This window comes from Streptococcus infantis (assembly GCF_047465185.1).
Classification (GTDB): Bacteria; Bacillota; Bacilli; order Lactobacillales; family Streptococcaceae; genus Streptococcus; species Streptococcus infantis_O.
The window spans coordinates 1-56,809 of record NZ_JASHAJ010000004.1; the positions used below are offsets into that span (position 1 = coordinate 1).

71 protein-coding genes (1 of these 71 cut by a window edge) are annotated in these 56,809 nt (G+C 39.9%); 12 read left to right on the top strand and 59 right to left on the bottom strand.

The annotated features are described in order from the left end of the window. Together QM382_RS07870 and pbp2a are read right to left on the bottom strand one after the other, a co-directional pair. Positions 1-478 (bottom strand): sigma factor (locus QM382_RS07870; protein ID WP_049494401.1); only part of this gene is annotated, 478 nt, incomplete at its 3' end. Positions 479-660: 182 nt separating this feature from the next. Then, positions 661-2,886, bottom strand: coding sequence for a penicillin-binding protein PBP2A (pbp2a, locus tag QM382_RS07875; protein WP_414272948.1), 2,226 nt, complete (start codon positions 2,884-2,886; stop codon positions 661-663). Positions 2,887-2,974: 88 nt separating this feature from the next. On the opposite strand from pbp2a, the gene QM382_RS07880 reads away from it, so the two are divergent. Then, positions 2,975-3,850, top strand: coding sequence for an RluA family pseudouridine synthase (locus QM382_RS07880; protein WP_414272949.1), 876 nt, complete (start codon positions 2,975-2,977; stop codon positions 3,848-3,850). 66 nt (positions 3,851-3,916) lie between these two features. Here QM382_RS07880 and gap read toward each other — a convergent pair whose 3' ends face one another. The 52 genes from gap to mnmA form a co-directional block, all read right to left on the bottom strand. Further along, complete coding sequence (gene gap, locus QM382_RS07885) at positions 3,917-4,927, bottom strand: type I glyceraldehyde-3-phosphate dehydrogenase (protein WP_006154814.1); 1,011 nt, start codon at positions 4,925-4,927, stop codon at positions 3,917-3,919. Positions 4,928-5,236: 309 nt separating this feature from the next. Next, a complete protein-coding gene (adhE, locus tag QM382_RS07890) occupies positions 5,237-7,888 on the bottom strand; it encodes a bifunctional acetaldehyde-CoA/alcohol dehydrogenase (RefSeq protein ID WP_247922310.1) in 2,652 nt (883 codons plus the stop codon). A 299-nt stretch (positions 7,889-8,187) separates the two neighbouring features. Continuing rightward, positions 8,188-8,601: an MORN repeat-containing protein gene (locus QM382_RS07895; RefSeq protein ID WP_024056349.1), complete on the bottom strand. Its 414-nt coding sequence runs from the start codon at positions 8,599-8,601 to the stop codon at positions 8,188-8,190. Next, positions 8,594-9,031 carry a low molecular weight protein-tyrosine-phosphatase gene (locus QM382_RS07900; protein WP_414257353.1) on the bottom strand — a complete coding sequence of 146 codons (438 nt, stop codon included), beginning with the start codon at positions 9,029-9,031 and terminating at the stop codon, positions 8,594-8,596. Before QM382_RS07900 ends, QM382_RS07895 begins: the two co-directional genes overlap by 8 nt. Before the next feature lie 48 nt (positions 9,032-9,079). Beyond that, entirely contained in the window at positions 9,080-9,400 is a 321-nt protein-coding gene (gene yajC / locus QM382_RS07905) for a preprotein translocase subunit YajC (protein WP_414272950.1), read from the bottom strand. Positions 9,401-9,514: 114 nt separating this feature from the next. Then, a complete protein-coding gene (gene tkt / locus QM382_RS07910; RefSeq protein WP_414272951.1) occupies positions 9,515-11,491 on the bottom strand; it encodes a transketolase in 1,977 nt (658 codons plus the stop codon). Positions 11,492-11,609: 118 nt separating this feature from the next. Beyond that, a complete protein-coding gene (locus QM382_RS07915; protein ID WP_414272952.1) occupies positions 11,610-12,230 on the bottom strand; it encodes a ribonuclease P in 621 nt (206 codons plus the stop codon). Positions 12,231-12,283: 53 nt separating this feature from the next. Next, positions 12,284-13,240, bottom strand: a complete 957-nt coding sequence (jag, locus tag QM382_RS07920) for an RNA-binding cell elongation regulator Jag/EloR (protein ID WP_049494407.1) — start codon at positions 13,238-13,240, stop codon at positions 12,284-12,286. A 14-nt stretch (positions 13,241-13,254) separates the two neighbouring features. Beyond that, positions 13,255-14,070, bottom strand: coding sequence for a YidC/Oxa1 family membrane protein insertase (locus QM382_RS07925; RefSeq protein ID WP_053092418.1), 816 nt, complete (start codon positions 14,068-14,070; stop codon positions 13,255-13,257). Then, the gene (gene rnpA, locus QM382_RS07930) at positions 14,045-14,416 is read right to left on the bottom strand and encodes a ribonuclease P protein component (RefSeq protein ID WP_025169334.1); all 372 of its coding nucleotides are present in this window, start codon (positions 14,414-14,416) and stop codon (positions 14,045-14,047) included. Before rnpA ends, QM382_RS07925 begins: the two co-directional genes overlap by 26 nt. A 310-nt stretch (positions 14,417-14,726) precedes the next feature. Beyond that, the gene (locus QM382_RS07935; RefSeq protein WP_049494408.1) at positions 14,727-16,064 is read right to left on the bottom strand and encodes a PFL family protein; all 1,338 of its coding nucleotides are present in this window, start codon (positions 16,062-16,064) and stop codon (positions 14,727-14,729) included. 9 nt (positions 16,065-16,073) lie between these two features. Then, positions 16,074-16,340 carry an ACT domain-containing protein gene (locus QM382_RS07940; protein WP_006149010.1) on the bottom strand — a complete coding sequence of 89 codons (267 nt, stop codon included), beginning with the start codon at positions 16,338-16,340 and terminating at the stop codon, positions 16,074-16,076. 262 nt (positions 16,341-16,602) lie between these two features. Then, a complete protein-coding gene (gene rplQ / locus QM382_RS07945; protein WP_000331493.1) occupies positions 16,603-16,989 on the bottom strand; it encodes a 50S ribosomal protein L17 in 387 nt (128 codons plus the stop codon). A gap of 11 nt (positions 16,990-17,000) precedes the next feature. After that, a complete protein-coding gene (locus tag QM382_RS07950; RefSeq protein ID WP_004251121.1) occupies positions 17,001-17,936 on the bottom strand; it encodes a DNA-directed RNA polymerase subunit alpha in 936 nt (311 codons plus the stop codon). 43 nt (positions 17,937-17,979) lie between these two features. After that, positions 17,980-18,363, bottom strand: coding sequence for a 30S ribosomal protein S11 (gene rpsK / locus QM382_RS07955; RefSeq protein ID WP_001118385.1), 384 nt, complete (start codon positions 18,361-18,363; stop codon positions 17,980-17,982). A gap of 17 nt (positions 18,364-18,380) precedes the next feature. After that, complete coding sequence (gene rpsM, locus QM382_RS07960) at positions 18,381-18,746, bottom strand: 30S ribosomal protein S13 (protein WP_004251117.1); 366 nt, start codon at positions 18,744-18,746, stop codon at positions 18,381-18,383. A 17-nt stretch (positions 18,747-18,763) separates the two neighbouring features. After that, entirely contained in the window at positions 18,764-18,880 is a 117-nt protein-coding gene (rpmJ, locus tag QM382_RS07965; protein ID WP_001808836.1) for a 50S ribosomal protein L36, read from the bottom strand. A gap of 24 nt (positions 18,881-18,904) precedes the next feature. After that, entirely contained in the window at positions 18,905-19,123 is a 219-nt protein-coding gene (gene infA / locus QM382_RS07970; protein ID WP_001029883.1) for a translation initiation factor IF-1, read from the bottom strand. A 117-nt stretch (positions 19,124-19,240) separates the two neighbouring features. Then, entirely contained in the window at positions 19,241-19,879 is a 639-nt protein-coding gene (locus QM382_RS07975) for an adenylate kinase (protein WP_414272953.1), read from the bottom strand. A 155-nt stretch (positions 19,880-20,034) separates the two neighbouring features. Continuing rightward, entirely contained in the window at positions 20,035-21,345 is a 1,311-nt protein-coding gene (secY, locus tag QM382_RS07980; protein WP_414272954.1) for a preprotein translocase subunit SecY, read from the bottom strand. Between the two features lie 12 nt (positions 21,346-21,357). Continuing rightward, positions 21,358-21,798, bottom strand: a complete 441-nt coding sequence (gene rplO, locus QM382_RS07985; protein WP_250307901.1) for a 50S ribosomal protein L15 — start codon at positions 21,796-21,798, stop codon at positions 21,358-21,360. Positions 21,799-21,943: 145 nt separating this feature from the next. Beyond that, positions 21,944-22,126 carry a 50S ribosomal protein L30 gene (rpmD, locus tag QM382_RS07990; protein WP_000057241.1) on the bottom strand — a complete coding sequence of 61 codons (183 nt, stop codon included), beginning with the start codon at positions 22,124-22,126 and terminating at the stop codon, positions 21,944-21,946. A gap of 13 nt (positions 22,127-22,139) precedes the next feature. Beyond that, positions 22,140-22,634 carry a 30S ribosomal protein S5 gene (gene rpsE / locus QM382_RS07995; protein ID WP_004251100.1) on the bottom strand — a complete coding sequence of 165 codons (495 nt, stop codon included), beginning with the start codon at positions 22,632-22,634 and terminating at the stop codon, positions 22,140-22,142. Between the two features lie 17 nt (positions 22,635-22,651). Next, positions 22,652-23,008 carry a 50S ribosomal protein L18 gene (gene rplR / locus QM382_RS08000; protein ID WP_004251098.1) on the bottom strand — a complete coding sequence of 119 codons (357 nt, stop codon included), beginning with the start codon at positions 23,006-23,008 and terminating at the stop codon, positions 22,652-22,654. A gap of 83 nt (positions 23,009-23,091) precedes the next feature. Then, a complete protein-coding gene (rplF, locus tag QM382_RS08005) occupies positions 23,092-23,628 on the bottom strand; it encodes a 50S ribosomal protein L6 (protein WP_414272955.1) in 537 nt (178 codons plus the stop codon). A gap of 192 nt (positions 23,629-23,820) precedes the next feature. After that, a complete protein-coding gene (gene rpsH, locus QM382_RS08010; RefSeq protein ID WP_004251095.1) occupies positions 23,821-24,219 on the bottom strand; it encodes a 30S ribosomal protein S8 in 399 nt (132 codons plus the stop codon). 213 nt (positions 24,220-24,432) lie between these two features. After that, positions 24,433-24,618: a type Z 30S ribosomal protein S14 gene (locus QM382_RS08015; protein ID WP_001085699.1), complete on the bottom strand. Its 186-nt coding sequence runs from the start codon at positions 24,616-24,618 to the stop codon at positions 24,433-24,435. 17 nt (positions 24,619-24,635) lie between these two features. Beyond that, complete coding sequence (rplE, locus tag QM382_RS08020) at positions 24,636-25,178, bottom strand: 50S ribosomal protein L5 (protein ID WP_000013542.1); 543 nt, start codon at positions 25,176-25,178, stop codon at positions 24,636-24,638. A gap of 23 nt (positions 25,179-25,201) precedes the next feature. Next, positions 25,202-25,507, bottom strand: a complete 306-nt coding sequence (gene rplX, locus QM382_RS08025; protein ID WP_000497691.1) for a 50S ribosomal protein L24 — start codon at positions 25,505-25,507, stop codon at positions 25,202-25,204. A 72-nt stretch (positions 25,508-25,579) separates the two neighbouring features. Continuing rightward, positions 25,580-25,948, bottom strand: coding sequence for a 50S ribosomal protein L14 (rplN, locus tag QM382_RS08030; RefSeq protein WP_000616547.1), 369 nt, complete (start codon positions 25,946-25,948; stop codon positions 25,580-25,582). Positions 25,949-25,973: 25 nt separating this feature from the next. Next, a complete protein-coding gene (gene rpsQ / locus QM382_RS08035) occupies positions 25,974-26,234 on the bottom strand; it encodes a 30S ribosomal protein S17 (protein ID WP_000440801.1) in 261 nt (86 codons plus the stop codon). 24 nt (positions 26,235-26,258) lie between these two features. Then, on the bottom strand, positions 26,259-26,465 hold the full coding sequence (gene rpmC / locus QM382_RS08040; protein ID WP_000772918.1) for a 50S ribosomal protein L29: 207 nt from the start codon (positions 26,463-26,465) through the stop codon (positions 26,259-26,261). A 9-nt stretch (positions 26,466-26,474) separates the two neighbouring features. Further along, positions 26,475-26,888, bottom strand: a complete 414-nt coding sequence (gene rplP / locus QM382_RS08045; protein ID WP_214262803.1) for a 50S ribosomal protein L16 — start codon at positions 26,886-26,888, stop codon at positions 26,475-26,477. Positions 26,889-26,891: 3 nt separating this feature from the next. Continuing rightward, positions 26,892-27,545 (bottom strand): 30S ribosomal protein S3, encoded by a 654-nt coding sequence (gene rpsC, locus QM382_RS08050; protein ID WP_000529936.1) that lies wholly within the window; start codon positions 27,543-27,545, stop codon positions 26,892-26,894. Positions 27,546-27,557: 12 nt separating this feature from the next. Continuing rightward, on the bottom strand, positions 27,558-27,902 hold the full coding sequence (gene rplV, locus QM382_RS08055; protein WP_000818137.1) for a 50S ribosomal protein L22: 345 nt from the start codon (positions 27,900-27,902) through the stop codon (positions 27,558-27,560). Between the two features lie 11 nt (positions 27,903-27,913). Continuing rightward, positions 27,914-28,195, bottom strand: a complete 282-nt coding sequence (gene rpsS, locus QM382_RS08060) for a 30S ribosomal protein S19 (RefSeq protein WP_000533766.1) — start codon at positions 28,193-28,195, stop codon at positions 27,914-27,916. A 102-nt stretch (positions 28,196-28,297) separates the two neighbouring features. Continuing rightward, a complete protein-coding gene (gene rplB / locus QM382_RS08065; RefSeq protein ID WP_000512910.1) occupies positions 28,298-29,131 on the bottom strand; it encodes a 50S ribosomal protein L2 in 834 nt (277 codons plus the stop codon). A gap of 17 nt (positions 29,132-29,148) precedes the next feature. Further along, entirely contained in the window at positions 29,149-29,445 is a 297-nt protein-coding gene (locus QM382_RS08070) for a 50S ribosomal protein L23 (protein WP_001055347.1), read from the bottom strand. Continuing rightward, positions 29,445-30,068 (bottom strand): 50S ribosomal protein L4, encoded by a 624-nt coding sequence (gene rplD, locus QM382_RS08075; RefSeq protein WP_414272956.1) that lies wholly within the window; start codon positions 30,066-30,068, stop codon positions 29,445-29,447. Before rplD ends, QM382_RS08070 begins: the two co-directional genes overlap by 1 nt. A 24-nt stretch (positions 30,069-30,092) precedes the next feature. Continuing rightward, the gene (gene rplC, locus QM382_RS08080) at positions 30,093-30,719 is read right to left on the bottom strand and encodes a 50S ribosomal protein L3 (RefSeq protein ID WP_414272957.1); all 627 of its coding nucleotides are present in this window, start codon (positions 30,717-30,719) and stop codon (positions 30,093-30,095) included. Between the two features lie 82 nt (positions 30,720-30,801). Further along, complete coding sequence (rpsJ, locus tag QM382_RS08085; RefSeq protein WP_003009585.1) at positions 30,802-31,110, bottom strand: 30S ribosomal protein S10; 309 nt, start codon at positions 31,108-31,110, stop codon at positions 30,802-30,804. Positions 31,111-31,359: 249 nt separating this feature from the next. Beyond that, entirely contained in the window at positions 31,360-32,013 is a 654-nt protein-coding gene (locus QM382_RS08090) for a uridine kinase family protein (protein ID WP_414272958.1), read from the bottom strand. Continuing rightward, positions 32,010-32,606 carry an anaerobic ribonucleoside-triphosphate reductase activating protein gene (gene nrdG / locus QM382_RS08095; protein ID WP_414272959.1) on the bottom strand — a complete coding sequence of 199 codons (597 nt, stop codon included), beginning with the start codon at positions 32,604-32,606 and terminating at the stop codon, positions 32,010-32,012. Before nrdG ends, QM382_RS08090 begins: the two co-directional genes overlap by 4 nt. Before the next feature lie 5 nt (positions 32,607-32,611). Beyond that, complete coding sequence (locus QM382_RS08100; protein WP_414272960.1) at positions 32,612-33,112, bottom strand: GNAT family N-acetyltransferase; 501 nt, start codon at positions 33,110-33,112, stop codon at positions 32,612-32,614. Between the two features lie 38 nt (positions 33,113-33,150). Further along, complete coding sequence (locus QM382_RS08105) at positions 33,151-33,291, bottom strand: hypothetical protein (protein ID WP_000521611.1); 141 nt, start codon at positions 33,289-33,291, stop codon at positions 33,151-33,153. Between the two features lie 11 nt (positions 33,292-33,302). Beyond that, on the bottom strand, positions 33,303-35,510 hold the full coding sequence (nrdD, locus tag QM382_RS08110; RefSeq protein WP_414272961.1) for an anaerobic ribonucleoside-triphosphate reductase: 2,208 nt from the start codon (positions 35,508-35,510) through the stop codon (positions 33,303-33,305). A gap of 125 nt (positions 35,511-35,635) precedes the next feature. After that, positions 35,636-37,189 (bottom strand): damage-inducible protein CinA, encoded by a 1,554-nt coding sequence (locus QM382_RS08115; RefSeq protein ID WP_414272962.1) that lies wholly within the window; start codon positions 37,187-37,189, stop codon positions 35,636-35,638. Positions 37,190-37,233: 44 nt separating this feature from the next. Further along, a complete protein-coding gene (locus tag QM382_RS08120) occupies positions 37,234-37,368 on the bottom strand; it encodes a hypothetical protein (protein ID WP_024054483.1) in 135 nt (44 codons plus the stop codon). Between the two features lie 85 nt (positions 37,369-37,453). Further along, entirely contained in the window at positions 37,454-39,370 is a 1,917-nt protein-coding gene (gene mnmG / locus QM382_RS08125) for a tRNA uridine-5-carboxymethylaminomethyl(34) synthesis enzyme MnmG (protein ID WP_414272963.1), read from the bottom strand. A gap of 8 nt (positions 39,371-39,378) precedes the next feature. Next, the gene (locus tag QM382_RS08130) at positions 39,379-39,834 is read right to left on the bottom strand and encodes an NUDIX hydrolase (protein ID WP_254727286.1); all 456 of its coding nucleotides are present in this window, start codon (positions 39,832-39,834) and stop codon (positions 39,379-39,381) included. Positions 39,835-39,978: 144 nt separating this feature from the next. Continuing rightward, positions 39,979-40,593, bottom strand: a complete 615-nt coding sequence (locus tag QM382_RS08135) for a MarC family protein (RefSeq protein WP_002894248.1) — start codon at positions 40,591-40,593, stop codon at positions 39,979-39,981. Positions 40,594-40,612: 19 nt separating this feature from the next. Beyond that, positions 40,613-41,734 (bottom strand): tRNA 2-thiouridine(34) synthase MnmA, encoded by a 1,122-nt coding sequence (mnmA, locus tag QM382_RS08140; RefSeq protein ID WP_414272964.1) that lies wholly within the window; start codon positions 41,732-41,734, stop codon positions 40,613-40,615. A 306-nt stretch (positions 41,735-42,040) separates the two neighbouring features. Here mnmA and QM382_RS08145 point away from each other — a divergent pair, with 306 nt between their 5' ends. Continuing rightward, positions 42,041-42,832: a hypothetical protein gene (locus QM382_RS08145; RefSeq protein WP_414272965.1), complete on the top strand. Its 792-nt coding sequence runs from the start codon at positions 42,041-42,043 to the stop codon at positions 42,830-42,832. A 158-nt stretch (positions 42,833-42,990) separates the two neighbouring features. On the opposite strand, the gene QM382_RS08150 is transcribed toward QM382_RS08145, so the two are convergent. Further along, positions 42,991-43,635 (bottom strand): LysM peptidoglycan-binding domain-containing protein, encoded by a 645-nt coding sequence (locus QM382_RS08150; RefSeq protein WP_414272966.1) that lies wholly within the window; start codon positions 43,633-43,635, stop codon positions 42,991-42,993. Between the two features lie 240 nt (positions 43,636-43,875). On the opposite strand from QM382_RS08150, the gene sdaAB reads away from it, so the two are divergent. The 3 genes from sdaAB to QM382_RS08165 are packed head-to-tail and all read left to right on the top strand — an operon-like array spanning position 43,876 to position 46,081. Next, positions 43,876-44,547, top strand: coding sequence for an L-serine ammonia-lyase, iron-sulfur-dependent subunit beta (gene sdaAB / locus QM382_RS08155; protein ID WP_004251057.1), 672 nt, complete (start codon positions 43,876-43,878; stop codon positions 44,545-44,547). 8 nt (positions 44,548-44,555) lie between these two features. Next, on the top strand, positions 44,556-45,428 hold the full coding sequence (gene sdaAA, locus QM382_RS08160; protein ID WP_414272967.1) for an L-serine ammonia-lyase, iron-sulfur-dependent, subunit alpha: 873 nt from the start codon (positions 44,556-44,558) through the stop codon (positions 45,426-45,428). A 23-nt stretch (positions 45,429-45,451) separates the two neighbouring features. Then, entirely contained in the window at positions 45,452-46,081 is a 630-nt protein-coding gene (locus QM382_RS08165; RefSeq protein ID WP_247922271.1) for an HAD hydrolase-like protein, read from the top strand. A gap of 108 nt (positions 46,082-46,189) precedes the next feature. Here QM382_RS08165 and QM382_RS08170 read toward each other — a convergent pair whose 3' ends face one another. The 4 genes from QM382_RS08170 to QM382_RS08185 form a co-directional block, all read right to left on the bottom strand. Beyond that, complete coding sequence (locus tag QM382_RS08170) at positions 46,190-46,654, bottom strand: DUF805 domain-containing protein (RefSeq protein WP_247922272.1); 465 nt, start codon at positions 46,652-46,654, stop codon at positions 46,190-46,192. A gap of 151 nt (positions 46,655-46,805) precedes the next feature. Beyond that, complete coding sequence (locus QM382_RS08175; RefSeq protein ID WP_049494425.1) at positions 46,806-47,162, bottom strand: DUF805 domain-containing protein; 357 nt, start codon at positions 47,160-47,162, stop codon at positions 46,806-46,808. 159 nt (positions 47,163-47,321) lie between these two features. Continuing rightward, positions 47,322-49,172, bottom strand: coding sequence for a polysaccharide biosynthesis protein (locus QM382_RS08180; RefSeq protein ID WP_414272968.1), 1,851 nt, complete (start codon positions 49,170-49,172; stop codon positions 47,322-47,324). Between the two features lie 78 nt (positions 49,173-49,250). After that, positions 49,251-50,081: a glycosyltransferase gene (locus QM382_RS08185; RefSeq protein ID WP_414272969.1), complete on the bottom strand. Its 831-nt coding sequence runs from the start codon at positions 50,079-50,081 to the stop codon at positions 49,251-49,253. 218 nt (positions 50,082-50,299) lie between these two features. Between QM382_RS08185 and QM382_RS08190 the strand changes: the two genes are divergently transcribed. The 7 genes from QM382_RS08190 to QM382_RS08220 all read left to right on the top strand — a co-directional run. Next, on the top strand, positions 50,300-51,466 hold the full coding sequence (locus QM382_RS08190; RefSeq protein WP_414272970.1) for a CynX/NimT family MFS transporter: 1,167 nt from the start codon (positions 50,300-50,302) through the stop codon (positions 51,464-51,466). Positions 51,467-51,817: 351 nt separating this feature from the next. After that, on the top strand, positions 51,818-53,314 hold the full coding sequence (locus QM382_RS08195; protein ID WP_414272971.1) for a gliding motility protein: 1,497 nt from the start codon (positions 51,818-51,820) through the stop codon (positions 53,312-53,314). Between the two features lie 41 nt (positions 53,315-53,355). Next, positions 53,356-53,781, top strand: coding sequence for a hypothetical protein (locus QM382_RS08200; RefSeq protein ID WP_247922278.1), 426 nt, complete (start codon positions 53,356-53,358; stop codon positions 53,779-53,781). A 172-nt stretch (positions 53,782-53,953) separates the two neighbouring features. After that, positions 53,954-54,280, top strand: coding sequence for a PadR family transcriptional regulator (locus QM382_RS08205; RefSeq protein ID WP_414272972.1), 327 nt, complete (start codon positions 53,954-53,956; stop codon positions 54,278-54,280). After that, a complete protein-coding gene (locus tag QM382_RS08210; RefSeq protein ID WP_414272973.1) occupies positions 54,267-54,860 on the top strand; it encodes a DUF1700 domain-containing protein in 594 nt (197 codons plus the stop codon). The genes QM382_RS08205 and QM382_RS08210 overlap by 14 nt, the downstream gene beginning before the upstream one ends. Continuing rightward, positions 54,853-55,761: a DUF4097 family beta strand repeat-containing protein gene (locus tag QM382_RS08215; protein WP_414272974.1), complete on the top strand. Its 909-nt coding sequence runs from the start codon at positions 54,853-54,855 to the stop codon at positions 55,759-55,761. Before QM382_RS08210 ends, QM382_RS08215 begins: the two co-directional genes overlap by 8 nt. An 87-nt stretch (positions 55,762-55,848) precedes the next feature. Then, positions 55,849-56,809, top strand: partial view of a DUF6574 domain-containing protein gene (locus QM382_RS08220; RefSeq protein ID WP_414272975.1) — the 5' portion only. 44 nt of this gene lie beyond the right edge of the window; 961 of the gene's 1,005 nt are visible here — the first part of the coding sequence; the start codon lies at positions 55,849-55,851; its stop codon lies off the right edge, out of view.

Below are 56,809 nucleotides of genomic sequence, written 5' to 3' on the forward strand. Positions count from 1 at the left end.
ATCTTTTGGGAGAAAAATCTCTTAGTACATGCTTTAGTTCTTTCAACATTGCTTTTCTTCCTTTGAATCGCTCATCAGCTAACAATCGTTCAAATAACTCCAATTTTTCTTTTCCTAATCCTGCTCGATACTCTTTAAGCACTTCTTGTAATGCGTAAGATTCATCTATCAACAACCCTCCTTCGCCTAATCGATGGCTAATCTCGCTCACTTCTTCATAAGCTTGTCGATCCAATCTTCTTTTATAACTTTCTTGTTTTCGAACTGCATCCAAAATTCGATTTCGAAACTTTGTTTTGAAGTAGGTATAAAATTCCTTATCTTTATTTTCCTTAAAATCAGGGTGATTTTCTAATAATTCATGTAGGCAAATCATTCCTTCTTGATCCCAATCTTCTTTTTCCCATAAATGAAGATAGTATTCTTTTCTACACTTATGTACAATAGCTTTTACTTCGTGGTAATTCATTTCTAACATAGTCATTCTCCTTTTCTGCCATTAGTATAGCAGAGGTAGAGACGAATTACGACATTTCTTCTATTTTGTTATTTATCTTGCCTGATTTTATTTTTTTGAATATTTGATATTTCGTTGGGATATCTTTTTAGACTTTTTAGGATATAAAAAGAGACAAGAGTTATGCTCTTGTCTTTTAAAAATTATTGAAATAAATCTACAATTGTATCCCAGACGGTTTTTGCTTTTTCTTTAATTTTTGCATCCGATATAGCTTTTTCTGCCTCATCAATAAGGTTCTGAGCTCGACTTTGAATGTCATTTATAGAGTCATTTGACTGCGCACCACCATTGTCAGTGGCTTGATTTTGAGAATTTCTAGGTGCTATGCCGTTTAGTTCATAAGCATTCTCAACGGTAAAGGTGCTTCCTGGCGTATATGGAAGAATTGTTTCTGCCATGCTTCTAAAAATATAAGCAGCTCCATTTGATGTCGAACCTGCTAGGTAATGATTTTCATCAGTAGTCGGGAAACCAAGCCAGTGACTAATGACTAAATCAGGCGTATAACCAACAACCCATTGATCACTCGTATATTCTGGGTTAAAAGCAGTTTCTGTCGTTCCAGTTTTTCCAGCCATGACATAACCATCAGGCGATGAACTTATTCCTGTACCATTTGTGAAGGTCCCTAGCATCATGCTAGTCATTTTATCGGCTACTGACTTATCGATTACACGTTTTTGAGAATTTTTGTGAGTAGCAATGACTTGTCCACTCGCATTCTCAATTCGTGTAATAAAATGCGCTTCAGGCATCAAACCTTCATTTGCAAATGCTGCATAAGCCTGGGCCATTTGTAGTGGGTTAGTTTCCACGCCACCTCCTAGAGCTACACCTAACACACGATCCACATTCGTTAAATCAAGTCCAAATCTTTCACCTGATTCAAAAGCCTTGTCGATGCCAAGTTGTTTAACTGTTGCTACAGCAGGGAGGTTTAAAGACTCGGCTAAGGCTTGATACATTGGAACTTCTGGTGACGTTTTGATCCCTGCATAGTTATCGACCTTGTAATCACCATACTTCATCGTGTGATTATCCAACTCTTTATTCAGAGCCCAACCGGCTTCAATCGCTGGGGTGTAGACAACTAAGGGCTTAATAGTTGAACCTGGGCTTCTTTTTGATTGAGTTGCATAGTTGAAATTTCGGAAACCAGCTTTATCATCTCCTGCTACACGACCAACAACTCCTCGAACTCCTCCTGTTTTTGGTTCTAGAGCAACACTACCCGATTCAGCATGAGTTCCATCTTCCGCCGACGGAAAAAGAGAAGTGTTTTCATAAATGACCTGCATATTAGCTTGGTAATTCTGATCCAACTCCGTATAAATCCGATAACCATTGTTCACAATTTCTTCTTCAGTTAGATTATACTTTTCAATTGCTTCATTAACAACTGCATCAAAATAGGATGGATAGCGGTAGTCTGAAACTTTCCCTTCGTAAGCATCCTGGAGCTGAGATGCCATATCAACACCTGCAGCTTCCGCTTCTTTATTCTTATCAATATAACCAGCAACTACCATATTTTGCAGAACAGTATCTCTGCGATTAGTTGAAGCTTCAATTGAATTCAAAGGGTTGTATAATTCTGGTCCTTTCAGCATTCCTGCTAAAGTCGCAGCTTCATCAAGTGTCAATTGAGAAGCTGAGACCCCGAAGTATTTTTTACTTGCATCCTCAACACCCCAAACTCCATTACCGAAGTATGCATTGTTCAAGTACATGGTTAGAATTTCCTTCTTGCTATATTTTTTGGTTAATTCTAAAGCTAAGAAGAATTCTTTGGCCTTTCTCTGCACAGTTTGATCTTGTGAAAGATAAGCGTTTTTCGCTAATTGTTGGGTAATTGTAGAACCACCACCCGAACGACCAGCTGTTAGGATAGCCAGGAAAAAGCGTCCATAGTTAATTCCACTATTTTTATAGAAACTTCTATCTTCTGTCGCAATAACAGCATTCTGCAAATCTTCACTAATATCCGAAAGTTCGACATAGGTCCCTTTTTGGCCTGATAGGGCACCCGCTTCTTTTTCTTCTCTGTCAAAAATCAGAGTACGTGTTTTTAAAGCGTTTTGTAAGTCTGTAACATTCGTCGATTTTGCTAACGCAAATAGATAGGCCCCAACAAACAAGCTGGCGCTGAGTCCTAGAATCAGAAAAATTTTTGTCAAGTGATAGCGACGCCAAAATTTTCTAACAGGGCCAACTGCACCGGTCTTCTTTCGTCCCCCTCTTGAACGTCTTAAATTACTTGACTCATTTTCTTCATAGTCAACTTCGTTAATCTCTGTTTCTTCAATTTCAGATTCTTCTTTCTTAAATAAAGAAAGAATTTTTTCAAATAATGTATCTAATTTCATGCGTATATTTTATCATCTTCCCCATAGGAAGACAAGAATTTTGCTAGTTCCCCTGTCCAAATAAATTGATTTTTGTTACAATATCAGTATGAAATTTACCTTTACGATCCCCAACTCTCTACCCGAAACGACTGTCAAACATTTTCTAGAAGAACAGCTGTTAATACCTCGAAAAATAAGGCACTTTTTGAGAACCAAGAAACATATCCTCATTAATCAAGAAGAGGTGCATTGGCATCAAACAGTCAAGGCTGGAGATGAATGTCAATTGATTTTCGACGAGGAAGATTACCCTACAAAAGAAATTCTCTGGGGAAACCCCAAACTTGTCGAAGAAGTCTATCAAGATCAACATTTAATTATCGTCAATAAACCTGAGGGCATGAAGACGCACGGAAATCAGCCAGACGAGATAGCTCTTCTCAATCATGTCAGCGCCTATGTCGGCCAAACCTGCTATGTTGTTCATAGACTAGATATGGAAACAAGTGGTCTCGTACTGTTTGCTAAGAATCCATTTATATTGCCTATCCTTAATCGCTTATTAGAAAAGAAAGAGATTTCTCGAGAATACTGGGCTCTGGTTGATGGAAGATTAGCGGCTAAGGACTTGATCTTCCGAGATAAAATCGGTCGCAATCGCCACGATCGTAGGAAAAGAATTGTGGATCAAAAAAATGGTCAATACGCCGAAACTCATGTAACTCGGTTAAAACAATTTCAAAACAAAACCAGTCTCATTCGGTGTAGATTAAAAACAGGACGTACTCATCAAATCCGAGTCCACCTATCTCACCACGGACATCCAATCCTCGGGGACCCTCTCTACAACCCACACTCAAAAAACAAGAGGCTGATGCTTCACGCATTTAAACTATCCTTTATCCACCCTCTGACTTTAAATAAATTAAGCTTTACCACACTCTCAGATACATTTGAAAGAGAATTAAAACAAAATGGATGATAAAATCATCCATTTTTTTAGATACAAAAAGCAAGACCAATAGGTCTTGCTTTTTTGACTCAGAAATTATTTAGCAATTTTTGCGAAGTATTCAAGAGTACGTACAAGTTGTGCAGTGTAAGACATTTCGTTGTCGTACCATGATACAACTTTAACCAATTGTTTACCGTCAACGTCAAGAACTTTAGTTTGAGTTGCGTCAAACAATGAACCGTATGACATACCTACAACGTCTGAAGAAACGATTGGATCTTCAGTGTAACCGTATGATTCGTTAGCAACAGCTTTCATAGCTGCATTTACTTCATCAACAGTAACGTTCTTTTCAAGAACAACTACCAATTCAGTTACTGATCCAGTTGGAGTAGGAACGCGTTGTGCAGCTCCGTCCAATTTACCGTTCAATTCAGGGATAACCAAACCGATTGCTTTAGCAGCACCAGTTGAGTTAGGAACGATGTTAGCAGCACCAGCGCGTGCACGACGAAGGTCACCTTTACGGTGTGGACCGTCAAGGATCATTTGGTCACCAGTGTAAGCGTGGATAGTAGTCATCAATCCTTCTACAACACCGAAGTTATCTTGAAGAGCTTTAGCCATTGGAGCCAAGCAGTTTGTAGTACATGAAGCACCTGAGATAACTGTTTCAGTACCATCAAGAATATCGTGGTTAGTGTTAAATACGACTGTTTTAACATCTGATCCACCAGGAGCAGTGATAACAACTTTCTTAGCACCACCAGCATGCAAGTGTTTTTCAGCAGCTGCTTTAGTAGCAAAGAAACCAGTTGCTTCAAGAACGATTTCTACACCGTCGTTAGCCCAGTCGATTTGTTCTGGATCACGTTCAGCAGAAACTTTAACGAATTTACCGTTAACTTCGAATCCACCTTCTTTAACTTCCACAGTACCGTCGAAACGACCTTGAGTTGTGTCGTATTTCAACAAGTGTGCAAGCATAACTGGATCTGTAAGGTCGTTGATGCGAGTAACTTCAACACCTTCTACGTTTTGGATACGACGGAAAGCAAGACGACCGATACGACCGAAACCGTTAATACCAACTTTAACTACCATTAGTGATTTCCTCCTTATGAAAATCATGAAAATTTTATTGTGAAAAGAGTAACTTGAATCACTACAAATCACCTTTCAACAAACCTATTATATAACTATTTTAGTTTTATTGCAAGCGCTGACGTTGATTTTCACTTCAGTTTTCTACTTTCTAGATACACAATTTTATATAGATTCCCTTTGTCAAAAGTCTATCAACATACATCTTTATAGTTATTTACAAAACTTTTTTGTTAAACTTTTAAACTCTTCTATTTTGGAAAATCATAAAAAGAGACAGGATTACTCCTGTCTCTGACTGATAATCAATTATTTAAGACGTCCTGGTCTTTCTTTGTAACCATAGTAAGCATCTTCGATGATTTCTTGCATATGATCAACCATTGGAAGACGTGGGTTTGCAGGTGAACATTGATCTTCATAAGCAAGGAAGGCCAATTCGCGTGAATGTTCTTTCCATTCTTTCTCGTCAACACCTTGTGCTTTGAAGTTCATTTCGATACCTACGCGCTCACCGAGTTCGTAAACAGCTTTAGCATAAGATGCAACCCCTTCTTCTGGAGTAGAAGCTGGAAGGCCAAGCATACGAGCGATATCTTGATATTTCTCATCTGCACGGTAGTAGTTGTACTTAGGCCATGTAGCTGTCTTAGCTGGGCGTGTACCATTGTAACGGATAACGTATGGAAGCAAGATTGCATTTGTACGTCCGTGAACTGTGTGGAATTGTGCACCAATCTTGTGAGCCATTGAGTGAGAAATACCTAGGAAGGCATTAGCAAAGGCCATACCAGCAATAGTTGAAGCGTTATGCATTTTCTCACGTGAGTGGAAGTCTGCATTCTTAACTGAGCTTTCAAGGTTTTCAAATACGAGTTTGATCGCTTGAAGAGCAAGACCGTCAGTGTAGTCGCTAGCCATTTGTGATACGTAAGCTTCAGTCGCGTGAGTCAATACGTCCATACCAGTGTCAGCAGCAACAAATCCAGGAACTGTCAATACCAAGGCAGGGTCTACGATTGCCACAGTTGGTGTCAATGAGTAGTCAGCGATTGGGTATTTACGGTTGTTTGCTTTATCAGAGATAACGGCAAATGGAGTTACTTCAGATCCTGTACCTGAAGTTGTTGGGATCGCGATGAATTTAGTCTTCTTACCAAGCAATGGGAATTTGAAGGCACGTTTACGGATATCCATGAATTTTTGTACAAGGTCACGGAAGTCCACTTCTGGTTGCTCGTAGAAGAGCCACATTACTTTAGCAGCGTCCATTGGTGATCCACCACCAAGAGCAATGATTGTATCTGGTTTGAAGGAACGCATAATCTCAGTACCACGTTCAACTGTAGTGATATCTGGATCTGGTTCTACATCTGCAAAGATTTGGTAAACAACCTTATTGCGACGAAGGTCAAGTTGTTCGATGATACGATCAAGGAAGCCAAGCTCTACCATAGCGTGGTCAGTAACGATCATGACACGCTCAACGTCACGACATTTTTGAAGGTATTGAATTGAATCACGTTCAAAGTATGTTTTTGAAGGAAGTTTCATCCATTGCATGTTATTTCTCCGTCTTCCGACTTTTTTGATATTCAAGAGGTTAATGGCGCTAACGTTATCCCCAACTGAGTTACGTCCGTAAGAACCACATCCGAGTGTCAATGATGGCAAGAAGGCATTATAAACATCCCCGATACCACCGAAAGTAGAAGGTGAGTTACAGATAACACGAATAGCTTTAACAGCTTTACCAAATTCTTTAGTCAATTCTTCATCAGCTGTATGGATAGCTGCTGAGTGCCCAAGACCGTTAAATTCAACCATTTGACGAGCTTTTGCAATACCGTCTTCGCGACTTTCAGATTTCAAAACTGCGATAACTGGTGATAATTTTTCACGAGTCAACGGCTCGTTTTCGCCAACTTCTTTACATTCTGCAGCAAGAATGTTTGTTCCTTCTGGAACAGTAAATCCTGCTTGTTCTGCAATCCAAGTTGCTGGTTTACCAACGATGTCAGCGTTCAATTTTGCACCAGCACAGTTTTTGCTATTTGCTTTCACGCCGAAGCAGAACTCTTCAAGAAGAGCTTTTTCTTTTTTGTTTACAAAGTAAGTGTGGTAAGATTTGAACTCTGCTACAAATTCATCATAAATTTCTTTATCAATAATAACCGCTTGTTCAGATGCGCAGACCATACCATTATCAAACGATTTAGACATTACGATATCGTGAGCAGCTTGGCGAATATTAGCTGATTTTTCAACATAAGCTGGAACGTTTCCGGCACCTACCCCAAGAGCTGGTTTCCCACATGAATATGCAGCTTTAACCATGGCATTCCCACCTGTTGCAAGGATTGTTGCAACACCTTCGTGGTTCATCAATGCGCTAGTTGCTTCCATAGATGGTTCAGTAATCCACTGTACACAGTTTTCAGGAGCTCCTGCTTTAATCGCTGCATCACGCACGATTTGAGCAGCGTGAGCTGATGATTCTTGAGCTGATGGGTGGAACGCAAAGACAATAGGATTACGAGTCTTCAATGAAATCAAAGCTTTAAAGATTGCTGTTGAAGTAGGGTTTGTTGTTGGAGTGATACCACAAACAACACCAACCGGTTCAGCGATAAGAGTCAATCCTGTTACATCATCTTCTTCGATAACACCAACTGTTTTAGTGTGGCGCATGTTATTTACCACGTGCTCACAAGCAAATAGGTTTTTAGTCGCTTTATCTTCAAATACTCCACGTCCTGTTTCTTCAAAGGCATGTAAAGCCAATTCTCCGTGGGCATCAAGAGCTGCAACTGAAGCTTTTGCTACAATATAATCGACTTGATCTTGGTCAAGTTTACGCATTTCTTCAAGGGCAACCAAAGCTTTTTGCACCAAACCATCGACATGCTTTTCAGCAGCGAGTTTCTTTTCCTCTGGTGTTACAGTTTTTTTATCAGCCATATTTTCCTCCATAGCTTTCAAGGATTGTAAGTCCTTTGTTAATTTTTTCACAATCTTATTATAACTCTTTTTTCAAGATTTGTAAACAGTTTCATAGAAATTTCACAAACTTTTTTTATTCGCTTGTGAAAATAATTTTGCACATCCCTACCCATACGCTTTTTAGCTTATACTTTGTGAATAATCTCGTAAAACTTTTATTTTTCACAAACTTCATTGTAAAAAGGTATTGAAAGGCGTCTTAATTTCCATGTAAGCGCTTTCTATAGGTGCGGTATATTACCCCCTCTAAGAGGAGGTTATTGTGCTTGTTGGAAGAGCCCTTGTTTAAAGTCACCTTCATAGACAACTTCTTGCTCTGTAGTCAGTTTTCCTTTTCCTTCAGCTTGGCCATTAACAAAGTCACCTTCATAAACCCAGCCCTCTTTAGCTTGGTAGGTCCCTTTACCGTTAAATGCTCCATTTTTAAATTCACCAGTATAAGTGTCGCCATTTGAGAAGGTCATTGTGCCTTTGCCATTCATCTTTCCACGTACAATACTTCCATCATATACAAGTGAATCGCCATCCAATTTTAAAACTCCTTGCTTAGGCATATTCCCCACAAATACAAATATAGCACAAAGAGCTATGACTACTACTGTTGCAATTTCCAAACGAGGACGCGTTATATAGACACTGTACTTATCATAGAATTTCTTTAAATTATCCATTTTTTGCCTCATTTTCTAAACGTGTTAGCCAAGCTTGGCAACCAGTTAAAACTCGATCGTAAGTTTCATCAAAATCACCTGTATACCATGGATCAGGAACACCCTCAGAAGCAAATGCCTCTAGCTTGTGTTGTTGGTCTTGAGGACACATCTGAGTCAAATCTAGAAGATTGGACTCGTCCATTCCAATGACATAATCAAAATATTCAAAATCATCCTTAGAAATTTGCTGTGATGTTTTTGATGAATCGTAAGGAATCTCGTGAGCTTTAAAAATTTTCTGGGTTCCTTTGTGAATTGGGTTGCCATGTTCCCAAGAAGAAGTCGCACGACTTTGAATCTCATATTTATCGGTCAGGGATTTCATTACAAATTCCGCCATAGGACTACGACAAATATTGCCAAGACATACAAAAACAACTTTCTTCATTATTATTCCCCATCTTCATAGAAAAAGGGGTATGAGATCCACCCCGTTTTATTCTTCAATCGCGCTTTCACCATCAACAACTGTACCTTCTGACGTAACAGCCTCTTTAAGTGGCAAGACAGATTTGATAGCTCCAAGTTCAAAAGTCAAGTAAACTCCGTCTACATCAAGTACGATCGTTCTGTTTTCGGTATCAACTTCATCAACTGTACCGTATAAACCACCGATAGTAATGACTTCATAGCCTTTTTGAAGCTTGTTCAAGCTTTCCATACGCTTTTGCGCTTGTTTCTTTTGAGAACGTTGCATAAAGAACATCAATCCAAACATGACTACAAGCATAATCACAAATGTTAAATTTGCATTCATAGTATTTTCTCCTTTGTAATTTAGATAAAACTACTATATCAAATTTAAACTATTTTTACAAGATTACACCTTGGTTTTAGGTTAATAAAAATCAGAGCAAAGCTCTGATTTTTCTTATTTCAAGTTGTTTACAAGTTCTACTAAGTTTTCAACTGTAAATCCATATTCTGCTAAAACTTTTGAAGCTGGTGCAGATGCTCCAAAGGTATCAATCCCGAGAACTGCTCCATCAAGACCAACGTATTTATACCAGTTTTGAGTCGCTCCCATTTCAACAGCCACACGTCGACGAACCGCATTTGGTAGGATTTCTTCTTTGTATGCGGCATCTTGTGCATCAAAGACATCCGTAGATGGCATGCTGACTACGCGAACTTTTCCACCTTGACTTGCCAATTCTTTAGCAGCTGCAACAGCTAGATTAACCTCTGAACCTGTTGCAATCAAAATCGTGTCAAAGTCTGTAGCATTTTCATAGACAACATAAGCACCTTTCGCAACCTTATCAAAGTCTGTTCCTTCCTCAACAGTCAAGTTTTGACGAGTCAAGACAAGGGCAGTTGGTGTTTTTTCACTCTTCACTGCTTGATACCAAGCTGCTTGAGTTTCACGCGCATCTGCTGGACGGAAAACATTAAGGTTTGGAATCGCACGGAGTCCTGCCAAGTGCTCAATTGGTTCATGAGTTGGTCCATCTTCACCAACTGCGATTGAATCGTGAGTAAAGACATAGGTTACAGGAAGACCTTGTAGAGCTGACAAACGAACTGCCGCTTTAAGGTAATCTGAGAATACGAAGAAAGTTCCACCATAAACTCGAAGTCCACCGTGAAGAGTCATTCCGTTCAAGACAGTACCCATTGCAAATTCACGAACACCAAATTGGATGTTACGATTTAAGCGATTTGCATCGTCCTGAAGTCCGTCAGTTTTGATGTAAGTCATATTTGAATGAGCAAGGTCAGCTGATCCGCCAAGGAAGGTTGGCAATTTAGCAGCCACTACATTTAAAGCATCCTGACTTGAGTTACGAGTTGCTTGAGAGAAGCCATTTTCTAAAGCTGGGAAGTCTTCTGGAGTCAATTCAACTGGATCGCGTCCGTCGATGATTGCTTCCACTTCTGCAGCAAGCTCTGGGTAAGCTTCTTTATAATCTGCAACTAGTTTTGTCCATGCTTCATATGCTGATGCACCTCGGTCCGCAACATTTTCTTTGAAATCAGCATAAACTTCTGCTGGGATTTCAAATGGTTCGTAGTCCCAACCAAGGGCTTGACGAGTTGTAGCAGTTTCGTCTGCACCAAGAGGAGCACCGTGTACGGCATTAGTTCCTTGTTTGTTTGGCGAACCATAACCAATAACAGTTTTTACTTCAATCAAAGATGGTTTCCCTGAAACCTTAGCTTCTTCAATAGCTGCTTGAATAGCTTCTAAGTCTGTCCCATCTTCAACCAAGGCTGTATGCCAACCGTAAGCATTGTAACGATCGCGAACACTTTCTGTGAATGAATCTTTTGTCTCACCGTCCAAATTGATATCATTTGAATCATAGAGAACAACCAATTTATCAAGTTTCTGCAAACCTGCATAAGAAGCAGCTTCACTTGATACACCTTCCATCAAGTCACCATCTCCACAGATAACATATGTGTAGTGATCAAAGATGTTATAACCTTCGCGGTTATATTTGGCTGCAAGGAAACGTTCTGCTTGTGCAAAACCTGTCGCAGTCGCAATCCCTTGTCCTAGAGGGCCTGTTGTTGCATCAACCCCTGCTGTATGACCAAATTCTGGGTGACCTGGAGTTTTAGAGCCCCATTGACGGAAGTTCTTCACTTCAACCATGCTCACATCTTCAAATCCAGAAAGGTGAAGAAGGGCATAGAGAAGCATTGATCCGTGACCAGCTGAAAGAATGAAACGGTCGCGGTTGATCCAGTTTGGTTGAGCTGGATTGATACGAAGTTCTTTAGTGAAAAGGCTGTAAGCCATCGGAGCTGCACCCATAACCACTCCTGGGTGACCTGAATTAGCTTTATTAATAGCGTCAATACCTAAGAAACGAATAGCATTAACAGATAGATTTGACATAGAATTTCCTTTCTATTTAAGGTGATAAGTTTATCACATATCCTATTCTACTATTATATGAAAAAACAGATAGAATAGCAATAAAACAATTTACTATAAAATGACTCAGCCGATTATACTAATCTCTAGTCACTTGATAGTAAGGTGATAGTTTTTCAAAACCTCTATCAAGTTTATCTAGAACCTTATCTATAGTATCTTCATCGGCTACTGGAATATCAACTTTTACTAAAACCTTACGAATCTCCTGATTGGATAATTGTTGTCTTAAAAGTTGTCTATTCTCCTCAGTAGCTTGTACTCTATAGCTTTCATCGTTCTTCTGAACCCAATAATAGATTCCATCAACCACTGGGATATCCAATATTTTAGCCTGTTTTGACAAGGTAGTCTCATCTTTCTTTCTCTCTACAAGGCTGACTTCTATAGAGATTCCCCAATTATTCTGATTTCCATACAAACGAAGAGCCATCATGGGCTCTGTTACATGCCCCTCTCTCTGTAAATAAACCCAGAAATGTGGTCGTAATCTCTGCGCTTGATTCATCCATTGACTGGTGGGGTGTAAATTCCAATCGGAATGCCTAGCTTGAAAACATTCTGCTAGGTGAGTAAATGCCTTTCGCGCTTCCTGCCCTTTTTGACGCAGGTCTAGCATTTTATCCTTTTCAGTTCCTGCTTTTTCGGGATTCCGGTACTGTTCTCCTTGATAAGCAAGATAGTCCTTGATTTCTTTCATTTTACTCCTTCTTCAGTTAGAAAAAAATCAGGTTTCCCCTGATTTTTCATTTTTTATTCTGTGTCAACTACAACGTAACGATTTGGTTCGTCACCTTCAGAGTAGCTGGTAACACCTTCCATTCGTGAGATGATACGATGGATAATTTTACGCTCGCTGCTTGACATTGGATCTGTCATCTGACTACGGCCTTCTTCCAAGACACGTGTAGCTAATTTTTGAGCATAACTCTGTAACACTTCTGCACGATGTTCTACATAATCATTCACGTTGATAGTAATATAGAAAGTTTTTGAATAACGATTGTAGAGGTAATTTTGTGCCAAAAGTTGAAGGGATTTCAAAACCTTACCATGGTAACCAATGATACGGCCTGGCTCATTTGTATCAATTTGCATGTTGATAGAGCGACGGTTAGAAGTGCTAGAAATAGTTCCCTCAACATCCATATCATCGATGATTGCTTGAACATAATTGGTTACTTCTTCAACAACCTTTTCGGTGTCGTATGTTGGCTCGACTTTCAAACCAAGACTTTCTAAGTCGCTGCCTTTTTCAGGCTCAACTTCATCTTGAGTTTCTTCAGGTTGCAATTCTTTTAAAACTTCAATATGGCCTGTTTCTTCTAAAATCGTGCTGGCTTCTTTATCATTCTTAAGAATTTCAGCCTTGACTTCTTCAGAAATTTCTTGGCCTTCTTCTTCAATTTTCTTGATAGCAGCAACTACATGTCCCAAATCAACGGTTGCTTCACTGACTGTTTTAACTGGATCATTTTGATCATTAATTTCTTTTGGAACACCTTTGATCGCCTGCTGATTTGCTTTTACAACAGTTGTTTCACTGATTGCTTCGATATCAACTTGAGCTGGTTTTGTACCAAAAAGTCCAAAAAATCCCTTTTTTTCTCTCGAAACAACTTTGATATGAGCTTTCATTCTCGGAATATTTAATTCATTCAATCCCTTTTGGATTGCTTCTTCAACTGTTGAACCTGTAAATAATACCATTATCAGATTTCTCCTTACTTTTTCTTTTTCTGTGCTTTCTTTTGAGCTTTTCTTTTCTTAACTTCTAAATCCTTCTTAGCTTGCACATCTGCTTCACGCTCTGCAATGATTTTGAAGGGGTTGTTCAAAAGGTAAGTTTGCAATACTTGATAAGCATTTGAAACCGCCCAGTAAAGAGCGACACCACTTGGAGCAGATATTGCAAAAAAGAAGATTATAACAGGCATCCCATACATCATACCTGTCATTGCACCATTTTTCTCAGGCAAAGCTTTATTTGAAAGCCAGCTACTGAGGAAGGTGAATAGGGCAGCTAAAATAGGTAGTACGAAAGTGGTATCAGCTCCACCTAGATTGAACCATAAAAAGTGGCCTGTCTTCAAAAAATCTACGTTTGATAAAGCTTGGAAAAGAGCCAATAGAATTGGCATTTGAATCAAAAGTGGCCAGAAGGATGCGGATTGCTTAATGCCTAATTCTTTAAATAATTTACGTGTTTCCTGATCTAGCTTAGTACGACTTTCCATGTCGCGACCTGGATAACGTTCGCGCAATTCTTTGATAAGAGGTTGCGCCTCTTGCATTTTTCTGGAAGCCACCATTTGTGTTTGAAAGACTGGTAACAGTATTGTTCTAATCAAGACTGTGAACAGAATAATCCCTAAACCAATGCTGACATCAAATGACAAAAATCGAATAATTTCAGCAAAAAAATAAACAAGTTTACTCCAAAAGTCTGCAGAATCTGCAGACACTTCACTAGTTGCACAAGCAGTCATTACCAACAAGGACAAACCTAACAAACTAGTCAATTGTAATTTCTTCTTCACTCTTATTTCCTTCCTGGTAAATCTTTGCTAATCTCAAAACATGAAGTAAGTTTTTTTCAATTTCTGCATATTCTAATAGTTCAACGCCTTTTCGAGCAATCACAACAAAATCAACATTATCAACAAGTTGATTACTATTTTGAATGAGAACATGCCGGATTCTTCTCTTGATTTGGTTTCTTGTCACAGCATTTCCTAATTTTTTACTGACTGATAAACCTACTCGAAAATGTGTTTCATTGTTTTCTAATCGATAAATAACAAATTTTCGATTAGCTACACTTGCTCCCTTTTTAAATATGGCGTCGAAATCTTTCTCTTTTTTTACACGAAAGCTTTTTCTCAAAAATTCTACTCCATCTAATAAAACTACTACTATTATACCATAATTTTTCAAAAAGCCAATCATGGCAAGGTTTTAGACTGGTTTGACTTCGAAAAAAGTCGCCATTCTTAAAAAATTTGACCAGAATCAATGAAATTTTACTAGTTTTTTAAAGAATACAAAACAAAAGCCACTCTTACGAGCGACTTTTGTAGGAGATTATTATGAAAAAGTTTAGGATTTCTATTAAATAAAGTTAGGAGGTCTTTATTTAATGATTAGAGTATACACACCTATCCTTAAATTGAACTTAAATCATTTTATTTTTTTATTAATTTTTAAAACTATGAATTGGAGCTGGAATCTGTCCTCCACGAGCGATGAAATCAGCCGAAGAAGCTCCATTGACTTTCATAACTGGGGCAGTTCCTAACAAGCCACCAAACTCAATCATATCGCCTTCTTTACCCTTTGGAATGATACGGACAGCTGTGGTTTTCATATTAATAACACCAATTGCTGCCTCATCCGCAATCATAGCCGCAATCGTTTCTGCCGGGGTATCAGCTGGAATGGCAATCATATCCAATCCAACTGAACAGATAGCAGTCATGGCTTCTAATTTCTCAAGATTTAGGGAACCATTTTGCACTGCTGCTATCATACCCTCATCTTCTGAAACTGGTATGAAAGCACCTGACAGACCACCGACTTGGTTGCAAGCCATTACTCCGCCTTTTTTTACTTGGTCATTTAAAAGAGCTAAAGCGGCAGTCGTCCCATGAGTCCCAACTGTTTCCAGTCCCATTTCTTCCAGAACCCGAGCTACAGAATCCCCCACTGCAGGAGTAGGTGCTAAACTCAAATCAACAATCCCAAAATCAACACCTAGTCTTTCACTAGCCATCTGGCCAACTAATTGACCAATCCGAGTAATTTTGAAGGCTGTCTTTTTAACAGTTTCAGCAACTACATCAAAGCTTTGGCCGCGAACTTTTTCTAAAGCACGTTTGACAACACCAGGCCCTGAAACACCTACATTGATAATAACATCAGCTTCACCAACACCATGAAAGGCTCCGGCCATAAAAGGATTGTCCTCAACTGCATTGGCAAAAACGACAAGTTTTGCAGCACCCATATCTGAAAGCTCAGCTGTCTCCTTGATAATTCGACCCATATCAGCTACAGCAGTCATGTTGATTCCTGACTTTGTTGAACCAATATTTACTGAAGAGCAAACTTTATCAGTTTCAGCTAAAGCACGTGGAATCGAATTGATGAGTATTTCATCTCCTTTTTGATAGCCTTTCTGTACCAAAGCAGAAAAACCACCAATAAAATCTACGCCAATTTCTTTTGCTGCTCTATCTAAAGCTTTGGCTAATGGTACATAGTCCCTTGCATTTGTAGCCGCACCAATTAGAGAAATCGGTGTTACTGATACACGTTTATTGACAATAGGTATACCTAACTCAGCAGCAATTTCATCACCGACTGCCACTAAATTCGCCGCCTTAGTCGTAACTTTTTCATATATTTTATCTGCAGCCTTATCAATATCTGGATCAATACAATCAAGAAGAGAAATTCCCATGGTAATGGTACGAATATCAAAATTCTGCTCTTCAATCATTGCAATAGTTTCGGTAACTTGTCTAATATCCATAAGCACCTCCTATATATTGTACATAGCATCGAAAATAGCTGCGCTCTGAATATTGATTTTGACATTCAATGTCTGGCCAAAGGCTTCAAACTCATTTCTTAGTTGAGTAAAATCATGTTTTTCATCACTGGATACTACAGCCATCATGGTAAAAAACTCATCCAAGACAGTTTGTGAAATATCATCAATATTTAATCCTAATTCAGCAATCTTAGTCGCAACACCTGCAACAATACCACCCTTATCTTTTCCAACAACAGTTATAATAGCTTTCATATTGGTCCTCCATCTTTGAAATCATAGAAAATAACCATATCTATATTTTTCTTTTTTCTCAGTATAGCACATTTACTTCAAAAAAACTAAAAAACGCCTGCTTACGAAATTGTTCTTAAAAGAAAAACAATTTCGTAAACAAGCGTCTACCCTACCATCTTATGATGAGTGTTCCCGCTAGGACAAAAGTCCTAGCGGTAGACCAGAGCTAGACTAAGAGCACAGGGCTCCATCATCATAACACTCAACAAAATTGATGATTTTATACTAATTCGATGATCGCCATTGGCGCTGCATCACCACGACGTGGTTCAGTTTTAAGGATACGAGTGTATCCACCGTTACGTTCTGCGTAACGAGGTGCGATTTCTGAGAACAATTTTTGAAGTGCTGTAGTAGAAGTGTACTTATCAGTTGCTTCATCATAGTTTTCAGATGCGATTTCATTACGTACGAAAGCAGCAGCTTGACGACGTGCATGCAAATCACCACGTTTACCTAGAGTAATCATTTTTTCAACAGTTTTACGGATTTCTTTAGCACGAGCTTCAGTTGTCACGATTGATTCGTTGATCAAAAGGTCAGTTGTCAAATCGCGAAGCATTGCTTTACGTTGTGAGCTAGTGCGTCCTAGTTTACGGTAAGCCATGTATTCCTCCTTTATTTATCTTTTAATCCAAGACCCAAATCAATGAGTTTGAGTTTCACTTCTTCCAAACTCTTGCGTCCAAGATTTCTTACTTTCATCATCTCTGCTTCAGATTTTTCTGTCAAATCATGCACAGTATTGATACCAGCACGTTTCAAACAGTTATATGAGCGTACAGACAAGTCAAGTTCCTCAATCGTACGTTCTAAAATACGGTCGTCCGATTCAGTATCAGCTTCTTTCATCACTTCTGCAGATTTAGCAATCTCTGTTAGATTTGTAAACAAATCAAGATGTTCTGTCAAAATACGTGCTGAAAGCCCTAAAGCATCTTCTGGAATAATAGTTCCATTTGTCAAGATTTCAAGGGTTAATTTGTCGAAACCATCATTGCTTCCTACACGAGCAGGTTCAACTTGATAGTTAACTTTTGTAACTGGTGTATAAATAGAATCTACAGCAAGTGTTCCAACTGGGGCATTATCTTTTTTATTTTCATCTGCAGGTACATAACCACGACCAGTGTTTACAGTCATAGTTGCTTTAAATGAAGCACCTTCTCCGATTGTAAAAAGATAATGATCTGGATTTACGATTTCAATATCACTATCAGTTAAAATATCTCCGGCTGTCACCTCAGCAGGACCTTCAACATCAAGTTCAATAGTCTTTTCGTCTTTTACATATGATTTAACTGCAATACCTTTAATGTTCAGAATGATTTGCATCACGTCTTCGCGAACACCAGGAATTGTATCAAATTCATGTAATACTCCATCGATATCGATAGATGTAACAGCTGCTCCTGGAAGAGAAGCAAGAAGTACACGACGAAGAGAGTTACCAAGTGTTGTACCGTATCCACGTTCTAGTGGTTCGATTACAAACTTGCCATAATCTTTATTTTCATCAATTTTTGTTATATTTGGTTTTTCAAACTCGATCATTTAGTTACTCCCTCTTAAACGAAAAGCAGTGTAAAGGTAATGATTATACACGGCGACGTTTTGGAGGACGAGCACCATTGTGTGGCACTGGAGTCACATCACGAATTGCTGTTACTTCAAGACCAGCGGCAGCAAGAGCACGAATAGCTGACTCACGACCAGAACCTGGACCTTTTACAGTAACTTCAACTGATTTAAGACCGTGTTCTTGTGCAGATTTAGCAGCAGCTTCTGAAGCCATTTGAGCAGCAAATGGTGTAGATTTACGAGAACCTTTGAAACCAAGAGCACCAGCTGATGACCAAGCGATTGCATTACCATGCACATCAGTAATCATAACAATAGTGTTATTAAATGTAGCGTGAATATGAGCAATACCAGATTCGATATTCTTTTTCACACGACGTTTACGTGTTGGTTTAGCCAAGACTTTTACCTCCTATATTATTTTTTCTTACCAGCAATCGCAACAGCTTTACCTTTACGAGTGCGAGCGTTGTTTTTAGTGTTCTGTCCACGGACAGGAAGTCCACGACGGTGACGGATCCCACGGTATGAACCGATTTCCATCAAACGTTTGATGTTCAAGTTCACTTCACGACGAAGGTCACCTTCAACTTTAATTGCATCCACTTCACGACGGATAGCATCTTCTTGATCTGATGTAAGGTCACGAACACGAATATCTTCTGAAACTCCAGCAGCTGCCAAAATCTTTTGAGATGTTGCAAGTCCGATACCATAGACATAAGTCAATGAGATAACTACGCGTTTGTCATTTGGAATATCAACTCCAGCAATACGAGCCATGTTTTCTCCTTTCTATCTTATCCTTGACGTTGTTTGTGTTTTGGATTTGCTGGGCAAATTACCATAACACGACCATTACGACGAATTACTTTACAGTATTCGCAAATTGGTTTGACCGATGGTCTTACTTTCATTTCTTATCCCTCCAAGTTTTTCGATTATTTAAAGCGGTAAGTGATACGTCCACGTGTCAAGTCATATGGACTCATTTCGACAGTAACACGATCTCCCGCTAAAATACGAATATAGTTTTTACGAATTTTACCAGAAACTGTTGCTAAAATCTGATGTCCATTTTCAAGTTCAACCGTAAACATTGCGTTAGGCATTGTATCGACTACTTTGCCTTCAACTTCAATCACATCGTCTTTTGCCACGCAAAAGTACCTCCCTAAATTTCGATTTGATGCCTCTAGACACAGAGACAACAATTATAAGTCAGACTAATTCAGTATAACATTTGTCAAGACATTTTGCAAGTCTGAAAAACGCTTTTATTTCAAATTTGTCAAGACATTTTCAATATCTTTAAAGACATCATTGATATCTTGGTTACCTTCGATATCATGTACTAGACCTTTAGCACGGTAGTGAGCAATGATTGGTTCACCTTGAGCTATATTAACATCCAAACGACGTTTTACTGTCTCAGGTTTATCATCTTCACGTTGGTAGTAATCTTCCTCTTTGTAATCAACTGGTGGGTTGAATACTTTATGGAAAGTTTCGCCAGTTTCACGATGAATGATACGACCACTCAAACGTTCAAGTAGGCAAGATGGGTCTACTTCGATGTTGATAACACCTTCAAGTTTAATTCCAAGTTCAGCCAATGTTTTATCTAAGGCATGAGCTTGCTCAATTGTACGTGGGTATCCATCCAACAAGAAACCAGTTTCTTTAATATCATCTTGAGAAAGACGTTCTTTAACAATTCCATTTGTAACTTCATCTGGAACCAATTCGCCTTTATCGATATAAGACTTAGCTAATACACCCATTTCAGTTTGGTTAGCCATTGCTGCACGGAACATGTCACCTGTTGAGATGTGGGCAACGTGAAACTGTTCAACAATTTTCGCTGCTTGTGTCCCTTTACCTGCACCAGGTAAACCCATAATCAAAAGATTCATGATTCAAACTCCTTTTTTGTATTTAAATAGAAGCAAAAATTCATTTCAACTCCTATTTAAAAACAAAATAGAAGAGAGGAGATAAAAATCTGACAATGTCTTTGATTTTTACACTCCACTCTCTGAGCAATAGTGAATTTTATTTTCTATTACAATTATTCTGTTGTATCTAAGAAACCAACATACTTACGTTTCAATAGATAACCTTCCAATTGTTTAATTCCTTCGATACCTGTAGAGATAATGATTAGCAAACTTGTTCCCCCAAAAGCGACAACTTCTGAAAGACCAAATAAATCTTTAGCTACAATAGGTAGGATAGAAATCACACCTAGGAAGATTGATCCGACTGTTGCAAGACGACGAAGAAGTTTTGACATATATTCTTCTGTCCCTTTACCAGGACGGACACCATGGATATAAGCTCCACTCTTTTGTAAATTTTCTGCTGCTTTCTCTGGGTTGATCTGTACAAATGTATAGAAGAATGTAAAGAGAATAATCAACAGAGCATACAACGCAACACCTGTTGGGGTTGAAGTAGATACCAACTCTTGAGCTGTTTTTACCCATTCCCAATTAAGACCAGACGCACTTACGAATTGTAAAATTGCTGCCGGTGCTGCTGTAATAGAGCTAGCAAAGATAACTGGGATAACCCCAGCAGGGTTAATCTTCAATGGAAGATAGGAGCTTGACGGCGCACCTTGAGCTACCTTTGTATACTGAATTGGAATCTTGTATTTAGCTTGTTCAACGTAAGTTGTAAAGTATACAATTAACAAAACAGCAACGATTAAGATGGCAACGAAAATGAGAGACGATGTCAATCGACTACTTGGTACATTGACAAAGTAGTCCACATAGATGCCCTTAACCATATCAGGAATTGAAGCAACAATCCCTGCAAAGATAATCATTGAAACACCATTACCATATCCCTTATCTGTGATTTGCTCTCCCAGCCAGGTTACAATCATGCTACCTGCTGTTAAGATTCCTCCAATCACAAGAAAAACTTGTGGTGTAAGTGGTACAGTCAAAAGTTTAGCTCCAGACAGAGCGTTAAAACCAGCAGTAATACCGACTGATTGAACAAATGCAAGCACTAGTGCAATGTATCGAGTCGCTTGGTTTAACTTTCTACGACCAACTTCCCCTTGTTTGCCCCACTCCACAAACTTTGGTAATAAATCCATTTGCAAGAGTTGGACGACGATTGAGGCTGTAATATAAGGGCTAACTCCAAGAGCAAAAACTGAAAAGTTTTTCATGGCATTCCCTGACACCAAGCTCAACATATTCAAGAAGGATAGTCCACTCAAAGCGTTCAAGCTATTTGCATTTACCCACGGTACAGTAATACTAGTACCGATACGAAAAACAAATACGATAAAAATTGTGAATAAAATCTTTGATCGAACCTGTTTAACTTTGAGTGCTTCTCTCAATAATTTAAAAAACATAGGTCACCTCACTTAGATGACTTCAACTGAACCACCTTTAGCAGTGATAGCTTCTTCAGCTGATTTAGAGAATTTAGCAGCTTTAACAGTCAACTTCTTAGTCAACTCACCGTTACCAAGAATCTTGATACCTGATTTTTCAGCTTTAACAATTCCTGATTCTACAAGTACCACTGGAGTTACTTCAGCACCATCATCAAAGGCGTTCAATTGGTCAAGGTTAACAATCGCATACTCTTTAGCGTTGATGTTAGTAAATCCACGTTTTGGAAGACGACGGAACAATGGAGTTTGTCCACCTTCAAAACCAAGGCGTACTCCGCCACCGCTACGAGCTTTTTGACCTTTTTGACCACGACCAGATGTTTTACCGTTACCTGATGAAGTACCACGACCTACACGGTTACGATTTTTACGAGAACCTTCTGCAGGTTTCAATTCATGAAGTTTCATTATATATTTTCTCCTCTTTTGTAAAATGCTAGCGCCGATAAGAGAGAAAAGGTTGTCTCACCTATCAACTCGCCTATACTGAGTCATCTAAGATGACTATATCTAGTTTTAGGGGATGGTCTTATGCACATCCCCTAAAATTTTATTAGTTTACTTCTTCAACTGTTACCAAGTGAGATACTGCAGTGATCATACCACGGATAGCAGCGTTATCTTCTTTAATAACAGAGCTGTTCAATTTGCCAAGTCCAAGTGCTACAACAGTTTTACGTTGTGATGGAATGCGTCCGATTGGAGACTTAGTCAAAGTAATTTTAATTTGAGCCATTTTATCCCCTTTCTTATGCCAAATCAGAAACTGAAATACCACGAAGGGCAGCAACTTCTTCAGCGCGTTTTAATTGTTTCAAACCTTCAACAGTTGCGCGAACAATGTTGATTGGAGTGTTAGAGCCAAGTGATTTAGATGTAATATCTGCCACACCTGCCAATTCCACAACGGCACGAACTGCACCACCTGCGGCAACTCCAGAACCTTCTACAGCTGGTTTCAATAATACTTTAGCTCCACCGAATTCTGAAAGAACTTCATGTGGGATTGTTGTTCCAACCATAGGAACTTCGATCAAGTTTTTCTTAGCATCTTCTACTGCTTTGCGGATTGCTTCTGGAACTTCTTGAGCTTTACCAGTACCAAATCCTACACGACCATTGCGGTCACCAACAACTACAAGAGCTGCGAAACGAAGACGACGTCCACCTTTAACAACTTTTGTAACACGGTTAACAGCAACTACGCGTTCTTCAAGTTCTACTGCATTGTCTTTAAATGCCATTTTCTAGTGTCCTCCTATTAGAATTTCAATCCGTTTTCACGAGCTGCATCAGCCAAAGCTTTCACACGTCCGTGATATAGATATCCACCGCGGTCGAACACCACTTCTGAAATACCTTTAGCACTTGCACGTTCTGCAACGAGTTTACCGACAGCAACGGCTTGTTCAGTTTTAGTTCCTTTTGAAACTTCTTTGTCAAGAGTTGAAGCACTTGCGAGCGTTACACCCGCTACGTCATCAATCACTTGAGCGTAGATGCCTGTATTAGAACGGAATACGTTCAAACGTGGGCGATCAGCAGTTCCAGAGAGTTTTCCGCGAACGCGACGGTGGCGTTTTTGGCGGAGTTTGTTTTTATCTGGTTTAGAAATCACAGTTTTCACCTCTTTAATTTTAAATCGTGTGCTATGCACAAAGTTGGTAATGAGGTTGGTGGTTGAAAATCAACCACTCAACATTATTTACCAGTTTTACCTTCTTTAAGACGAACAAATTCGCCAACGTAACGGATACCTTTACCTTTGTATGGTTCTGGTGAACGAAGGCTACGTACGTAAGCAGCTGTTTGACCAACTTTTTCTTTTGAAATTCCGCTGATAACGATAGTCGTTGGGTTTGGAAGTTCAAAAGTAATTCCTGCTGGAGCTTCAACTTCATCTGGATGTGATTTACCAACAGCCAAAACAAGTTTGTTTCCTTGAAGTTGAGCACGGTAACCAACCCCACGCATTTCAAGTTCTTTCTTGAATCCTTCTGAAACACCAATAACCATGTTGTTCAAAAGTGCACGAGTAGTTCCGTGGATAGTTTTCATTTCTTTTGAATCGTTTGGACGGTGAAGAGTTACTTCAGTACCTTCCACACGGATTTCAATATCTTTTGAGAACTCACGAGTAAGTTCTCCTTTAGGTCCTTTTACAGTTACAACGTTGTCATTGTTAGTGATTTCAACACCAGCAGGCAACGCGATAACTTTATTACCAATACGTGACATGTTTTTATTCTCCTGTTAAATTGTCAGGCCATAAAGGCCAGTTTTCACGGGGCTTAAGATACTTATTTAGTTCAAGAGCTGAACTGAACACGCTCTAAGAACTGTGCAAAATAGATAAGTTGGCTTGTTTGTCAACAAACTGCTCCAACTTCCTAATTTTGCTTTGTTCTTTACGAGCTTTGTATCTTGATTTTACCAAACGTAAGCGATAACTTCCCCACCAACATTCTTTTGGCGAGCTTCTTTATCAGTAAGCAAACCTTCTGAAGTTGAAAGGATAGCAATTCCAAGACCGTTAAGTACTTTTGGAAGATCTTCACGTTTTTTGTAGACACGAAGTCCTGGTTTAGAAACGCGTTTCAAGTTAGTAATAACTCGTTCACCGTTTGCTCCGTATTTAAGGAATACACGGATAATGCCTTGTTTGTCATCTTCGATGATTTCTACGTTCTTAACAAAACCTTCGCGTTTAAGGATTTCAGCAATCCCTTTTTTGATGTTTGATGCAGGTACTTCAAGTACTTCGTGTTTTGCTTGGTTAGCGTTACGAATACGAGTTAGGAAGTCTGCGATTGGGTCAGTCATAACCATTTTATTTTTCTCCTCTTACTAGTAGTTTGCAAGTTGCACTTGCTAGTTAATGATTGAGCTGAGCTCAGAAAGTATTGATACATTCAAACTAGATAATCTCCATTTGAACACGAGCTACAACCTGGGCAAAAAAGATAGATTTGTCTTGGAGCATCGTTCCTGCACCAAATCTCCTATTTTTGCTGGGGTTGTTACGCTCTTTGTATCATGATATTACCAAGATGCTTTTGTTACACCAGGAATTTGACCTTTATATGCCAATTCACGGAAGCAAACACGGCAAAGTTTAAACTTGCGGTAAACTGAGTGTGGACGTCCACAACGTTCACAGCGAGTGTATGCTTGAGTAGAGAACTTCGCTGGGCGTTTGTTCTTAGCAATCATAGATTTTTTAGCCATTAGTTATACCTCCTATATTATTTTGCAAAAGGCATTCCAAGGCCTGTAAGCAATGCACGTGACTCTTCGTCAGTGTTAGCAGTAGTTACGATAACGATGTCAAGACCACGAGTTTTGTCAACGTCATCAAAGTTGATTTCTGGGAAGATCAATTGCTCTTTCACACCAAGTGTGTAGTTTCCGCGTCCGTCAAATGATTTCGTTGGAACACCGTGGAAGTCACGTACACGTGGAAGTGATACTGAAACCAATTTATCCAAGAATTCGTACATACGTTCACCACGAAGGGTAACTTTTGCACCGATCGCAACACCTTCACGAAGACGGAAGCCGGCGATAGATTTTTTAGCTTTAGTGATAAGTGGTTTTTGACCTGAGATAAGCGCCAATTCTTCAGCAGCTTTTTCAAGGCTTTTAGCGTTTGATACTGCTTCACCAACACCCATGTTCAAAACGATCTTATCCACTTTAGGAACAGCCATCACTGATGAGTAGTTAAATTGTTCTGTCAAAGCAGGAACTACTTCATTAAGATATTTTTCTTTTAAACGATTTGCCATTATACTTCTCCTTTCCTTCGTGATTAATCAAGCACTTCGCCTGATTTTTTGTTGTAGCGAACTTTTTTACCGTCTACAAATTTGTAACCAACACGACCAGCTACACCATTTTTGTCCAAAACTTGAACGTTTGATACGTGGATAGCTGCTTCCTTCTCGATGATACCACCTTGAGGAAGTTCGTTAGTTGGACGTTGGTGTTTCTTAACGATGTTAACACCTTCAACGATAACTTTGTTTACTTTTGGAAGGGCAGTAAGGACAACAGCTTCTGTTCCCTTATCTTTACCAGCGATTACGCGAACTTTGTCGCCTTTTTTTACAAACATTTTTTTCTCCTTTTATTCTTACGCCCAATGGGCACCCTGGCTAGACCAGGGGACTGTGTTTGTTTTTATTGATTAAAGTACTTCTGGAGCAAGTGACACGATCTTCATGAAGCCACCTTCACGCAATTCACGTGCAACAGGGCCAAAGATACGTGTTCCGCGAGGAGTTTTGTCGTCACGGATGATAACTGCTGCGTTTTCGTCAAATTTGATGTATGAACCATCAGCACGACGAGCACCTGATTTAGTACGAACGATAACTGCTTTAACAACGTCACCTTTTTTAACCGCACCACCAGGAGTAGCTTGTTTTACAGATGCCACAATAACATCACCGATGTTCGCAAACTTACGTTTAGAACCACCAAGAACTTTGATAGTCAAGATTTCGCGTGCACCGCTGTTGTCTGCGACTTTCAAACGAGTTTCTGTTTGAATCATTTCAGTTTTCTCCTTTCAGGCTTGATTAGATGATAACCGCTTCTTCAACAACTTCTACAAGACGGAAACGTTTTGTAGCTGAAAGCGGGCGAGTTTCCATGATACGTACGATATCGCCTTCTTTGGCAACATTGTTTTCATCATGTGCTTTGTATTTTTTAGAGTAGTTAATACGTTTACCATAGACTGGGTGGTTACGTTTTGTTTCAACTACAACTGTGATTGTCTTGTCCATTTTGTCAGATACAACACGTCCAACAAGAACTTTACGATTATTGCGTTCCATTGAAATTTCTCCTTCCCTAGTCTATTATTTCGCTTCAGATTGAACTGTTTTGATACGAGCGATTTGTTTTTTTACTTCTTTCAAGCGAGCTGTTTGTTCTAATTGACCAGTAGCAGCTTGGAAACGAAGTTCAAACAATTCTTTTTTCAATTCGTTTTCGCGCTTCGCGAGTTCTTCTTGAGAAAGACCACGAAGTTCTTTAACAAATTCTTTTACTTCATTAAGTTTCATGCCTTCTCCTTATTCTGCTTCACGTTTTACGAATTTACATTTAACTGGCAATTTGTGGCTTGCAAGGCGAAGCGCTTCGCGAGCGACCTCTTCAGGTACACCAGCAACTTCAAACATTACTTTACCACGTTTAACTGGTGCTACCCAACCTTCAGGTGCCCCTTTACCAGATCCCATACGAACCCCGATAGCTTTAGCTGTGTATGATTTGTGTGGGAAGATTTTAATCCAAACTTTACCACCACGTTTCATGTAACGAGTCATGGCGATACGAGCAGCTTCGATTTGGCGGTTAGTAATCCAGTGGCTAGTTGTAGCCTGAAGACCGTATTCACCAAAAGCTACTTCTTTTCCACCTTTAGCTTCACCGCGCATTTTACCACGGAATTCACGACGGTGTTTAACACGTTTAGGTACTAACATTGGTTATTTACCTCCTTTAGTGTTTTTACGAGCTGGAAGAACTTCACCACGGTAGATCCATACTTTAACACCAAGTTTACCGTATGTAGTATCTGCTTCTTCCCAAGCGTAATCGATATCCGCACGAAGTGTGTGAAGTGGAACAGTTCCTTCAGAGTATCCTTCAGCACGGGCGATATCTGCACCGTTCAAACGACCTGATACTTGAGTTTTAATTCCTTTAGCTCCAGCACGCATTGCACGTTGGATTGCTTGTTTTTGTGCACGACGGAAAGCAACACGTTGCTCCAATTGACGAGCAATTCCTTCACCAACAAGGTGAGCATCCAAATCAGGTTGTTTGATTTCGATGATGTTGATGTGTACTTGTTTTCCAGTCAATTTGTTAAGTTTAGCACGGAGTGCATCAACGTTAGCACCACCTTTACCGATAACCATACCTGGTTTAGCAGTGTGAAGTGAAACGTTAACTTTGTTTACTGCACGTTCAATTTCAATAGTTGAAACTGCTGCGTCAGCAAGTTCTTTTTGAACGAATTTACGGATTGCAAGATCTTCATGAAGGTAATCCGCGTATTCTTTTTCAGCATACCATTTGGCATCCCAATCACGGATGATGCCGACACGCATACCAATTGGATGTACTTTTTGACCCACGATTTTACCTCCTTATTTTTCTGCAACAGCTACAGTGATGTGAGCTGTACGTTTGTTGATTGGTGAAGCTGAACCTTTCGCACGTGGACGGAAACGTTTCATAGTTGGTCCTTCGTTTGCGAATGCTTCAGATACTACCAAGTTAGCTTTATCCAAACCAAAGTTGTTTTCAGCGTTAGCTACAGCTGAGTTCAAAACTTTCAAGATGATTTCAGCAGCTTTGTTTGGAGTGAATGTCAAAATTGCGATTGCATCGGCTACGCTTTTACCACGGATGTTGTCAAGAACAAGACGTGATTTACGAGGTGAAACACGTACTGTGCGAGCCATTGCTTTAGCTGAAGTAATTTCTGCCATTTATGTTCTCCTTATTTTCTACGTGTCTTCTTGTCGTCTGCGGCGTGACCTTTGTAAGTACGAGTTGGTGCAAATTCACCAAGCTTGTGACCTACCATGTCTTCTTGGATGTAAACAGGTACGTGTTTACGTCCATCATAAACTGCGATAGTGTAACCAATGAAACTTGGGAAGATCGTTGAACGACGTGACCAAGTTTTGATAACTTTTTTCTTTTCGTCGTTAGCTTGAGCTTCAACTTTTTTCATCAAATGCTCATCGACGAAAGGTCCTTTTTTAAGACTGCGTCCCATTTTTATATTTTCTCCTTTAAATATAGTACCACAGCGGCTTGCGCTCTCAACGAGCGCTACCGAGCTGGCGGATTATCTAGCGCTTAAGCGACTAATTTTAAATTATTTCTCGTTGCGACGACGAACGATAAGTTTGTCAGATTTCGCTTTCTTGTTACGAGTTTTAAGACCAAGAGCAGGTTTGCCCCATGGAGTTGATGGTGCTTTACGACCAACTGGTGCTTTACCTTCACCACCACCGTGTGGGTGATCGTTAGGGTTCATTACAGAACCACGAACTGTTGGGCGGATACCTTTCCAACGGCTACGTCCTGCTTTACCAAGGTTTACAAGTCCATGTTGTTCGTTTCCGACAACACCAACTGTAGCACGACAAGTTCCAAGAATCATACGAACTTCACCAGATTGAAGACGAACAAGAACGTATTTACCTTCTTGACCCAATACTTGAGCAGAAGCTCCAGCAGCACGTACCAATTCTCCACCACGACCTGGTTTTAATTCGATGTTGTGGATCAAAGTACCAACTGGGATGTTAGCAAGTGGAAGAGCGTTTCCGACTTTGATATCTGCTTCTGGACCTGAAACGATACGTTGACCTACTTCAAGGCCTTTTGGAGCGATGATGTATGCTTTCACACCGTCAGTGTAGTGTACAAGAGCGATGTTTGCAGAACGGTTTGGATCGTACTCGATAGTTTTAACAACTGCTTCAACGTTGTCTTTGTTACGTTTAAAGTCAACCAAACGGTAGAAACGTTTGTGTCCACCACCTTGGTGACGAACTGTGATACGACCGTTGTTGTTACGACCAGCCTTGCTCTTCAATGCAACAAGCAATGATTTTTCAGGAGTGCTTGTTGTGATTTCAGCGAAATCCAAAGAAGTCATATTACGGCGACCGTTTGTTGTTGGTTTATAAACACGAATTCCCACGATATTTCCTCCTTAGATTATTCAGCTTCAGCTGCAAACAACTCGATTGCTTTTGAATCAGCTGTAAGAGTGATGATAGCTTTTTTAGTTTTGTTAGTAAAACCAGTGTAACGTCCAACACGTTTAGCTTTAGGTTTCACGTTGATTGTGTTAACATTTGCAACTTTAACACCTTCGAAAGCAGCTTCAACGGCTTGCTTGATCAAAAGTTTGTGTGCACGAGTGTCAACTTCAAATACATATTTGCCTGCTTCAAGTTGAGCCATTGAGCTTTCAGTGATAACAGGTTTTTTGATAACATCATACAAATTCATTATGCAAGAACCTCCTCGATTTTAGAGATAGCTGCTTGAGTAACAAGAAGTTTGTCACTATTTGCGATGTCAAGAACACTTGCAGTGGTAGCAGTCGCAACTTTCACGTTTGGAAGGTTACGAGCTGAGAGAGCTGCGAATTCGTTTCCTTCTTCAAGAATAACAAGGACTTTAGAATCGATGCTCAAAGTTGCAAGAACTTTTGCAAATTCAGCAGTTTTTGGAGCTGTAAATTCAAGAGAATCAACGGCTACAAATTTGTTTTCAGCAACTTTTTCTGAGTAAACAGATTTAAGCGCAAGGCGACGAACTTTTTGAGGAAGTTTGTACGCATAGCTACGTGGAGTTGGTCCGAAGACGATTCCACCACCACGCCATTGTGGAGAGCGGATAGAACCTTGACGAGCACGTCCAGTTCCTTTTTGACGCCATGGTTTGCGTCCGCCACCTGAAACAGCTGAGCGGTTTTTAACTGCGTGAGTTCCTTGACGAAGGCTAGCACGTTGGCTGATGATCACATCAAACACAACAGATTGGTTTGGTTCGATACCAAAGATTGCATCGCTAAGAACAACTTCGCCCGCTTGTTTACCAGTTTGGTCGAATAATGTTACATTTGCCATTTTGACTGTATTCCCCTTTCCTTATTATTTACCAGCTTTAACTGCTGACTTGATAGTGATAAGAGATTTCTTAGCACCTGGTACGTTACCTTTGATAAGGATAACGTTCTTTTCTGGAACAACTTGTACAACTTCAAGGTTTTGAATTGTTACGCGGTCACCACCCATACGTCCTGCAAGGTTTTTACCTTTGAATACGCGGTTAGGTGCAACAGGTCCCATAGAACCTGGACGACGGTGGTAACGAGAACCGTGAGCCATAGGTCCACGTGATTGTCCGTGGCGTTTGATAACACCTTGGAAACCTTTACCTTTAGATGTACCAGTTACATCAACAATGTCTCCAGCTGCGAAAGTGTCAACTGTGATTTCAGCACCAACTTCCAAGCCTTCAACGTTTTTGAATTCACGAATGAAGCGCTTAGGAGCCGTGTTAGCTTTTGCTACATGTCCTTTAGCAGGTTTGTTGCTCAATACTTCGCGTTTGTCATCGAAACCAACTTGGATAGCGTTGTAACCATCTGTTTCAACAGTTTTAACTTGAAGAACAACGTTTGGAGTTGCTTCGATAACTGTTACAGGGATCAATTCGCCAGCTTCAGTGAAGATTTGAGTCATTCCCACTTTTTTCCCTAAGATTCCTTTTGTCATGAGAAAATAGTTCCTTTTCTATATTTTTTATTCAAAAAGTTTTTAACGAGCGTTTTTTATGCTCAAGGTATCAAGCTTTAAATTAAAGTTTGATTTCTACGTTTACACCACTTGGAAGATCCAATTTCATCAAAGCGTCAACTGTTTTTTGAGTTGGGTTGATGATGTCGATCAAACGTTTGTGTGTACGCATTTCGAATTGTTCGCGAGAATCTTTATATTTGTGAGTCGCACGAATGATTGTGTAGAGGCTACGCTCAGTTGGAAGTGGGATTGGACCCGCAACTTGTGCACCTGTACGAGTAGCTGATTCTACGATTTTTGCAGCCGCTGTGTCAAGCGTACGGTGTTCGTAAGCTTTCAAACGGATACGGATTTTTTTGTTTGCCATCTTTTTCTCCTTTTCGTCTATTTAAGATAATAGGCTAGCTCCACAAGAAAACCGACGCGCGTTGCGTGGCAATGCAACCGAGCGTGTCGCAACCTCTTGCATCAAAGCTAAGGCTGTAATTTACAGCACCATAATAGAATAACACAAAGCCCCTGCGATTGCAAGGGATTTGACAGGATTTTTTTAATTTTTTAGATGAAACTGTTTTCGTACCTTTCTGAAACAAAAAAGACAATCTATTCTCATTTTTTATATATCTTTTCCTATTAAATAGTTCATTAATAAATAGTCCTTTTCTATTTGAAACTGATTTTGAGATTGGTTAATTAACACATCCGCCTCTTTTTCTGTTTCTTGATAATAACGGCGATATTGTCCACGTCTTATTTGATGAGTCTCACGAACAAACGAGGCTTCGCTTTTCCTCACAGTGGTATCTCTTCCCAGACGACGCTCCAACTCAGTTTCCTCATCCGTGTAGAAACAAATGGTTTTGTCAAAAAGTTCCTTGGGTAGAAAACCCACAGACATCCCTTCGACTATCAGAATCGGTTTTGCTCCCGATAATACCTCACTAGCCTTCCAAGGTTCTTCGATTGTCAAGACATCCATACCCGCTTGCAAGGCTAGAATATCTCTCTGTAAGCTTGCCAATTCATGTGCCACTGGCAAACATGCTGTCACTTTTTGGTCCGGTGTTTCTTTAGGCACTACCAAATATCGTCCTGAAGTAATATAGGGATCTGTTTCTAGTAAATTTGCCTTTTCAGCATCCAATGCTTGGTACAATTCTTGAGCAAAAGTTGATTTTCCTGAAGCGCCGTGGCCGTAGATACCCAGTGTTCTTACTTTTCCAGTTTCTATCTCTGAGACCAGTTGTTCTATTAAGTCTTTTTTCTTCATTCTCTCTTCACCTGTTCATAGCTTTCTTTTCCATCGTTAAGCTTGTCCCAAATCACCACTTGCCCACTTTTGAGGGATTTTTGTACATCGATAATTCGTTGATTGGAAGAGCCACGGAATTGAAGCATGAGATTACGCTTGCTTTTATCATACCGTCCATCAACCAAGATATCAATCAGTGACAAGAGCTCCAGTTTATCAGGTGTCTCCAACATCATCTCTTCCCAAGTGTAGCCCGTCCAAGACCAGATATCTTTTTCTGGTAACTCTTTCCGAATGCGTTTAACGAGAGGCAAAAGAATTACAGTATTCAGGAAGGGCTCTCCACCGAGTAGGGTCAAACCTTGAACATAAGGCTGGGCAAGATCTGCCATAATCTGTTCTTCCAACTCTAGTGTATAAGGAATCCCGGCATTAAATGACCAGGTCGCTACATTGTAGCAACCTTCACAGTGAAACATACAACCTGCTACGTAAAGGGAGTTGCGCACTCCCTCTCCATCGACAAAGTTAAAAGCCTTATAGTCAATGATACGCCCTTGACTGAGTTCTTCACTCTTCCACTCGCCTGGTTTTGGTGTATTCCATGTCATGCTGTCTACTCCAACTCTATCCAGTAGCGCTCCGTTCCATTTCGAACATCCTCTAACTGCCCTCCATTAGCTAAGATAATAGCTCGGCTTGCTGGATTTTCTGAGCTACAAGTCACAAGCGCTCGTTTGATATTCTTTCCCTTAGCAACTTGTAGACCTTGTCGGAGGGATTCTTTCGCATACCCCTTACCTCTTTCAGATGGACGAACGGAATAGCCAATGTGGCCAGCATAATTCAGCAAGCCCTCATTCAGTCTCAATCGCAGATTCAAAAATCCTAGAGCTCGACCTGATTCACCAAACAATACGAACTGTATCGATGGAACGCGATTTTCAGGCAAATTTATTCCCATTTCTTTTTGCATATTTGTCTCCAGCCACTCTTCGTAAACAAAACCCTCAGCATTCCAAAAACCACCATCGTGGGCTGATTGGTTCTTTTCAAACTCTGCCATCATCTCTAAAACTGTTTCTTTATCTGCTAATGTCGGTCTGCGTAGTTCCATATTCCCCTCCCCGCTATAAGAAAAGTGAGAGGCAACTCTCACTTTTTCTTGTTTTTGTTTAAAAATTGTTCTCTAAGGCTAGCCACTCGGTCTTTTTTATTGACTCCACCCTTTGAATGTTTTTCGTGGAATCGTTGGACCAAAGCCTTGCCTTTATCATCTAATTGATATTTTCCCATGCTATCTCTTTCTAATTTTTTACTTCATGTCCTGCCGTTTTAATAGTCGAGCCATTCATGTGTTTGACACGCGCAGCAATTTCCTTGTGACGACCGTTTACCATCGGACGAGCTTGCGGATTTCCAAGATAGCCACAGGTCCGTTTAACAACATCTACTGTTTTAGGATCATTATTACCACAGTTAGGACAAGCAAATCCTCTCTCAGTTGGTTCAAAATCTCCTTCAAAATCACACTTATAACAACGGTCAATCGGAGTATTAGTTCCGAGATAGCCTACACGGTCATATGCATAGTCCCACACAGCTTCCAAAGCCTTTGGATTTTGTTGGAGAACTGGGTACTCGCAGTAGTGGATAAAGCCACCAGATGCACCCGCTTCTGGGTAGACTTTCTCAAAGTCCAATTTTTCAAAAGGTGTTGGATTTTTGCGGACATCATAATGGAAGGAATTTGTGTAGTACTCTTTATCTGTGATGTCTGGAATAGAGCCAAACTTCTCTGTATCCAAGCGGCAGAAGCGGTCTGTCAGACTTTCAGATGGTGTTGAATAAATAGAGAAGTGATACCCATATTGGTCTGACCACTCTTCCACTCGATGTTTCATATCTCGAATAATATCCAGTGTGAATTCCTTGGCTTCTGGATTGGTTTCCCAATTGTTGCCAAAGAATACTGTCGCTACTTCGTACAAGCCAATATAGCCCAGAGAAATAGTTGCACGACGGTTCTTAAAGAGTTCGTCAACACTTTCTTCCTTACCAAGGTGGCGTCCAAAAGCTCCGTATTGATAAAGAATTGGTGCATTAGCTGGAGTGGCTTCCTTGGTTCTTTCCACACGGTAAACCAAAGCATCTTCCGCGATATTCATACGCTCGTTGAAGATTTCCCAGAACTTGTTCAGGTCGCCTTCGGATTCAAGGGCGATACGAGGAAGATTGACCGTCACGACTCCTAGGTTCATACGGCCCGAATTGACTTCTACTCCATTTTCATCCTTCCATCCTTGAAGGAATGAACGGCATCCCATCGGAACTTTGAAAGAACCAGTTAACTCGACAATCTTATCATAAGACAAGACATCCGGGTACATGCGCTTAGTTGCACACTCAAGAGCCAATTGCTTGATGTCGTAGTTAGGCGAGCCTTCCTCTAAGTTAAGACCTCTTTTAAGAGTAAAGATGAGTTTAGGGAAGATGGCTGTACGGTGTTCTGAACCAAGCCCCTTGATACGAATGTTCAGGATTGCCTTTTGAATTTCACGTTCAAAACGACTGGTTCCTAGACCAAAACCAAGGGAAGTAAATGGCGTTTGCCCATTTGATGTAAAGAGGGTATTAATCTCGTACTCTAGAGATTGCATGGCATCGTAGATGTCTTTTTGGGTTTTCTTCCAGGCATATTCTTGGCGCTTGTCAGGCAAAACCCATTCCTCCGCATCCTTGAGGTGCTTTTGGTAATTTTTCTCTGCATAAGGAGCCAAAACTTCATCAATACGGTCTGCTGAACAGCCTCCATACTGACTTGATGCGACGTTTGCGATGATTTGTGAAATCTGCGCTGTCGCAGTTTGGATAGACTTGGGACTCTCTACCTCAGCATTTCCAATCTTAAAACCATTTTCCAACATACCCTTGAAATCAATCAAACAGCAGTTAGTCATAGGGGTATAGGGACTGTAGTCCAAATCATGATAGTGGATATCCCCTTTTTGATGGGCATTAGCCACATGTTTAGGAAGCATTTGAAGTCCGATGGATTTCCCAACAATCCCTGCCGTCAAATCACGCTGGGTATTAAAAACATCACTATCCTTATTGGCATTTTCATTGACAACCGCCTGATCTTTATTGAGAAGTTTATGAATACTAAAGTTGATATCTGTCGCTTTTGAGCGCTCAAAATCCCTTTGAGTCCGATAGGTGATATACTCCTCAGCCAGAGCGTATTCTTTAGCTTCCAACAATTCGTGTTCTACGATATTTTGGATTTCATAGATTTTTACACCTTGTGGGAAACGGCTATGAATCTCTTCGACGATACGTTCAACTAGGGTACTAAGTCGTTTTTCAACCAAAGGGGTTACATCCATAACCTTTTCAGCAGCCTTATGAAGCGCTTTATCAATCTTGTCTACATCAAAAATTACACGTCTGCCGTCACGTTTTTCGACGAATAAAGTCGGATCAGGGACAGCCTTCTCTTCCAATACAATCATATCCAAACCCTTTTCTTAAATATAATATTGATTCTAAAAAGTATTATATCACTAAAAAAATAAAAATCAATATCTTGTGTCAAAAAATAAAAATTTTTTAAAATTACACAAGATATTGATAGTTTTTATTTTAATTTATAGAGTTTAAAATCTTTGAATTCACTTTGAACCGCTTGATAATTTTCAGCTAAGAGCTGCTCAACTTCTGTCCATAGACTTGTTTTTGTATTCACTACAATCATCTTTGGTTGATTATCTCTCAGATCATTAACAAGCTTGGTACGATTTTCACCAAGTCCTGTATGCAATCTAGGCGAAAGCAACTGACTCGCAGCTAAACGTTCACTAGCCTTATAACTACTTGTCAGATTATCCCAAACATAGATACGATCTGTAGCTTGAGTTTCCCCTTTGACCTTGGTTTCGATGGCTGTACGTTCTTGATATAGTTCTGCATGAAGTAAATATCGTGATACTACAGGTGCTAAGAATAGGTAAGCAAGAGCTAAAATTGGTAGATAGACATTTCCTTTTACAAAAGCTCCCCATACCGAAGTTTCTTCTCTAGATCGTCTACGGCGATTCGCTCCTTCCGCTTTCTCTGTTGGAATTCGTGTCAGCAAAAGAAGCGATAAGAAAGGAAGGAACTCAATCATACGACTACCATTGATAAGATCCGTAGAAAAAATTTCTAAAACTAATACCAAAATGACAGCTATTGAAGCAGTGATTGATAAGACTGATTGCTTCAATGGTTTAGATTGGAAGAGACCTGTCAATGCTAGCGTCAATGCTCCAAGAGCAATTGCTAACAATCCATAAAAGAGGATATTGTCGAGTAATCCCGAGTTAGACGTAAAGTTTAAACTATCTAATGGATAAAGGATTTGACTAATCGCATTTCCAAAGCTACCTTTATAAGCTGTATAATATCCGATTGGATAAAAGAGAATTGAAAAACCAAAGCCCGCTGCAAAAAATTGGTAGACACCATGAGCCAAATTTTTGCGACCAACATTAAAAGCTGTTACAGCAAAAAACAAGACAAAGGCGTACAAAGTTGTAACCAAAGGTGCAAAGAAAAATGCTAGAGCTAAGCTAGCTCCAATACGGATAAATCCTTTGTCAAGGCTTGGTTCTGCCAAATAAGCTGTTACTAAACTCAAGGAATAGAACAAGAATGGGAGTGCAAGAATAGCTGCATAGCCCCCACCAAAACTAAGAGCACTAGCCAGGACATAAAAGACTGTCAATATTTGTTGCGATTGCTTATTTTGTTCCGTCAGATTGTAAGCCGAACGGAAAAGAAAGAATCCGGCACCTACTAAAGCCAACCAATTAAAGACGGCAAATAAAATACTACCCTTGGTTAAATACTGTAAAAAGTAATAGAGGAGACCACTAGTTCCAAAATAATCTGCGTAGATATCTCCACTCTGATGCATAGCCCATCCAATATAAAAATCCTGAGACTGCTCCGGACTTATTAACCCTAAGAAGAAGGGTAAAATTACGGACACAAGCACCACTATAGTACTCAAAAAGAGGATATTCAAAAATGGTAAGCAGGCAGGCTGACGAGTTTCAACCTCGAGTTGCTCCTCATTTTCTACTGGAGCATCCTGACTTCCCATCCAAGTTGGAGTTGGTTCGTCTTCTAATCTGCCATATACGTTCATTCGCTCTCTCCTATATTTTAATTTGTTCTAGTATATCAAAAAGTCTAGTTCTTGTCAGCCTTTGGCGGACGTTCGCTCAACTTTTCAGACAAGGTAACAAAGCGTTCAATCTCATAAAAACGATGATATGAAACTCTTTTATAGCGGTCTAAAAAATTTTTTTCTTCTACTGTAAGCATAGTCATTTCTCCTTTTCTCTTAATTCGAAAAATGAAGAAAAATTTAAAAAACTGAATTCTCAAAAGAGAATTCAGCTTTTTATTTTTAGTCAGCTTTCTTTTCTAAGTTTTTAGAAATGCTTCGATTTTTACCTTCTAAATACACCATAAGAATTGAAATATCTGCTGGGTTTACACCTGAAATACGGCTAGCTTGGCCGATGGTTTCTGGATTGATGAGCTTGAACTTCTGGCGAGCTTCAGTCGCGATAGAGTCAATATCATCCCAGTCAATATTCGCTGGAATCCGTTTTTCTTCCATGCGTTTCATCTTGGCAACCTGATCCATGGCTTTTGAGATATAGCCTTCGTACTTGATTTCTGTTTCAATCAATTCGATAATCTTGTCATCTAACTCTTCAGCAGCAGGTCCGATAAAGGCCACCACATCTTGGTAAGAGACTTCTGGGCGACGGAGAAATTCCTTGGCTGTCACGGCATCAGTCAATGGTTTGAATCCCATCGCTTCAACCTTAGCGTTCGTTTCCTTGACTGGTTTAAGTTTGATGCTGTCTAAACGCTTCATCTCATTGTCAAATTGGTTTTTCTTGATTTTAAAGCGAGCCCAGCGTTCATCGTCGACAAGACCAACCTCACGACCAATCTCAGTCAAACGCATATCCGCATTATCATGACGGAGAATGAGGCGGTATTCTGCACGACTGGTCAATAGACGGTAGGGTTCAATCGTTCCCTTGGTCACCAAGTCATCAATCATGACCCCAATATAACCGTCGCTTCGCTTCAAAATTAACTCAGGCTTACCTTGGATTTTCAGAGCCGCATTGATACCCGCGATAATCCCTTGACCAGCAGCTTCTTCGTAACCTGACGTTCCATTTGTCTGGCCAGCAGTGAAAAGTCCTGAGATTTTCTTGGTTTCAAGCGTTGCACGCAACTGATGAGGCAAGACCATGTCGTACTCGATAGCATAACCAGTTCGCATCATCTCTGCATTTTCCAAACCTTTGATGGAATGAACCAAATCACGTTGGACATCCTCAGGAAGACTGGTTGAGAGACCTTGCACATAAACTTCTTCTGTGTTTCGTCCTTCTGGTTCAAGGAAAAGTTGGTGACGTTCCTTGTCCGCAAAACGTACAATTTTGTCCTCAATCGACGGACAGTAACGAGGTCCCACTCCCTTAACCACACCTGTAAACATAGGCGCACGGTGGAGATTGTTTTGGATAATTTCATGACTGGTACCATTGGTATAAGTCAACCAACATGGTACTTGGTCCTTTACATAATCCTCATCACGTGAAGTATAAGAAAAGTGATTTGGTGTTTCATCTCCTGGCTGGATTTCTGTCACATCATAGTTGATAGAGGAAGCCTTGACACGTGGAGGTGTTCCTGTCTTGAAACGACCGATCTCGAGGCCCAATTCCTTGAGATTATCAGCTAGGTTAATCGAAGCTAAGCTGTGGTTAGGACCTGACGAGTACTTGAGGTCTCCGATGATGATTTCCCCACGGAGGGCTGTCCCTGTAGTCACAATAACAGCCTTTGCAGCATACTCTTGATGGGTCGCTGTACGAACACCGACAACCTTGCCATCTTCCACCAAAATCTCATCAATCATAGTTTGACGAAGAGTGAGATTCTCTTGATTTTCAACCGTTTTGCGCATTTCCTTAGAGTAAAGCTCCTTGTCAGCCTGCGCACGAAGGGCACGAACAGCAGGTCCTTTCCCAGTGTTGAGCATCTTCATCTGGATGTAAGTCTTGTCAATAGTTTTTGCCATTTCGCCACCAAGAGCATCGACTTCACGCACAACAATCCCCTTGGCAGAACCACCAATAGACGGATTACATGGCATGAAAGCCAACATTTCAATGTTGATAGTCGCCAGCAAGACCTTGCAACCCATACGGCTCGCAGCTAGGGAAGCTTCGACCCCCGCATGTCCCGCACCGATTACAATAATATCGTATTCTTCTGTAAAATTATAAGTCATTTTCTCTCCTATTCCTCAAGATGAATGTGTCTTAGTCGGCCGTCCCAATCTGGTAGGGCTGTTTTTAAAAAGGCTGGAACCAGCTGAATATCCACAAGCTTGTCCAAGTCAATCCACTCACAGGGCTGCGTTTTTTCGTCCTCCTGCATGGTCAATGGGGCATCCTCAAGTAATTCCACTAAATAATGAAACTCGATGTTGTGATAATAGACGCCGTCTTCTTCAAAACGATTTTCAACCACGAAAGCTAGTTGTCCAGCTTGAGCTTTGACACCCAGTTCTTCCCTCACCTCACGGACTACCGCATCTTCCGTTCTTTCGTTGACTTGAATAGCACCGCCGATGGTGTAATACTGGTCCTTATCTTTGGTGACTAGGAGCTTATGATTTTGGAGAATCAAGGCTGTTGCCCGAACACCAAAAACAGTGTTTCCCACCTTTGTCCGAAAGTCTTGTTGAGTCATTTTTGCCCTTTCCTTTAAACGACACAAAAACAGTCAAAACTCGTAAGAAGTGCAGAACAAAAAGCCTGCAATATCCATGAGCTTTGACCATCATGACTATTGTTAAAGTTATTTTATCAAATCAAATCGTTTTGTCAATGCAAATCACTGTTTGAGCAAGGTCTGCACACTGACGATAATCATCTGTATTCCTATCGAGAATAGTAAAAGTCCCATCATTTTCGTTATAATTTTCATCAAATTTTCTCCCAAGAAGCCTGCAATTTGTTTTGCACTTCTTAACAGGAGATAAGTGATGACACATAGTAGAGCAAAAGCAACTACGGTTATCAGTTGATTCTGCAAACCTCCATTAGCCAGACTTAAAGCAGTTGTAATTGTACCTGGTCCCGCAAAAAGTGGCATTGCAAGAGGAGAAATAGCAATAGACATTGGATCTGAATTTACTGCTTGCTGCTCCATTCCTTTATAGCTGGGTGAATGATTACCATTAATCATATGATAACCGATAACGGCCACTAATATTCCACCAGCAATTCTGAAAGAAACAATTGTAATTCCAAATACTTTAAAAATGAAATCTCCTGAAAAGATAAAAACAGTTACAATAACAAAGGCAATTAAAAGACTCCTAAAAGCAATTTTTCGTGAAATTTTTTGACTATCATCTGCTACTAAAGCCATGTAAGCAGGAAGATTTGAAATTGGGTTCATTATAGCGAAAAATGCCATAAATGCATAAAAAAATTGAGAACTCATCATTTTTACTTAACTCCAGTTAGACATACTGACAAACCGTGCCATCACGGTAGGCATTGTCAATTAAACCGCCACCTAAACACTCTTCGCCATCATAAAAGACAACTGCCTGTCCTGGTGTAATGGCGCGCTGTGGCTCCGCAAAGATGACCTCTGCCTGATCCCCTTTGACATGTACAGTCACCTTCGAGTCTGGTTGACGATAGCGGAACTTAGCAGTACATTCAAGCGTAAATTCCTCTGGCATGTCACGGGTAAAGTGGACTTGACTAGCTTGTAAACTTGTTGACATGAGCGAATCATGGTAGAAGCCTTGGCCTACATAGAGAATATTTTGGCTCAAATCTTTTCCGACAACAAACCAAGGAGCATTGTCACCGCCGTGTTGACCACCGATACCAAGTCCTCCACGCTGACCAATCGTATAATACATAAGGCCTGCATGCTCACCCATATCGCGACCATCTACAGTCATCATACGACCAGGTTGGGCTGGTAGGTAGTTGCTGAGAAATTCTTTAAAGTTCTTTTCTCCGATAAAGCAAATTCCTGTTGAATCTTTCTTCTTAGCAGTCGCAAGGCCTGCTTCTTCTGCTAGTTTGCGAACTTCAGGCTTTTCCAAATGTCCCAGTGGGAACATGGTTTTTTGTAATTGTTCTTGTGAAAGTTGGCTGAGAAAATAGGTCTGGTCTTTGCCATTGTCCACGCCACGAAGCATGTGAACAATGCCATCCTCATCACGCGCCACACGGGCATAGTGACCAGTCGCCACATAGTCTGCCCCCAAGGTCATGGCATAGTCCAAAAAAGCCTTAAACTTGATTTCCTTGTTGCACATAACATCTGGATTTGGCGTGCGTCCTGCACGGTATTCCGCTAGGAAATACTCAAAAACGCGGTCCCAGTACTCTTTTTCAAAGTTTACAGAGTAGTAGGGAATGCCAATCTGGTCTGCCACTGCAGCCACGTCCTTGTAATCTTCGGTCGCCGTACAGACGCCGTTTTCATCTGTGTCATCCCAGTTCTTCATGAAGATACCGATCACATCGTAGCCCTGCTCTTTAAGCAAAAGAGCCGTCACCGACGAATCAACACCACCACTCATCCCCACGACAACACGTGTTTTAGAGTTATCACTCATGGTAGTTCTCCCATCTATTCGTTTATTCACGATTGAAGGTCGTGTTTGCTATCACGATTGAAGGTCGTTTGAGCAGTTTTCATTATAACATGCTTGGTTAGAGAAGACAAGAAAGAGGCTGACAATCTATCACCCTCTTCTGTAAATACATGAAGATAAGAATACAAAAGAAATCAATTCATACCTAAATTTCTATTCTCTTTATAAACTTATTTTTTAAAATCAACTAAAAATGATATACTGTAATAAGGAGGAATGCGCACATGATTCCATACATACACCATCATCCATGTGCGTAGGACTAATGTGAATAACTACAAAGATATTCTAAAATCAAAAAATACTATTTTTATTATTACACTTATTGCAGGTATTGGACTTTTGACAGGCTTGGTCATTCATCAAGAAAAAATCCAAGCAGAGAGAGGAAACATTGCTTTTGTCAACCATCAAAAGAATCATCAAGATGTTGAACAAGTAAAAAATGCTATTAAAAACTTCGATATCGATTCTGAAACCATTATAGAGGATTGGAAAAAAATCCAAGAATTGAAACCAACTACTGATGAAGGCAAAAAGACACTAGCAAACTTTCTTACTGCTACAGCCGATAAAGTCACAAATCACTATAGTGAAAAAGCTTTGAAATTAGATATAAAGGATTCTGATAGCCAGTTTCAAGATAAACAAGCACTTGAAACAGCCATCACTTCCTTGCAAAAAATAATAGACATCATTAAAAACATTAATTCTGCCAGCGACCAAACTGCTCTTGAAGAAAAGATAAAACCAATTCAAGAACTAATCTCTAAATTCCAAAAACAAGTTGAAATCTTGACCAAAAAAGAAGAAGAAAAAACTACCCAAACAGAAACGACTACTAGAGATGCCGGACTAGAAGCCAGCCGTTCAGAAGATAGTAGCTATATTCAAAGTTATCCAGAAACAAATGGAAGCATATCTAATTCTCAAGCACCTGCAACGGACCAATACTCAACTGATAGTGCTAGCAGTGGAGGAGATAATGGTGCTAATACAGGAGGTCAAACAGCTGATTCTTCAGGTTCTCAATCAGAGTCTAATAGCCATAGTGATTAGGTTGAAGTTCGCGATACAAACAGTTCATCTTGCTAATTCGAGTGAAAAATTCTGTAAACATCATCAGCATTAATGAATCTACCATCACTAATCTCTAAAAAATTGTCTTTCATCAAAAGGCATACAAAAAGAGCCTCGAAAGGCTCTTTTTTTATTTCTTAGTACCAACCGTTGTTAAGCCAGAAGTTCTTAGCAGCTGTCCATGAACCGTAACGTCCTGAAACGTAAGCATCTGCTACACGTTCTTGGTTTTCTGCTGAATAGTCACCGTTCAAGTATGAATCTGTCAATTGGTAACGTCCGATGTAGCGTCCGTTTGTAGCTGTGTAGCTACCACCTGATTCTTTTTGAGCAATCCATTCTTTCGCTTCTGCTTCAGATCCGCTTACAGTCGCAGCTGGTGTTGTGCTCTCTTCTGCTACTGGGGCTGGTGTTGCAGCTGCTGGGGCAGAAGTTTCTTCTACTGCTGGAGTTTCTTCTGCAGTCGCTGGGGCTGGTGTTGAAACCGGAGCTTCAGTATTTGCAGATGGTGCAGGAGTTGTCGTTGCAGGAGTCGCCGCTACTACTGGAGCTTCTCCTTCAATAACTAAAACTTGGTCAACATAGATGAGGTCAACGTTTTTAATGTTGTTCAATTTAGCCAATTTTTCAACTGTTGTGTTGTAAGTTTCAGCAATTTCTGAAAGAGTATCTCCTGGTTTAACTGTATAAGTTTTTGTTTCTTGTGCAAAAGTAAGTGATGGTGCAAGGAAAGCAAGTACAACTGCAAATCCTGCAAGTTTAGTCTTAATGTTTAATTTCATTTAAAAAAGTTCTCCTTTTTTCTTATACTACTATGATACCTTTCTAATGTTACTATTTGTTAACGAATTTGTGTAGAAATGTTACAAAACTGTGATTTATTTACTTAAAAAAGCCACTTTTTGTTACAAAACCCTTGTTATTAAAGCTTTTTGATCTTTTTATATATTTCAGAACGTAATTAAGCACTTACATCTAATCTTTGATATAATAGGTTTAAGAATCTTTTTAAGGGGAAACAGATGCAATCACTTCGTTTTCAATCTGTCTTTGATATCATTGGTCCAGTTATGATTGGTCCATCTAGTAGTCACACGGCAGGAGCTGTTCGTATCGGTAAAATCGTTTCATCTATCTTTGATGATACTCCAACTGAGGTTGAATTCCAGCTTTTTAACTCTTTTGCAAAAACTTATCGCGGACACGGGACAGACCTTGCCCTTGTAGCTGGTATTTTGGGAATGGATACAGATGATCCTGAAATTCCAAATAGTTTAGAAATTGCCCACAAGCGTGGCATTAAAATCGTGTGGACCATCCAAAAGGACAGTAATGCTCCCCACCCAAATACTACGAAAATCACTGTTAAGAACGATCGTAAGACTATCAGCGTAACAGGAATTTCAATCGGCGGTGGAAATATCCAGGTGACAGAATTAAATGGTTTTGCCGTATCTCTCAACATGAACACCCCTACCATCATCATCGTTCATCAGGATGTTCCAGGTATGATTGCTCATGTGACAGAAGCTCTTTCTCGCTTTGGCATCAACATCGCTCAAATGAATGTAACTCGAGAAAAAGCCGGCGAGAAAGCAATCATGATTATTGAAGTTGATAGTCGCAACTGTGAAGAATCTATCGAAGAAATTCGGAAAATTCCTCATTTGCACAATGTCAATTTCTTTCAATAGGAGAAAATATGTTTTACTCTATCAAAGAATTAGTCGAACAAGCCGAACTTGACTTCCAAGGAAATGTTGCTGAGCTCATGATTAGGACTGAGTATGAGCTAACTGGTCGTGAGCGTGAGGAAGTTCTCCTCCTCATGGAACGTAACCTCGAAGTCATGAAAGCTTCCGTCGATCTTGGTCTCAGCGAAAAGAAATCTCGTAGCGGTCTGACTGGTGGTGATGCAGCTAAGCTCGACCACTACATCAAAAAAGGAAAGACCTTATCAGACTTCACTGTCTTGTCTGCCGCCCGTAACGCCATTGCCGTTAATGAGCACAATGCCAAGATGGGCCTTGTGTGTGCGACACCAACCGCAGGTAGCGCAGGTTGTCTTCCTGCAGTTCTCACATCTGCTATTCAAAAGTTAGATTTAACGCATGAACAACAGCTTGATTTCCTCTTTGCGGCAGGTGCTTTTGGGCTCGTCATTGCTAATAACGCTTCTATCTCGGGAGCCGAAGGAGGCTGTCAAGCCGAAGTTGGATCTGCCTCTGCCATGAGCGCTGCTGCTCTAACTCTAGCTGCAGGTGGAACTCCTTATCAAGCTAGCCAGGCTATCGCATTCGTTATCAAAAATATGCTCGGTCTTATCTGCGATCCCGTTGCAGGTTTAGTTGAAGTCCCATGTGTTAAGCGGAACGCCATGGGAGCAAGCTTCGCCTTCATCGCAGCTGATATGGCTCTAGCTGGTATCGAATCAAAAATCCCAGTTGATGAAGTGATTGATGCCATGTACCAAGTGGGCTCTAGCCTTCCAACTGCCTTTCGTGAAACTGCTGAAGGTGGTCTCGCAGCCACACCAACAGGCCGTCGCCTTCAAAAAGAAATCTTCGGCGAATAATTTCAAGATTACTAGGAGAATCAATGTCATCCTTATCAGCCATCTTTTTTGATCTAGATGGAACCCTTGTGGACAGCTCTATCGGTATTCACAATGGTTTCACCTATACTTTTGAACAACTGGGAGTCCCTAGTCCAGATGCAAAAACCATCCGTGGTTTTATGGGACCACCTTTGGAAACTAGTTTCGCTAGTTGCTTACCAACTGAGCAGATTGAGCTAGCTATCCAGCTTTATCGTTCCTACTATAAGGAAAAAGGAGTCTACGAAGCTCAGCTCTTCCCACAAATCAAGGAACTACTCACTGAACTAGCTCAACAATATCCTCTCTATATCACGACAACAAAAAATACTCCGACAGCAGTCCATATGACAGCTAATTTTGAAATCGATCACTTCTTTGACGGCATCTATGGTTCAAGTCCTCAAGCGGTGCATAAGGCAGATGTCATTCATCAAGCTTTGACAACTCATAAATTGGATCCAGAAAAAGTGGTCCTTATCGGAGATACTAAATTTGATATGATTGGCGCCCAAGAAACTGGCATTAAAAAACTAGCGGTTACTTGGGGATTTGGTGAAGAGGAAGAGTTGATGAGCTACCATCCTGACTGGGTCGCACATCAACCAGCAGACATTTTACGTCAACTATAATTGAAACCCTAAACAAAAAACACTCCAATTAAATTGGAGTGTTTTTTAACTTGTTGATAATAAAATACAAGAAGTCCAAAACAGATTCAACCGTAAAACAAGAATCTCTTAGTTCTTATCTGATTCTTCGAACGGTGTATCTTCGATGGCTTCTTCATTTTTGACTGCTTGAGATTCACTATAGTTTACCACTTCAGTTTCTTTTGTCGGCATAGCGAAAAGAATCAAAAGAGCTAGCCCTCCCATTGGGGCAAAGCGAAGGAAGATAAAGGCCCAGTGGAATCCGGCATCACGCAAACGGCGAACTGATAAAGCCAAAGTCGGTACTAAGATTGCTAGGTAGAAAACTGCATAAATAATAGCAACTAAACCAAAAACCATGAAAATAGCCTCGCTGGCTGAATCGCTCACTGAATCCATCACAGTACTAAGATATACAATGTAGAAATAGATAATCCAGAAAGGAATAGAAAGGATGAGGTTTCCTAGCCAAACCCACCAGAAATCTGGACGCGTCGAACGCCCAGTAAACTCTGCATAATTCTTAAAAAAATTCTTATATGCGTCAATCATATGATACTCCCAACTTTTATTTTATCAGTAGATACTAAACTGTACAGTTATAGAACACTCCCAAATCTAGTAAAAGACCTGGGAGTGTCAGCAAATTATTCGACAAGACTGAAAATTCTTCATCCTTGTAGCATTCTTCAGATAGTTAATCTTATAGTGTTTCCTTGGTTGGCATAGCGAAAAGTACTAGAAGAACAATACTACCTAGTGGAACGAATAAAATAAAGATCAATGCCCAGTGGAAACCAGCATCACGAAGGCGACGTACCATCAAAGCAAGTGACGGCAAGAAAAGTGCTAGGCCAAAAATAAAATAAATAATAGCGATAAAGCCCAAAGTTATAAGAGCACCCTCGTTTCGCGAGTTAGCCAGAGCATTTCCGTATGTTAAGAAGAAAGGAATATAAAGAATAAAATTCCCAAGGCAAACCCACCAATAGTCGGAACGTGTTGAACGACCTGCAAAATCTACATATCCTTTAAAAAAATTCTTATAAGCGTTAATCATAAGTTACTCCCTAATTTTTTATTTACTATAGTTTACCATATCTGTTCAATAATAACAAGTTTGTTCAAAAAACTCTGAAAGTCTCTCGAAATCTAGAAAAAAAAGATACTATCCGCTCTTTCTCATAAACAGAAGTTACAGATAATATCTCATCTATATTTAGTCAACGTGTGTTGTTTCATTAGCAAAAGCTATGATTGCTCTCTTCAATTCAGAACCTTGCAAGGTACGGAACTCTTCAATCTTCTGATTGATCATCTCAAGAGGCATCACATTTACCTTACCGACAAAGATTTTGTCCATTACTTGATTGTCAACTAGTTCAGTTGATACAAGCAACTCTTCGTATAGTTTTTCACCTGGGCGAATACCTACTTCTACGATTGGAATTTCATTTTCAGTATGCCCACTAAGTAGAACCATTTTCTTAGCCAAATCGTAAATGCGCACAGGTTTCCCCATATCAAGGATAAAGACTTCTCCATCCTTGGCATAAGCGCCCGCATGAATCACCAAACGACTAGCTTCTGGAATGGTCATAAAGTAACGAGTCATTCGGAAGTCTGTCACCGTTACAGGTCCACCCTCTGCAATCTGACGTTCAAAGACAGGAATCACACTACCACGGCTACCGAGTACGTTACCGAAACGAACCGCACAGTAGGTAGATTGGCTACGTTGATTAAATCCTGTAACAATTAACTCAGCCACACGTTTAGTTGCTCCCATTACGTTTGGTGGATTAACGGCCTTATCTGTCGAAATCATGACCATTTTTGGAACTCGAGCAGCGTCAACTGCCTTAGCAACATTATAAGTTCCAAGGATGTTATTCTTAAAGGCTTCTTTTGGATTGCGCTCCATCATCGGAACATGTTTATGGGCTGCAGCATGGTAAACAATCGCTGGTTCGTACTGTTCAAAAACTTGAAGCAGACGATCGTAATCTTGAATATCAGCAATGACAGGAACAAAATCAATTTCCTGGAACTTGCGAATCAATTCATGGTAAATCAGATAAATAGAGTTTTCTCCATGACCGAGCAAAATGACACGTTCAGGATTGAATCGACTAACTTGACGGCAGATTTCTGAACCAATCGAACCTCCGGCTCCAGTCACCAAGATTGTTTTGCCAGTGATTTCAGAACCCAGACGTGATTCATCAAGCTGAATCTCTTTACGTCCCAACAGGTCTGTGATATCAATTTTCTGGAAACCACCTGCTTGAGGCTGGATACCTTGCACAACTGACTCAATCATCGGCATCTTAAAGCATTTTACACCGATATGGTTACACATTTGCAGGATTCGTTCATATTCAGATGGATCTAGAGACGGAATCGCAACGATAACTTTTTCAACTCTGTAGCGTTTAGCCAATTCTGGTAGATCATCATAAGAACCCAAAACTGGGATTTTCCCAAGCTTTTGTCCTTTTTTCTTTTCATCATTATCCAGAATTCCGACCAATTCGAGGTCACTGGTAGGATGTTGGTAGCTATCCATAAAGAGCGCGCCACCATCACCGGCACCAATCAAGAAGGTACGACGGTGTTCTCCTTCGCCATTTCCCTTTCTACGTCTTGAGTAAATCAACTGCCAGGTGATACGAGGAAGGAGAATCAAGAAGGTAGTTAATAGGATAAAGAGTACGATAAAGCGGACAGAAAAGAGTGGCAAGAAAGCATAGCAGATCACATAAGATAAGATACTACTGATAGTTACTCCGAAGAAAATCTTCATAAAATCTGTGATTTTGCTATATCTACTAATACTAGCATTCAGCCCCCAAAATCCAATCATAAGCTGGTAGAAAAGGAAGGTTAGACCTGTATAAATGACATAGTCTACCGGGGCTGGATTAATCAAGCCATAAAATAGAATATAGGAAACAATAATTGATAAGACCATACTGGCAATATCAAAAAATCCCCAAAATATTTGTTTCTGTTGTTTATTTAATACTTCAACCAGATCAATTACGTAATCTGTTATTTTTTTATTCATGTGAATGGTATCCTCCTATACAGAATCACATTTTCTAGCAGTAATAAGATATAGTTTTAAAATCCTATCAGCTAGACATTACTTGCTTTTTCTTAGAAGTTTCAAAAATATAAACTGTCGCACAAATCCTGGACATAGGGCAACGACAACTTGGATTAAAACACTTTTCAGATATTCGCCATAAGAAATCTGTCCTCGAGCGTACATTCTTTGACGTGCTTGGCGATAGAGTTTGAGGTAGCGAAGACCTCCACGGCGTTCAAACATCCCCGCTCCCACGCGCACCTTACATAGAATTTGATCCACATTTCCAGTTCGAGCTCCAGCACTAATCATATTGAGCCAGAGAAGATCATCTTCCATATAAAGACCGTCCTCGTAGTTACCAGCCTTTAGCACCATTTCTTTTTTGAACATAACAGTCATATGATTAAAGGCACTTCTCATACGTTGGTAGACAATGATATCCTCATGCTTAGTCGGTACACGACGGTAAGACACAATCTCGTCAGGTTGGTCGATAAACTCTGCGATATGACCACCTAGCAGGTCCAAGTTTTCTTTTTCCATCAATTCGAACTGTTGTTCGAAACGGTCTTCAACAGCAATATCATCTGTATCCATACGAGCAATGACGTTATATTGGCACTGTAAGACACCGTACTGAAGCGCTAAACCTAAGCCACGATTTTGCTCAAGTGGGCAACGTTTGATTGGAATACTTGACTGTGCTTCCAATTTCTCCAAAACTTGATACAGTTCAGGTGTCAGCGGACCATCTTCGACGATTACCACTTCGCTAGGTTTGAGCGTTTGATGTAAGATACTCTCTACTGCCTCTTCTAGAAAGGCTGGATTTTCTTTAATATAGACTGACATCAGGACGCTAAATTTACGATTTTCAGACACAGTAGTTCTCCAATGTATAGATTTTCTTTCACTATTTTATCACAATTTTTCAGACTTTCCTATTTTTATTTGAATCCCAGAAAAAAAGTAGTAAATATATTGTCCTTATTTTCTATGATTTCCTTTGGGAAAATCGAGGATTACCTCACGTTAGCTTGACATCTTTAGGGAAAAAAATTAAAATAAGCTGTTATCAAAATCAGCTTATTGAGGTTCACATGAAAAAACGATCACTCTTTTTTATTCTAGGAATTATCTTAATCGGAGCGGTCTTAAGGGCTCCTTTCACAGCTTTGCCAACTGTTTTGGGAGATATTGCCCAAGGTTTAGGCGTGGAAGTTAGTTCACTTGGTGTTTTGACCAGTCTCCCTCTCTTGATGTTTGCCCTCTTCTCCTCTTTTGCTACTCGTTTGGCTCAAAAAATTGGACTCGAGCACCTTTTCACCTATAGTCTTATCGTATTGACCATCGGTTCAGTGATTCGTATCTTTAATCTTCCTCTACTCTATCTAGGGACTTTACTCATCGGAGCAAGTATTGCGATCTTTAACGTGCTCCTTCCTAGCGCCATTCAGGCCAATCACCCACAAAAAATTGGCTTTCTGACAACCATCTATGTAACCTCTATGGGGATTACAACGGCTCTTGCTTCCTATCTCTCTGTACCCATTACTCAAGCAAGCTCTTGGAAAGGCTTGATTCTCTGTTTATCCTTGGCCTGTCTACTAACTTTAGTTGCCTGGCTCCCCAATCATCGTAACAATCATTTTCTAAAAGGAAGTGAGAAAAAACAAAAGAAAGAGAATATCTTAAAAAACAAGGAAGTTTGGGCTATTATTGGATTCGGTGGACTTCAGTCCTTACTCTTCTATACCAGTATGACCTGGTTACCTACCATGGCAATCAGTGCTGGCTTATCTCACACAGATGCCGGTCTTTTAGCTTCGATCTTTTCTCTAACTAGTATCCCCTTCTCGATGACTATTCCAAGTTTAACGACTCGTTTGTCCAATCGTCACCGTCAAATCATGCTGACAGTCATCTCTATCGCTGGATTGCTTGGAATTGCCATGCTCTTATACCCGAGCAAGAGTTTCCTCTACTGGTTAGTAGCGCATCTCTTGATTGGTACTGCCTGTAGCGCTCTTTTCCCTTATCTCATGGTTTGCTTCTCCATCAAAACAAGCTCCCCTGAAAAGACAGCCCAATTGTCTGGACTTGCCCAGACCGGCGGCTACATTTTGGCAGCTGTCGGTCCAACTCTCTTTGGTTATAGTTTTAACTTTTTCCATTCGTGGATCCCAGCTGTATTGGCTCTTCTAGTTATTGATATCATCATGACAATCTCCCTATTTATGGTGGATAAATCGGATAAAATCCTCTAAAAAGGTTTTTAGAATTTGCCACAAATAAACACACTTTGAAAGCCAGACTGAGTCTGGGTTTTTTGGATCTTCACAACATTTTACAAAGTATAGATTTACCAAGCATACTACTCTTACTATGCGCAAAAATGGTATAATAAAGCTAGGAAAACTCCGGTTACAATTTATTAGGAGTAGCACTATTTGGGTACATTAAAGGTTATTACTTTGGGAATTGATAGTTGATGCGATGCTAAAGTAGAAATTATAAACGTCTACATTTATAATTGTTTTAACACCATTAAGAAATTTTGATTAGATAAAAAATCTTGATTAACTAAGGACCATCGAATCATATAAGGAGAAATTTGTATGCTAGCAAAAGCAGGGGACGTCTATTGTGTTTACAATTTCCATCTAAAAAAATACATAGCTTGCCAGATAACCAAGATCGAAGAGGGGGAGAAAAAGTCGCAGGCTGTCCTACTGTCATTAGACTGGTCAGGAGAACAACCTCTTAGAGAAGAAGAACTATCTTCTTTGAAGCCACTCTATATAGATTTTATGTACTGGGAAAGAGACTTACATCTTAGTAATGTTGATATTCATGTACCGTCACATTATATTTTTATTGGTAATACAACACCATTAACAACTGAAAGCACCAATACTTATGCTATGTTTTGGGGAAATGGTTACGATATTTACAGGCAACTGAAATGGCAAGAAATACCAAAAGAAAAAAGAGATTTATTTAAGAAAGCAGATAAAAGCAAGGAAAAAGTTTCATTTGCAGGAAATGAGTGCCGTATTTCTAAACACAATATTAATGACGAGTGGACGCCTTTTGAAGACGCATTAGAATTAAAGGTCTTTCCTTGTTTATCTAAGTTGGCATTAACGAGATGGCACAAAAATATATATGAGTATTTGCAGTCAACTCCTTTTATTACAGAACTAGTTCTTAATAATCATGGACAAACAAAACTGGATTTTTCTAAGACATCCATACATCGGCTTTCCATTGATTTGACAGGCGTAGAGGAACTTAGACTAAACGATGATTTGGAGGAGCTAGTCTTATTAGGAGACATGAGCGACAATTGTCAAATACTTGTAAAGGACCATGGAGCCAGCTTACGATTACAACTTGATAGTTCTCTACCTAAGGCACTGGGATTAAAAGATTTAGGAGCCATCCATTGTTCTAACATCCTTGAAATAGACTTTGCACAAATCTTGAATAACTATCCAAGACTTAGGGAATTAAGATTGTGGGGGAAACCTGGTCATATTCTCAATTTCCATAAATTATCAGAGTTCAAAGAGTTAGTCATGTTTTCCACTGTTGATTTGTTTGGCTTTACTGCGGAGGATATTCCCAAACCAGAAGATTTACCTCGATTAAGTATGTTTTGGATGAGCAGCTTACCAGAAGAGGCCGCTAAAGTAGCCAAAAAATATTATAAAAAACAGCAGGACAAGGGACTGAATCTTTGGATAACAAAACCGAGAAAAGCTGAATGGCTAGCCCAAAACCTAGACAATCCATTTCGCTCATGGGATGGACAAGAAAATATTTCAACCGCAAACGCAGAAAAAGCAGCCTCTCTATATAGAAAGACTAGAGCAAGTGTTATAAAGCTTCTAGAAAACCCCAACGAGGACACTATGAAACACATAGAAGTCCTCATAAGAGAGTATACTCAAGGTTTCAATAAAATGGACAAGCGTAACTGTTTTATTGAAACAATCGAGAGAGAGGATATCTATGATGCCCTGATCGAGATCTTAGATTTACTACCTGAAGATTTAGGGATGGACAAAGAAAAATTTATAGAAATCTTTGATGAGCTAAAAGATTTTTAAATGAGAAGCCTTTCTAGTTCATTCTTAAAACGGAGATTATCATGACTAACTTTATACAGACTATCACAGTAGAAAATCGGCAGGTCGACAAAGAAAATTACTTTACAATTGGCTACTCTCCAGAGATAGAAAAATCTTTACTGTGTGTTTATATTTCTTGGATTGCTGGTTACGAACGCTATTACGAGTTAGATGACGAAGATTTGGCTCTCTTTGAAAGCAAACGAGAAGAATTTCTCAAAAAATATGAAAAAGAAATCAAGGCTTATCGGACTGAAAGATTGATTGGTTCTGGGGCTCTGAGGGATTACAATTTTAGTTCTTTGCCTGAGAATATCCTAAAAAACTTGGATAGCTATCCTCCATTTAACGGATATGTCTATCAAAACGGCATCCTCTGTGCCAAAATCAAGATTGAAGACAAGTATTTTTATCTTCCGCCCATTTATGATGAGGATTACAGATAAGCATTGCCTCAAAGTAATGCAAAACAACCTCTAATCTTCTAGTTTTCACTAGAAGGTTTTTTATATGTAAAAATTTTATACATATTGCTTGACAGGGCTTACATTTAGATGTATGATGTATGTGTAGAATAATTATATATAAAATTTTTATATACTAAAAAGGAGGTGCCCCATGTATTTTCCGACATCAGCGGCCTTGATTGAATTTCTCATCTTGGCCATCCTAGAACAAGGGGATTCCTATGGTTATGAAATTAGTCAAACAATTAAACTCATTGCCAAAATCAAGGAATCTACCCTCTACCCCATCTTGAAAAAACTGGATACCAACCGCTACCTGACTACATACTCTCGCGAATACCAAGGTCGGATGCGGAAATACTACTCCTTAACAGAGATTGGAGAGGAACAATTGCTTGTCCTTCGAGAAGAATGGACACTCTACACTGACACGATCAACGGCATCATAGAAGGGAGCGTTCGCCATGACAAGAACTGAATATTTGAATCAGCTTGAAGCCTATCTGATGAAGCTTCCTCAATCTGATCGTATCGAAGCCATGGACTACTTCAAAGAACTCTTTGATGATGCTGGTCCAGAAGGTGAGGAAGAACTCATAGCTAGTCTCGGTAGTCCAAAAGAGGCTGCCCATGACATCCTGACTACACTTCTTGATAAGAAAATCAACGAAGAAAATTCCAATAAGAACAACCGTCAGGTTTTACAAATCGCAATCCTCGCACTTCTGGCTGCACCTATTGGGATTCCAGTCGGAATTGGTCTTCTCATGGCTATCATCGGCATTTTTATCGCTGCGGTTAGTGTACTTATTGCCTTCTTTGCTGTTTCAGCAGCTGGGATGGTTCTCGGAGCTGTTCTCCTATTTGAAAGCTTCTACATTCTGGCTGAATCGACATCTGCTTTTGTGCTGATTTTTGGTGGTGGTTTACTTGCGATCGGAGCTTCATCCCTAGTCTTACTAGCCACTTTTTACGTAACACGTTTCTTTGGATTACTAGTCCTTCGACTCATCCAATGGATTCTTAATAGAGGAAAGAGAGGTGAAAGACATGCGTAAATGGGCAAAAGGATTTCTTATCTTCGGTGTTGTCACCAGTATCATTGGGTTTTCCATGATGATCATCGGTATCCAAACAGATGGTGTCAGAAGCCTCCTTGCAATGTCTCAAAATCCAGTATTTGAAAGTCGAATGGAAGAGCTCGTTTTTGATCAAGATATTGAAAATCTAAACATCTCACTGACACAACATTCGCTCGTCATTACGGAGTCAAACGATGATAAGATTCACATCCAGTATCATCCAACCATCTCTGAAAAAGAAAATCTTCAACACTCTATCAAAGAGAAAAGTCTTGAAATAACTGATACCAAATCAACTACACGTCGCTCTATAGGTTCTAGTGTCGAAGGTATCCTCTTTATCGCAAGCGGAATTTCTAGCCGCAATGATGAAGTTGTTCTCTCATTACCAAGAGGAAAAGACTTAAAAAATCTAACAGCTCAGGTCGACCATCGTATCCTTTCAATTGCTAATGCAAAAGTCAGCAATGCCAAGATTCTGTCAAATGGCTATCTTCTTCGTATCACTGATAGCGAGATTAAAAATAGCCAACTGATCACAACTGGCATTGTCAATGTATTTGAAACCAGTCTAACAGATAGCCGCATCCAAGCAGATCATCAACATATCACTGCAGACGATATCCAAGTGCATGGTCGAGTGGAATTCGAGGCAAGAAAAGATATCTCACTCGAGTTATCCCAAAAGGAACTTGAGCGAATCAATGTTGAGTTCTCTGCTGAACATGGTGATATCTATCGCTGGCATCGAGATCGACGTGACATACATACGGGAGGTAGTAAAGGTGAAGCATTAGCGAACCCTTACAAAACAGAAAAAAAAGATACGCAAGATCTCCTAGTTGCAAAATCAAATCAAAGTATCTATTTCCCATAATAAGATCGCTTGCTTTCTTATAGAAATCATGAATAAAGACAACTAGTAGTTACTACTCAAAAATTAATCAAAAAAAGGAGGTCTATTATGACTCAAGAATGGTTCGAAAGTGCTGATTTCGAGAAAACAGCCAACAATGAGAAAAAAGATAACCCATCTGACCCAGTCATTCCTCAAGAAGAGTTAAAAGAAAAAGAAGAGTTGCCAGTGGTTGAAGAAAGTCTTCAAGCCAATCCCGAAGAACAAGAAGCTGACCTAGAGAAAGTAGAGAGTGACGAACACGAAGAAATCGTTGCAAAGACAGACAAGTCAGAAGAACCTGTAGAGACTGAAGAACAAGAAGAACTGGCAACAAAGACAGACCAAGCAGAAAAACCCGTTAAGGAAACAGCTCAGCCTAGCAAATCTTTGGAAAGTCCATTTGTCCCAGATCCTGTCCCTACAAAAACTGCAATCTTCAAAGAAGAATTGGCTGATTTTTGGGTCTGGTTACAAGGTGCTCTCAAAGAGCCAACAGCAAGCATTGGTTCAGATAAAAAACATAGTTATAATGCCTTTGCGCTACTAACTATCTTTTCTGCTACAAGTTTTCTCTTTATAGTTTATCACGCCAAACAAGGCTACTATGGTCGTATGGCAAGCATCGATGCTCACTTCATGGAACAACTCCCGTCTCTCAATCTCTTCTCGGTCTTCTCCATCCTAGTAGCGACAAGTCTCTTCTTCTTTTCAATTCTCATGGGTGGATTTGTAGTCAAACGTTTTGTCGACCAGGACAGTGATTGGACATTAGAAAGAGCCTTTCAAGCACATAGCAGACTCTTGGCTATCCCAGTTCTCTTGACAGGTATTGCTAGTTTCTTCGCTCTTTTTAATGGTCTACGATTTGCAGTATTGCTTTGCTTGATTAGCATTGGTCTGACTCTCTTGGCCAATCTCTACATCATCTCAAGACCCAGCAAGAATAGTCAAACCGATCCCTTCTATCGCCTTCTATTAGCCTTCCTAGTCAACGGTGGTGTTCTATTTCTCTTCTTTCTAGCAGAAA

Coding starts and splice junctions, on each gene's coding strand:
- QM382_RS08100 (WP_414272960.1), bottom strand. CDS start 33,112: ATGGAACTACGCAGACCGACATTAGCAGATAAAGAAACAGTTTTAGAG.
- QM382_RS08175 (WP_049494425.1), bottom strand. CDS start 47,162: ATGATTAACGCTTATAAGAATTTTTTTAAAGGATATGTAGATTTTGCA.
- secY (WP_414272954.1), bottom strand. CDS start 21,345: ATGTTTTTTAAATTATTGAGAGAAGCACTCAAAGTTAAACAGGTTCGA.
- QM382_RS08120 (WP_024054483.1), bottom strand. CDS start 37,368: ATGCTTACAGTAGAAGAAAAAAATTTTTTAGACCGCTATAAAAGAGTT.
- QM382_RS08130 (WP_254727286.1), bottom strand. CDS start 39,834: ATGACTCAACAAGACTTTCGGACAAAGGTGGGAAACACTGTTTTTGGT.
- QM382_RS08190 (WP_414272970.1), top strand. CDS start 50,300: ATGAAAAAACGATCACTCTTTTTTATTCTAGGAATTATCTTAATCGGA.
- QM382_RS08105 (WP_000521611.1), bottom strand. CDS start 33,291: ATGGGAAAATATCAATTAGATGATAAAGGCAAGGCTTTGGTCCAACGA.
- nrdD (WP_414272961.1), bottom strand. CDS start 35,510: ATGATTGTATTGGAAGAGAAGGCTGTCCCTGATCCGACTTTATTCGTC.
- nrdG (WP_414272959.1), bottom strand. CDS start 32,606: ATGACATGGAATACACCAAAACCAGGCGAGTGGAAGAGTGAAGAACTC.
- rpmJ (WP_001808836.1), bottom strand. CDS start 18,880: ATGAAAGTAAGACCATCGGTCAAACCAATTTGCGAATACTGTAAAGTA.
- rplC (WP_414272957.1), bottom strand. CDS start 30,719: ATGACAAAAGGAATCTTAGGGAAAAAAGTGGGAATGACTCAAATCTTC.
- rplP (WP_214262803.1), bottom strand. CDS start 26,888: ATGTTAGTACCTAAACGTGTTAAACACCGTCGTGAATTCCGTGGTAAA.
- QM382_RS08200 (WP_247922278.1), top strand. CDS start 53,356: ATGACTAACTTTATACAGACTATCACAGTAGAAAATCGGCAGGTCGAC.
- QM382_RS08210 (WP_414272973.1), top strand. CDS start 54,267: ATGACAAGAACTGAATATTTGAATCAGCTTGAAGCCTATCTGATGAAG.
- rpsH (WP_004251095.1), bottom strand. CDS start 24,219: ATGGTTATGACTGACCCAATCGCAGACTTCCTAACTCGTATTCGTAAC.
- QM382_RS07915 (WP_414272952.1), bottom strand. CDS start 12,230: ATGAAAGAAATCAAGGACTATCTTGCTTATCAAGGAGAACAGTACCGG.
- rpsM (WP_004251117.1), bottom strand. CDS start 18,746: ATGGCTCGTATTGCTGGAGTTGATATTCCAAATGACAAACGCGTAGTT.
- yajC (WP_414272950.1), bottom strand. CDS start 9,400: ATGAATGCAAATTTAACATTTGTGATTATGCTTGTAGTCATGTTTGGA.
- mnmG (WP_414272963.1), bottom strand. CDS start 39,370: ATGACTTATAATTTTACAGAAGAATACGATATTATTGTAATCGGTGCG.
- rplE (WP_000013542.1), bottom strand. CDS start 25,178: ATGGCAAATCGTTTAAAAGAAAAATATCTTAATGAAGTAGTTCCTGCT.
- rpsS (WP_000533766.1), bottom strand. CDS start 28,195: ATGGGACGCAGTCTTAAAAAAGGACCTTTCGTCGATGAGCATTTGATG.
- pbp2a (WP_414272948.1), bottom strand. CDS start 2,886: ATGAAATTAGATACATTATTTGAAAAAATTCTTTCTTTATTTAAGAAA.
- QM382_RS08150 (WP_414272966.1), bottom strand. CDS start 43,635: ATGAAATTAAACATTAAGACTAAACTTGCAGGATTTGCAGTTGTACTT.
- QM382_RS07880 (WP_414272949.1), top strand. CDS start 2,975: ATGAAATTTACCTTTACGATCCCCAACTCTCTACCCGAAACGACTGTC.
- jag (WP_049494407.1), bottom strand. CDS start 13,240: ATGGTATTATTTACAGGTTCAACAGTTGAAGAAGCAATCCAAAAGGGA.
- QM382_RS07950 (WP_004251121.1), bottom strand. CDS start 17,936: ATGATCGAGTTTGAAAAACCAAATATAACAAAAATTGATGAAAATAAA.
- mnmA (WP_414272964.1), bottom strand. CDS start 41,734: ATGAGTGATAACTCTAAAACACGTGTTGTCGTGGGGATGAGTGGTGGT.
- QM382_RS07935 (WP_049494408.1), bottom strand. CDS start 16,064: ATGGATATTAGACAAGTTACCGAAACTATTGCAATGATTGAAGAGCAG.
- QM382_RS08115 (WP_414272962.1), bottom strand. CDS start 37,189: ATGAACGTATATGGCAGATTAGAAGACGAACCAACTCCAACTTGGATG.
- QM382_RS08180 (WP_414272968.1), bottom strand. CDS start 49,172: ATGAATAAAAAAATAACAGATTACGTAATTGATCTGGTTGAAGTATTA.
- tkt (WP_414272951.1), bottom strand. CDS start 11,491: ATGTCAAATCTATCTGTTAATGCTATTCGTTTCTTAGGTATTGACGCT.
- rpmD (WP_000057241.1), bottom strand. CDS start 22,126: ATGGCTCAAATTAAAATTACTTTGACTAAGTCTCCAATCGGACGCATT.
- QM382_RS08090 (WP_414272958.1), bottom strand. CDS start 32,013: ATGAAGAAAAAAGACTTAATAGAACAACTGGTCTCAGAGATAGAAACT.
- rpsQ (WP_000440801.1), bottom strand. CDS start 26,234: ATGGAACGCAATAATCGTAAAGTTCTTGTTGGACGTGTTGTATCTGAC.
- QM382_RS07940 (WP_006149010.1), bottom strand. CDS start 16,340: ATGAAAGCTATTATAACTGTTGTTGGAAAAGATAAGGGTGGTATTGTT.
- rplV (WP_000818137.1), bottom strand. CDS start 27,902: ATGGCAGAAATTACTTCAGCTAAAGCAATGGCTCGCACAGTACGTGTT.
- QM382_RS08215 (WP_414272974.1), top strand. CDS start 54,853: ATGCGTAAATGGGCAAAAGGATTTCTTATCTTCGGTGTTGTCACCAGT.
- rplO (WP_250307901.1), bottom strand. CDS start 21,798: ATGAAACTTCATGAATTGAAACCTGCAGAAGGTTCTCGTAAAAATCGT.
- QM382_RS08070 (WP_001055347.1), bottom strand. CDS start 29,445: ATGAATTTGTATGATGTTATCAAAAAACCTGTTATCACTGAAAGCTCA.
- sdaAB (WP_004251057.1), top strand. CDS start 43,876: ATGCAATCACTTCGTTTTCAATCTGTCTTTGATATCATTGGTCCAGTT.
- QM382_RS07895 (WP_024056349.1), bottom strand. CDS start 8,601: ATGGATAATTTAAAGAAATTCTATGATAAGTACAGTGTCTATATAACG.
- QM382_RS08165 (WP_247922271.1), top strand. CDS start 45,452: ATGTCATCCTTATCAGCCATCTTTTTTGATCTAGATGGAACCCTTGTG.
- QM382_RS08170 (WP_247922272.1), bottom strand. CDS start 46,654: ATGATTGACGCATATAAGAATTTTTTTAAGAATTATGCAGAGTTTACT.
- adhE (WP_247922310.1), bottom strand. CDS start 7,888: ATGGCTGATAAAAAAACTGTAACACCAGAGGAAAAGAAACTCGCTGCT.
- rpmC (WP_000772918.1), bottom strand. CDS start 26,465: ATGAAACTTAATGAAGTAAAAGAATTTGTTAAAGAACTTCGTGGTCTT.
- QM382_RS07900 (WP_414257353.1), bottom strand. CDS start 9,031: ATGAAGAAAGTTGTTTTTGTATGTCTTGGCAATATTTGTCGTAGTCCT.
- QM382_RS07975 (WP_414272953.1), bottom strand. CDS start 19,879: ATGAATCTTTTGATTATGGGTTTACCTGGTGCAGGTAAAGGGACACAA.
- rplD (WP_414272956.1), bottom strand. CDS start 30,068: ATGGCAAATGTAACATTATTCGACCAAACTGGTAAACAAGCGGGCGAA.
- QM382_RS08015 (WP_001085699.1), bottom strand. CDS start 24,618: ATGGCTAAAAAATCTATGATTGCTAAGAACAAACGCCCAGCGAAGTTC.
- gap (WP_006154814.1), bottom strand. CDS start 4,927: ATGGTAGTTAAAGTTGGTATTAACGGTTTCGGTCGTATCGGTCGTCTT.
- QM382_RS08195 (WP_414272971.1), top strand. CDS start 51,818: ATGCTAGCAAAAGCAGGGGACGTCTATTGTGTTTACAATTTCCATCTA.
- rplX (WP_000497691.1), bottom strand. CDS start 25,507: ATGTTTGTAAAAAAAGGCGACAAAGTTCGCGTAATCGCTGGTAAAGAT.
- QM382_RS08205 (WP_414272972.1), top strand. CDS start 53,954: ATGTATTTTCCGACATCAGCGGCCTTGATTGAATTTCTCATCTTGGCC.
- rplF (WP_414272955.1), bottom strand. CDS start 23,628: ATGTCACGTATTGGTAATAAAGTTATCGCGTTGCCTGCTGGTGTTGAA.
- rplN (WP_000616547.1), bottom strand. CDS start 25,948: ATGATTCAAACAGAAACTCGTTTGAAAGTCGCAGACAACAGCGGTGCA.
- rplQ (WP_000331493.1), bottom strand. CDS start 16,989: ATGGCTTACCGTAAACTAGGACGCACTAGCTCACAACGTAAAGCAATG.
- rpsE (WP_004251100.1), bottom strand. CDS start 22,634: ATGGCATTTAAAGACAATGCAGTAGAACTTGAAGAACGCGTAGTTGCT.
- rpsJ (WP_003009585.1), bottom strand. CDS start 31,110: ATGGCAAACAAAAAAATCCGTATCCGTTTGAAAGCTTACGAACACCGT.
- sdaAA (WP_414272967.1), top strand. CDS start 44,556: ATGTTTTACTCTATCAAAGAATTAGTCGAACAAGCCGAACTTGACTTC.
- QM382_RS08135 (WP_002894248.1), bottom strand. CDS start 40,593: ATGAGTTCTCAATTTTTTTATGCATTTATGGCATTTTTCGCTATAATG.